General features: G+C 71.0%; 47 protein-coding genes and 1 tRNA gene (2 of these 48 running past the window's edge). 43 read left to right on the top strand and 5 right to left on the bottom strand.

The genetic code is table 11. From position 1 onward, the window contains the following. Nucleotides 1-71: transfer RNA gene (locus tag HQQ79_RS10295), tRNA-Arg, on the bottom strand (it extends 1 nt beyond the left edge of the window). A 569-nt stretch (nt 72-640) separates the two neighbouring features. Further along, nucleotides 641-1,216: a hypothetical protein gene (locus tag HQQ79_RS10290; RefSeq protein WP_173034070.1), complete on the bottom strand. Its 576-nt coding sequence runs from the start codon at nt 1,214-1,216 to the stop codon at nt 641-643. A gap of 59 nt (nt 1,217-1,275) precedes the next feature. Between HQQ79_RS10290 and argS the strand changes: the two genes are divergently transcribed. The 9 genes from argS to prmC all read left to right on the top strand — a co-directional run bounded on the left by argS (nt 1,276) and on the right by prmC (nt 13,365). Further along, nucleotides 1,276-2,946 (top strand): arginine--tRNA ligase, encoded by a 1,671-nt coding sequence (gene argS, locus HQQ79_RS10285; protein WP_173034068.1) that lies wholly within the window; start codon nt 1,276-1,278, stop codon nt 2,944-2,946. Between the two features lie 153 nt (nt 2,947-3,099). Beyond that, nucleotides 3,100-3,855 (top strand): LmeA family phospholipid-binding protein, encoded by a 756-nt coding sequence (locus HQQ79_RS10280; RefSeq protein ID WP_173034066.1) that lies wholly within the window; start codon nt 3,100-3,102, stop codon nt 3,853-3,855. Nucleotides 3,856-3,913: 58 nt separating this feature from the next. Further along, on the top strand, nt 3,914-5,335 hold the full coding sequence (gene lysA / locus HQQ79_RS10275; RefSeq protein ID WP_173034064.1) for a diaminopimelate decarboxylase: 1,422 nt from the start codon (nt 3,914-3,916) through the stop codon (nt 5,333-5,335). 65 nt (nt 5,336-5,400) lie between these two features. Further along, on the top strand, nt 5,401-6,708 hold the full coding sequence (locus HQQ79_RS10270; RefSeq protein ID WP_173034062.1) for a homoserine dehydrogenase: 1,308 nt from the start codon (nt 5,401-5,403) through the stop codon (nt 6,706-6,708). An 87-nt stretch (nt 6,709-6,795) separates the two neighbouring features. Next, the gene (gene thrC, locus HQQ79_RS10265) at nt 6,796-7,875 is read left to right on the top strand and encodes a threonine synthase (RefSeq protein ID WP_027465789.1); all 1,080 of its coding nucleotides are present in this window, start codon (nt 6,796-6,798) and stop codon (nt 7,873-7,875) included. Nucleotides 7,876-7,907: 32 nt separating this feature from the next. Next, the gene (gene thrB, locus HQQ79_RS10260; RefSeq protein ID WP_051596800.1) at nt 7,908-8,891 is read left to right on the top strand and encodes a homoserine kinase; all 984 of its coding nucleotides are present in this window, start codon (nt 7,908-7,910) and stop codon (nt 8,889-8,891) included. 180 nt (nt 8,892-9,071) lie between these two features. Then, a complete protein-coding gene (rho, locus tag HQQ79_RS10255; RefSeq protein WP_173034060.1) occupies nt 9,072-11,378 on the top strand; it encodes a transcription termination factor Rho in 2,307 nt (768 codons plus the stop codon). 3 nt (nt 11,379-11,381) lie between these two features. Beyond that, the gene (gene prfA, locus HQQ79_RS10250; RefSeq protein ID WP_017885756.1) at nt 11,382-12,464 is read left to right on the top strand and encodes a peptide chain release factor 1; all 1,083 of its coding nucleotides are present in this window, start codon (nt 11,382-11,384) and stop codon (nt 12,462-12,464) included. 64 nt (nt 12,465-12,528) lie between these two features. After that, nucleotides 12,529-13,365, top strand: a complete 837-nt coding sequence (gene prmC, locus HQQ79_RS10245; RefSeq protein WP_173034356.1) for a peptide chain release factor N(5)-glutamine methyltransferase — start codon at nt 12,529-12,531, stop codon at nt 13,363-13,365. Between the two features lie 323 nt (nt 13,366-13,688). Here the strand turns inward: prmC and HQQ79_RS19170 are convergent, their stop codons facing one another. After that, nucleotides 13,689-14,342 (bottom strand): HAD family phosphatase, encoded by a 654-nt coding sequence (locus HQQ79_RS19170; protein WP_173034058.1) that lies wholly within the window; start codon nt 14,340-14,342, stop codon nt 13,689-13,691. Between the two features lie 37 nt (nt 14,343-14,379). Between HQQ79_RS19170 and HQQ79_RS10235 the strand changes: the two genes are divergently transcribed. The 22 genes from HQQ79_RS10235 to HQQ79_RS10130 all read left to right on the top strand — a co-directional run bounded on the left by HQQ79_RS10235 (nt 14,380) and on the right by HQQ79_RS10130 (nt 42,060). Then, the gene (locus tag HQQ79_RS10235) at nt 14,380-15,054 is read left to right on the top strand and encodes an L-threonylcarbamoyladenylate synthase (RefSeq protein ID WP_027465784.1); all 675 of its coding nucleotides are present in this window, start codon (nt 14,380-14,382) and stop codon (nt 15,052-15,054) included. Continuing rightward, nucleotides 15,051-16,277, top strand: coding sequence for an MraY family glycosyltransferase (locus tag HQQ79_RS10230; protein ID WP_027465783.1), 1,227 nt, complete (start codon nt 15,051-15,053; stop codon nt 16,275-16,277). The genes HQQ79_RS10235 and HQQ79_RS10230 overlap by 4 nt, the downstream gene beginning before the upstream one ends. After that, nucleotides 16,274-16,765: a hypothetical protein gene (locus tag HQQ79_RS10225; protein WP_035808335.1), complete on the top strand. Its 492-nt coding sequence runs from the start codon at nt 16,274-16,276 to the stop codon at nt 16,763-16,765. Before HQQ79_RS10230 ends, HQQ79_RS10225 begins: the two co-directional genes overlap by 4 nt. A gap of 107 nt (nt 16,766-16,872) precedes the next feature. Then, nucleotides 16,873-17,733, top strand: a complete 861-nt coding sequence (gene atpB / locus HQQ79_RS10220) for a F0F1 ATP synthase subunit A (RefSeq protein ID WP_027465782.1) — start codon at nt 16,873-16,875, stop codon at nt 17,731-17,733. A gap of 61 nt (nt 17,734-17,794) precedes the next feature. Next, nucleotides 17,795-18,031, top strand: coding sequence for an ATP synthase F0 subunit C (atpE, locus tag HQQ79_RS10215; protein WP_027465781.1), 237 nt, complete (start codon nt 17,795-17,797; stop codon nt 18,029-18,031). Nucleotides 18,032-18,040: 9 nt separating this feature from the next. Continuing rightward, nucleotides 18,041-18,595: a F0F1 ATP synthase subunit B gene (locus HQQ79_RS10210; RefSeq protein WP_027465780.1), complete on the top strand. Its 555-nt coding sequence runs from the start codon at nt 18,041-18,043 to the stop codon at nt 18,593-18,595. 2 nt (nt 18,596-18,597) lie between these two features. Next, on the top strand, nt 18,598-19,392 hold the full coding sequence (locus tag HQQ79_RS10205; RefSeq protein ID WP_027465779.1) for a F0F1 ATP synthase subunit delta: 795 nt from the start codon (nt 18,598-18,600) through the stop codon (nt 19,390-19,392). Nucleotides 19,393-19,500: 108 nt separating this feature from the next. Further along, a complete protein-coding gene (gene atpA / locus HQQ79_RS10200; protein ID WP_027465778.1) occupies nt 19,501-21,129 on the top strand; it encodes a F0F1 ATP synthase subunit alpha in 1,629 nt (542 codons plus the stop codon). Continuing rightward, nucleotides 21,130-22,032, top strand: coding sequence for a F0F1 ATP synthase subunit gamma (locus tag HQQ79_RS10195; RefSeq protein ID WP_027465777.1), 903 nt, complete (start codon nt 21,130-21,132; stop codon nt 22,030-22,032). A gap of 47 nt (nt 22,033-22,079) precedes the next feature. After that, nucleotides 22,080-23,534: a F0F1 ATP synthase subunit beta gene (atpD, locus tag HQQ79_RS10190; protein WP_017885744.1), complete on the top strand. Its 1,455-nt coding sequence runs from the start codon at nt 22,080-22,082 to the stop codon at nt 23,532-23,534. A 1-nt stretch (nt 23,535) separates the two neighbouring features. After that, a complete protein-coding gene (locus tag HQQ79_RS10185) occupies nt 23,536-23,799 on the top strand; it encodes a F0F1 ATP synthase subunit epsilon (RefSeq protein ID WP_027465776.1) in 264 nt (87 codons plus the stop codon). Beyond that, nucleotides 23,796-24,566, top strand: a complete 771-nt coding sequence (locus tag HQQ79_RS10180; RefSeq protein ID WP_367948094.1) for a YaaA family protein — start codon at nt 23,796-23,798, stop codon at nt 24,564-24,566. Before HQQ79_RS10185 ends, HQQ79_RS10180 begins: the two co-directional genes overlap by 4 nt. A 107-nt stretch (nt 24,567-24,673) precedes the next feature. Beyond that, complete coding sequence (locus HQQ79_RS10175) at nt 24,674-25,231, top strand: hypothetical protein (RefSeq protein ID WP_173034056.1); 558 nt, start codon at nt 24,674-24,676, stop codon at nt 25,229-25,231. Between the two features lie 55 nt (nt 25,232-25,286). Further along, complete coding sequence (locus HQQ79_RS10170; protein ID WP_216852359.1) at nt 25,287-26,090, top strand: FHA domain-containing protein; 804 nt, start codon at nt 25,287-25,289, stop codon at nt 26,088-26,090. A gap of 3 nt (nt 26,091-26,093) precedes the next feature. Further along, complete coding sequence (locus HQQ79_RS10165; protein WP_017885739.1) at nt 26,094-26,915, top strand: PP2C family serine/threonine-protein phosphatase; 822 nt, start codon at nt 26,094-26,096, stop codon at nt 26,913-26,915. A gap of 130 nt (nt 26,916-27,045) precedes the next feature. Next, nucleotides 27,046-28,458 carry a serine/threonine-protein kinase gene (locus HQQ79_RS10160; protein ID WP_173034052.1) on the top strand — a complete coding sequence of 471 codons (1,413 nt, stop codon included), beginning with the start codon at nt 27,046-27,048 and terminating at the stop codon, nt 28,456-28,458. Then, entirely contained in the window at nt 28,455-34,304 is a 5,850-nt protein-coding gene (locus tag HQQ79_RS10155) for an Ig-like domain-containing protein (protein ID WP_173034050.1), read from the top strand. The genes HQQ79_RS10160 and HQQ79_RS10155 overlap by 4 nt, the downstream gene beginning before the upstream one ends. 59 nt (nt 34,305-34,363) lie before the next feature. Then, complete coding sequence (locus HQQ79_RS10150; protein ID WP_173034048.1) at nt 34,364-35,335, top strand: MoxR family ATPase; 972 nt, start codon at nt 34,364-34,366, stop codon at nt 35,333-35,335. A 98-nt stretch (nt 35,336-35,433) separates the two neighbouring features. Next, entirely contained in the window at nt 35,434-36,747 is a 1,314-nt protein-coding gene (locus tag HQQ79_RS10145) for a DUF58 domain-containing protein (RefSeq protein WP_051596797.1), read from the top strand. Further along, nucleotides 36,744-39,221: a DUF3488 domain-containing protein gene (locus tag HQQ79_RS10140; RefSeq protein ID WP_173034044.1), complete on the top strand. Its 2,478-nt coding sequence runs from the start codon at nt 36,744-36,746 to the stop codon at nt 39,219-39,221. The genes HQQ79_RS10145 and HQQ79_RS10140 overlap by 4 nt, the downstream gene beginning before the upstream one ends. Beyond that, entirely contained in the window at nt 39,218-41,233 is a 2,016-nt protein-coding gene (locus tag HQQ79_RS10135; protein WP_216852358.1) for a zinc-ribbon domain-containing protein, read from the top strand. Before HQQ79_RS10140 ends, HQQ79_RS10135 begins: the two co-directional genes overlap by 4 nt. A gap of 65 nt (nt 41,234-41,298) precedes the next feature. Next, nucleotides 41,299-42,060 (top strand): hypothetical protein, encoded by a 762-nt coding sequence (locus tag HQQ79_RS10130; RefSeq protein WP_173034040.1) that lies wholly within the window; start codon nt 41,299-41,301, stop codon nt 42,058-42,060. 64 nt (nt 42,061-42,124) lie between these two features. Here HQQ79_RS10130 and HQQ79_RS10125 read toward each other — a convergent pair whose 3' ends face one another. After that, nucleotides 42,125-43,117 carry an asparaginase gene (locus tag HQQ79_RS10125; protein WP_071244782.1) on the bottom strand — a complete coding sequence of 331 codons (993 nt, stop codon included), beginning with the start codon at nt 43,115-43,117 and terminating at the stop codon, nt 42,125-42,127. Between the two features lie 34 nt (nt 43,118-43,151). Here HQQ79_RS10125 and HQQ79_RS10120 point away from each other — a divergent pair, with 34 nt between their 5' ends. The 12 genes from HQQ79_RS10120 to rbfA all read left to right on the top strand — a co-directional run bounded on the left by HQQ79_RS10120 (nt 43,152) and on the right by rbfA (nt 57,370). Continuing rightward, on the top strand, nt 43,152-43,661 hold the full coding sequence (locus HQQ79_RS10120) for an OsmC family protein (RefSeq protein ID WP_027465770.1): 510 nt from the start codon (nt 43,152-43,154) through the stop codon (nt 43,659-43,661). Nucleotides 43,662-43,667: 6 nt separating this feature from the next. Continuing rightward, a complete protein-coding gene (locus tag HQQ79_RS19165; RefSeq protein ID WP_173034038.1) occupies nt 43,668-44,639 on the top strand; it encodes an FKBP-type peptidyl-prolyl cis-trans isomerase in 972 nt (323 codons plus the stop codon). Between the two features lie 2 nt (nt 44,640-44,641). Continuing rightward, on the top strand, nt 44,642-45,754 hold the full coding sequence (gene dxr, locus HQQ79_RS10110; protein WP_173034036.1) for a 1-deoxy-D-xylulose-5-phosphate reductoisomerase: 1,113 nt from the start codon (nt 44,642-44,644) through the stop codon (nt 45,752-45,754). Between the two features lie 124 nt (nt 45,755-45,878). Further along, nucleotides 45,879-47,213, top strand: a complete 1,335-nt coding sequence (locus HQQ79_RS10105) for an RIP metalloprotease (RefSeq protein ID WP_173034034.1) — start codon at nt 45,879-45,881, stop codon at nt 47,211-47,213. Nucleotides 47,214-47,239: 26 nt separating this feature from the next. After that, nucleotides 47,240-48,718, top strand: a complete 1,479-nt coding sequence (locus HQQ79_RS10100) for a cytosine permease (protein WP_173034032.1) — start codon at nt 47,240-47,242, stop codon at nt 48,716-48,718. Next, entirely contained in the window at nt 48,715-49,275 is a 561-nt protein-coding gene (locus HQQ79_RS10095) for a cysteine hydrolase family protein (RefSeq protein ID WP_173034030.1), read from the top strand. Before HQQ79_RS10100 ends, HQQ79_RS10095 begins: the two co-directional genes overlap by 4 nt. 56 nt (nt 49,276-49,331) lie before the next feature. Continuing rightward, complete coding sequence (gene ispG / locus HQQ79_RS10090; protein WP_173034028.1) at nt 49,332-50,486, top strand: flavodoxin-dependent (E)-4-hydroxy-3-methylbut-2-enyl-diphosphate synthase; 1,155 nt, start codon at nt 49,332-49,334, stop codon at nt 50,484-50,486. A 42-nt stretch (nt 50,487-50,528) separates the two neighbouring features. After that, entirely contained in the window at nt 50,529-52,280 is a 1,752-nt protein-coding gene (locus HQQ79_RS10085; RefSeq protein ID WP_173034026.1) for a proline--tRNA ligase, read from the top strand. Between the two features lie 203 nt (nt 52,281-52,483). Continuing rightward, nucleotides 52,484-53,479 (top strand): transcription termination factor NusA, encoded by a 996-nt coding sequence (gene nusA / locus HQQ79_RS10080; protein ID WP_027465762.1) that lies wholly within the window; start codon nt 52,484-52,486, stop codon nt 53,477-53,479. A gap of 68 nt (nt 53,480-53,547) precedes the next feature. Continuing rightward, nucleotides 53,548-53,859 (top strand): YlxR family protein, encoded by a 312-nt coding sequence (locus HQQ79_RS10075; RefSeq protein WP_031259737.1) that lies wholly within the window; start codon nt 53,548-53,550, stop codon nt 53,857-53,859. A gap of 74 nt (nt 53,860-53,933) precedes the next feature. After that, the gene (gene infB, locus HQQ79_RS10070; RefSeq protein ID WP_173034024.1) at nt 53,934-56,783 is read left to right on the top strand and encodes a translation initiation factor IF-2; all 2,850 of its coding nucleotides are present in this window, start codon (nt 53,934-53,936) and stop codon (nt 56,781-56,783) included. A 113-nt stretch (nt 56,784-56,896) separates the two neighbouring features. Next, nucleotides 56,897-57,370 (top strand): 30S ribosome-binding factor RbfA, encoded by a 474-nt coding sequence (rbfA, locus tag HQQ79_RS10065; protein WP_071244776.1) that lies wholly within the window; start codon nt 56,897-56,899, stop codon nt 57,368-57,370. Here rbfA and HQQ79_RS10060 read toward each other — a convergent pair. After that, nucleotides 57,367-57,671: the end of an A/G-specific adenine glycosylase gene (locus tag HQQ79_RS10060; RefSeq protein WP_173034352.1), read on the bottom strand. 550 nt of this gene lie beyond the right edge of the window; 305 of the gene's 855 nt are visible here — the last part of the coding sequence; the start codon falls outside the window, past its right edge; it ends in the stop codon at nt 57,367-57,369. The genes rbfA and HQQ79_RS10060 overlap by 4 nt on opposite strands.

The raw sequence follows: 57,671 nt of genomic DNA, 5'->3' as shown, positions 1-57,671 counted from the left end.
GCCCCCAGGAGGATTCGAACCTCCGCCCCTGCCTCCGGAGGGCAGTGCTCTATCCCCTGAGCTATGGGGGCCAAGGGGTGTCAACAACCGTAGCAGGTCCGGCGGGTGGTCCTGGACAGCGCGTGTCGCGCCGTGGACGTGACGACGGGCGGCCTGGAGGCGCGGTGCGGGCCCGCCACGGGCCTCCCGTCCGCACCGTGCGTCCGTCGCGTTCCCGTGCGCGGTTCCGCATTCCGTGCGGCGCTGCGAGCCGCGCACCACGTGCGCAACCTCGCACCGGACGGCGGCCTCGCACCGTGCGCGGCCGCCGACGGCCTGGAGGCGCGGTGCGGGCCCGCCACGGGCCTCCCGTCCGCACCGTGCGTCGGTCGCGTTCCCGTGCGAGGTTCCGTGTCCCGTGCGGCGTTGCGAGCAGCGCACCACGTGCGCAACCTCGCACCGGACGGCGCCCTCGCACCGTGCGTGGCCGCCGCCGGGCTGGAGGCGCGGTGCGGGCCCGCCACGGGCCTCCCGTCCGCACCGTGCGAGCGTCGCGTTCCCGTGCGAAGTTCCGCATTCCGTGCGGCGCTGCGACCCGCGCACCACGTGCGCAACCTCGCACCGGACGGCGGCCTCGCACCGTGCGCGGCCGCAGCGCGGGTCAGCCCGCGGGCGTGGCCGTCGCCGACGCGGACGGCTGCAGCGCGGCCCGCACCGCGTCGACGACGGGCTGCGCCCCACCCGGCTCGGTGAACAGCGTCGACTGCGCGGTGATCCAGTACGGGTCGGCGAAGGCGTCCGCGCGGCCGACGTCGCCGCTCAGGGCGAAGTACCCCTCCACGCGGTAGGTGGGGACGGACCCGCCCCGCTCGTACAGAGCGTCCTTCAGGTTGGTGAGCGACTTCTCAGGCAGGTCGGCGACCGCGAGCGTGATCGCCGTGGCGTCCGAGTCGGTGCTGACGAACCGGCACACGCGACCCTGCTGCTTCGCGATGGTCGCAGCGGGGGAGCCCTTCGCGGGGGTGAAGGAGTCGTCGAGCTCGAAGGTCTGCCCGTACACCGACAGCGCGCTGGTCGGCAGGAGCTCCGCGCAGGTCTCGGACACCGGCTTGCCCGCCGGGGTCGCGGTGGCCGACGGGGTGCTGTCCCCGCCGCCCGAGCACCCGGCGAGCACGAGGGCTGCTGCGGTGGTGAGGGTGGCGACGGTGAGCGCCCGGGCACGGCTGCGGGGGGTCATCCCGACATGATGCTGCATCGACCGGTGCGGACCTGGGCGTCCCGGTAGGATCGGTCCTCGTGACTCCTGCCGAACTCTCCGCCGCGTACCTGTCGATCCTGACCGGGATCGTCGAGCGCCGAGGCGCGTCCGAGACCGTGACGATCGAGGAGTCCCACGTGGTGCTCGAGCGTCCGAAGAACCGCGCCCACGGCGACTGGGCCTCGAACGCCGCCATGCAGCTCGCGAAGCGGCTCGGCACGAACCCGCGCGAGCTCGCGACCGAGATCGCCGGCGAGCTGACCGAGCTCGACGGTGTGGACTCGGTCGACGTCGCCGGCCCCGGCTTCATCAACATCACGCTCGAGGCCGCCGCCGCGGGTGAGATCGCGCGCACCATCGTGGACGGCGGCGAGTCCTTCGGTACCGGCGACCTGTACGACGGCGTCCGGATCAACCTGGAGTTCGTCTCCGCCAACCCCACCGGCCCGATCCACATGGGCGGCGTGCGGTGGGCCGCAGTCGGCGACAGCCTGGCCCGCGTGTTCCAGGCGCAGGGCGGGCTCGTCACCCGCGAGTACTACTTCAACGACCACGGCGCGCAGATCGACCGCTTCGCCCGCTCCCTCGTCGCCAGCGCACTCGGTGAGCCCACGCCCGAGGACGGCTACGGCGGCGCCTACATCGCCGAGATCGCCGCACGGGTCATCGCGACCCTCGAGCCGGGCATCGACGTCCGCGAGCTGCCGCGCGACGAGGCGCAGGAGCTCTTCCGTCGCGAGGGCGTCGACTTCATGTTCGCGGACATCAAGTCGTCGCTGCACGACTTCGGCGTCGACTTCGACGTCTACTTCCACGAGAACGCCCTGCACGAGTCGAAGGCCGTCGAGCGTGCCATCGCCCGACTGCGGTCGGCCGGCGTGATGTACGAGGCCGAGGGCGCCGAGTGGCTGCGCACGACCGACTTCGGCGACGACCGCGACCGCGTCGTCATCAAGTCGGACGGCGAGCCCGCGTACATCGCCGGCGACCTGGCGTACTACCTCGACAAGCGCGAGCGCGGGTTCGAGCGGAACCTGATCATGCTCGGCGCCGACCACCACGGCTACGTCGGCCGCATGATGGCGATGTGCGCCGCGTTCGGGGACGAGCCGGGCAAGAACCTCGAGATCCTGATCGGGCAGATGGTCAACCTGCTCAAGGACGGCGAGCCGATGCGCATGTCGAAGCGCAACGGCACCATCGTCACGATGGAGGACCTCGTCGACGCCGTCGGTGTCGACGCCGGCCGGTACGCCCTGGTCCGTTTCGCCAGCGACACCGCGATCGACATCGACCTCGACCTGCTCACCAAGCGCACGAACGACAACCCCGTCTTCTACGTGCAGTACGCCCACGCCCGCACGCAGTCGGTGGCACGGAACGCCGCGGCGGCCGGGGTCGACCGGTCCGTGTTCGACGCCTCGCTGCTGACCCACGAGTCCGAGAGCGCGCTCCTCGGAGCCCTCGCCGAGTACCCGCGGGTGGTCCGGCACGCCGCCGAGCTGCGCGAGCCGCACCGCATCGCGCGGTACATCGAGCAGCTGGCCGGCCTGTACCACCGCTGGTACGACTCCTGCCGTGTCACACCCCTCGGTGACGAGCCCGTGACCGACCTGCACCGCACGCGCCTGTGGCTGAACGACGCCACCGGGCAGGTCGTCCGCAACGGCCTCGGCCTGCTCGGCGTGACGGCTCCGTCCCGCATGTAGCGATCGCCCCTTGCGCAAAACACCGGTGTTCGCGCACCGAACACCCGCATTCCGCGGTGTCGAGTGCGAACACCGGTGTTTTGCATCCCGGCCGCATCCCGGCCGCAGCTGGGCCGCAGCTGGGCCGCAGACCGGACTGGCAGGGTAGGACGCATGCCCGCAGCCACCGAACGCCCCACCACGCGCCGCCGCTGGCCCGTCGTCCTGCTCGTGGTCGTCGTCGTGCTCGCCGCCCTCGTCGTGATCGCCGAGTTCGTGCTGCGCGGCGTCGTCGACCGGATCATCGCCCAGCAGGTCGAGCAGTCGCTGCCGGACGGCACGACCGGCGAGGTCGCGGCCCACGCCGAGGGCATCGTCATCCCGCAGCTCATCAGCGGCACCCTCGACCGCGTCGAGATCTCCTCGGCGAAGCTCACGGTCGACGGCATCCCGCTCGCCGCCGACGTCACCGCGCAGGACGTCCCGGTGGACGGCAAGGGTGACGTCCGCGACGTCGACGGCACGGTCACCCTGGCGTCGTCGAGCGTCAAGGACCTGGCGAAGTACAGCCCGCTGTTCGACCGGCTGAACCTGTTCGACGGCGGCGTCGAACTGACGGGGTCGTCGTCGGTGCTCGGCTACGACATCACCTACGCGGCGAAGGGCGCCGTCGTCGCGCAGGACGACGGCCGCGGCATCACCATCACCCCGGAGAGCGTCCGGATCACGAACTCCGACCTCGGCCTCAAGGTCGACTCGATCCCGGGCGTCACCGGTGTCCCGGTGCAGGTCTGCACCGCGCAGTTCCTGCCCGAGGCGCTCCGGGTGCGCTCGCTCGACGTGTCGAAGTCGGACGCGACGGTCCGGATCACCGCGGACGCGCTGCCGCTCAACGAGGACGGCCTGCGGACCGTCGGCAGCTGCGGCTGAGCGGACGGGTGCGTAACGCGGCCTGGAGGAACGGCTCGCGTCGGTAGGATCGGGTCCCGTGAGCGAGAACCCCCTTGCACCGCCGCGGCTGCGGTTCCCGACGGACGCCTCCGCACTGGTGGGCCGCATCTGGCCCGCGTCCGCGACGCGGACCGACGACGGCACCCTGGCGATCGGCGGCATCAGCGCGACGGACCTGGTCGCGCAGTTCGGCACGCCCCTGTACGTCGTCGACGAGCGTGACGTCCAGTCCCGCGCCGTCCGCGTGCGGAACGCGTTCGCCGAGGCGTTCGAACGCATCGGCAGCCACGCGCACGTCTACTACGCCGGCAAGGCCTTCCTGACGACGCAGGTCGTCGCGTGGATGGCCGAGGCCGACCTGCGCGTCGACGTCTGCACCGCCGGTGAGCTCGCGGTCGCCCTGGCCGGCGGCATCGACCCCGGCCGGCTCGGCTTCCACGGCAACGACAAGTCCGACGCCGAGATCGCCCGCGCGGTCGAGGTCGGCATCGGCACGATCGTGCTCGACAGCCACGAAGAGGTGCAGCGCGTCGCCCGTGCCGCCGCCGACGCCGGGGTCGTGCAGCGCGTCCGCATCCGGATCAACACCGGCGTGCACGCGTCCACCCACGAGTACCTGGCGACCGCTCGCGAGGACCAGAAGTTCGGCATCCCGCTGTCCGAGGCCGTCGAGGCCTCGGCAGCCGTCCGCGCCGAGCCCTCGCTCGCCTTCGTCGGGCTGCACTCGCACATCGGTTCGCAGATCTTCGACGACGCCGGCTTCCGCGAGGCCGCACGCCGACTGATGGACGTGCACGCGACGCTCGTGGCCTCCGGTCCGGTGCCCGAGCTGAACCTCGGCGGCGGCTGGGGGATCGACTACACGGAGGCCGACTCGGCCTTCGCCCCCGAGGACGTCGCCGACGCACTGGCCACGATCATCGGCGAGGCCTGCGCCGAGCGCGGCATCCCGGTGCCGGACATCGCCGTCGAGCCGGGCCGCTACATCATCGGCCCGCCCGGGGTGACGCTCTACCGCGTCGGCACGATCAAGCCGGTCACGCTCGAGACCGACGACGGCGGCAGCGCGACCCGCACGTACGTCTCGGTCGACGGCGGGATGAGCGACAACATCCGTCCCGCCCTGTACGGCGCCGACTACACGGCCCGGCTCGCCCGCACCTCCGACGCCCCGCCGGTGCTGAGCCGCGTCGTCGGCAAGCACTGCGAGAGCGGCGACGTCGTGGTGAACGACGAGTACCTGCCCGGCGACGTGCAGCGCGGCGACCTGCTGGCCGTCGCGGCCACCGGTGCCTACTGCTGGGCGCTGTCGAGCAACTACAACCACGTGGGCCGCCCGCCGGTCGTCGCCGTCGCGGACGGCGCAGCCCGTATCCTCGTGCGGGGCGAGACGATCGACGACCTCCTCGCCCGTGACACCGGGGTCGCCGCCGCGCCCGCCGACGGCACCGGCCGCTGACCCCCGACCCGACCGGGTCCGCCCACCCCGCAGGGCGCACCCCCACCGACAGGAACCGCTACCAGATGATCGAATACCGCAACGTCCGTGTCGCGCTGCTCGGGGCCGGCTCGGTCGGTTCCCAGGTCGCGCGACTGCTCCTCGAGCACGGCGACGAGCTGGCCTCGCGCGCCGGTGCCGGGCTGGAGCTGGTCGGGATCGCCGTGCGCGACGTGGACTCACAGCGCGACGTCGACCTGCCGGCGGAGCTCTTCACCACGGACGCTGCATCGCTCATCCTCGGCGCGGACATCGTCGTCGAGCTCATCGGCGGCATCGAGCCGGCGCGCACCCTCGTGCTCCAGGCCCTGCAGTCCGGCGCGGACGTCGTCACCGGCAACAAGGCGCTGCTCGCGACCCACGGCCCGGAGCTCTTCGCCGCGGCCGAGCAGGTCGGCGCGCAGCTCTACTACGAGGCCGCAGTGGCCGGGGCGATCCCGATCATCCGTCCGCTGCACGACTCGCTCGCCGGTGACCGCATCGTCCGGATCATGGGCATCGTCAACGGCACCACGAACTTCATCCTCGACCTGATGGACCGCAAGGGCTCCACGTTCGAGGACGCCCTGGCCACCGCGACGGAGCTCGGGTACGCCGAGGCCGACCCGACCGCCGACGTCGAGGGCTACGACGCCGCGCAGAAGGCCGCGATCCTGGCCTCGCTGGCGTTCCACACCTCGGTGCCGCTCGCCGCCGTGCACCGCGAGGGCATCACCCACGTCACGATCGACCAGGTCCGCGCCGCCCGCAAGGCCGGCTACGTCGTGAAGATCCTGGCGACCGCCGAGCGTCTGACCGACGAGGACGGCCGCGAGGGCGTCAGCGCCCGCGTCTACCCGGCCCTCGTGCCCGAGTCGCACCCGCTCGCGAGCGTGCACGGTGCGAAGAACGCCGTGTTCGTCGAGGCCGAGGCCGCCGGTGACCTGATGTTCTACGGCGCGGGTGCCGGTGGCGTCGAGACGGCCTCGGCGGTCCTCGGCGACCTGGTCTCCGCGGCCCGTCGGCACGTCATCGGCGGCCCGGGGGTCGCCGAGTCGACGCAGTCCGAGCTGCCGGTGTTCCCGATCGGCACCGTCCGCACGAGCTACCAGATCACCCTGCACGTCACGGACGCCCCCGGCGTGCTGTCGACGGTCGCCGGCGTGCTCGCGAAGCACGGCGTCAGCGTCGAGACGGTCGAGCAGACCACCACCGGCGCAGCCGAGGGGACCGCGACGCTCGTCATCGGCACCCACCTGGCGCGTGAGGCCGACCTGGCGGACACCGTCGTCGCCCTCCGCGGCGAGGACGTCGTCCTGGACGTCACCAGCGTCCTGCGCGTCGTCGGTCGCTGACGCGACCACGGGCCTCCAGGCCGACCAGCAGGCTCACCGAGCCGAACCACCACCAGATCCACCCCACCGGACAGAGAGAGAAGCCTGATGGCCCACCAGTGGCAGGGAGTCCTGCGCGAGTACGCCGACCGACTCGACGTGACCGAGGCGACGCCCATCGTCACGCTGGGAGAGGGCGGCACGCCGCTCATCCCGGCTCGTCGGCTCTCCGAGCGCACCGGCGCCGAGGTCTACGTGAAGTTCGAGGGCATGAACCCGACGGGTTCGTTCAAGGACCGCGGCATGACGATGGCGATCTCGAAGGCCGTCGAGCACGGCGCGAAGGCCGTCATCTGCGCCTCGACCGGCAACACCAGCGCCTCGGCCGCCGCGTACGCCACGCACGCCGGCATCACCGCTGCGGTGCTCGTGCCCGAGGGCAAGATCGCCATGGGCAAGCTCAGCCAGGCCGTCGCCCACGACGCCCAGCTGCTGCAGGTGCAGGGCAACTTCGACGACTGCCTCGACATCGCCCGCGACCTGGCGGCGAACTACCCGGTGCACCTCGTCAACTCCGTCAACAACGACCGCATCGAGGGGCAGAAGACCGCCGCGTTCGAGGTCGTCGACGTCCTCGGTGACGCACCGGACTTCCACTTCCTGCCCGTCGGCAACGCGGGCAACTACACCGCGTACTCGCGCGGCTACCGCGAGGACGTCGCCGCCGGCCGCAGCACCAAGCTGCCCCGCATGTTCGGGTTCCAGGCCGCCGGTTCCGCCCCGATCGTGCACGGCGAGGTCGTCCGGCACCCCGACACCATCGCGTCGGCGATCCGGATCGGCAACCCGGCCTCGTGGCAGTTCGCGCTCGAGGCGCAGCAGGAGACCGACGGCTACTTCGGTGCCATCACCGACGAGGCCATCCTCGCGGCGCACCGCATCCTGTCGGCCGAGGTCGGCGTGTTCGTCGAGCCCGCATCGGCCATCGGTGTCGCCGGGCTGCTCGAGCGTGCCGACGCCGGTGTCGTGCCGAAGGGCGCGAAGGTCGTCATCACGGTCACGGGCCACGGCCTGAAGGACCCGCAGTGGGCCCTCCGCACGCCGGACGGCGGCGAGGTCACCCCGACGAGCGTGCCGGTCGACACGAAGTCGATCGCCGACGTGCTCGGTCTGGTCAGCGAGCAGTGATCTCCGACCGCTCGTCCGGACCGGGTGAGGGCATGACCGCCCGCAGTGCTGTACCGGCCGGACGGGCGGTCCGTGCGCTGCCGACCGGATCGGCGGTGCGCGTCCGGGTGCCGGCCACGTCGGCGAACCTCGGCCCCGGCTTCGACTCGCTCGGCCTCGCGCTCTCGCTCTACGACGAGGTCGTGGTGCGCGTCCGCCGCGAACCCGGCGCGACCGTCACCGTCGAGGGCGTCGGTGCCGGCGAGGTCGCCACGGACGACACGAACCTCGTCGTCCGTGCGGTCCGCCGGGGCCTGGAGCACGCCGGTGTCGACCAGCCCGGACTCGAGCTGCACGCCACGAACGCGATCCCGCACGGCCGCGGTCTCGGTTCCTCCGCCGCGGCGATCGTCGCCGGGCTGATGGCTGCCCGCGGTCTGCTCGAGGGCATCGTCGACCTGGACGCCTCGACGCTCCTGACCCTGGCCACCGAGATGGAGGGCCACCCGGACAACGTCGCGCCGGCGCTCTTCGGCGGCCTGACGATCGCGTGGATGACCGCCGAGGGCCCGGCCTACAAGCGGCTCCTGGTACACCGCGGTGTCGCCCCGGTGGTGTTCGTGCCGACCTCGACGCTCTCGACCAAGCTCGCGCGCTCCCTGCAGCCAGAGCAGGTCCCGCACGCCGACGCCGCCTTCAACGTCTCCCGCTCGGCGCTGCTCGTCGCGGCGCTCATCCAGAGCCCCGAGCTGCTGCTCGCCGCGACCGAGGACCGGCTGCACCAGGCGTACCGTGCCAGCGCCATGCCCGAGACCGACGCCCTGATCCGGTTGCTCCGGCAGCACGGCCTCGCCGCGGTGGTCTCCGGTGCCGGGCCGAGCCTGCTCGTCCTCGGCAGCGATCCGGCACAGCGCCTGACCGCCGCCGAACTGGTGCAGCGACACGCCGAATCCGACTGGCGGCCGCTCATGCTGGCCGTCGATCTCGGTGGTGCTACAGTGGCAGCGCACTCGGCGCTCGAAGCCGAACCCGCGTAACCGTACGGATCGCTCGTCCTCAGGACAGCTCCTGCGACGTCGCAGGGTCCGGTGCGCGAGTGTGCATCTCTTTCTGATCACCGAATCCCGATCCGTCGTCTGAACGGCGGTCGATGCTCACCCTGCATCCGGGACGGTGGAAACTCTCCGCGTTCTGCGGTTCGAAAGGAAACACCGACCTTGACCGACAACAACTCCGCCCAGGTGGAGATCCCCAGCGACCTGCGTGCCCTCCGTCTCCCGGAGCTCCAGCGCATCGCCTCCTCGCTCGGCATCACCGGGCTCTCCAAGCTCCGGAAGGGCGACCTGATCGCCTCCATCGAGGACAAGCGTCCCGTCGACGAGACGCCGGCTGCCCCGGCCGCCGCCGTCGTCGCCGAGACCCCCGCCGAGCCGGCCGCCACCGAGCAGCCGACCCTGCCGGAGCCCGCCGAGACCCCCGCGCAGCCCGCTGCCGAGGCACCCGTCGCCGACTCCGAGGCACCCGCCGAGTCAGCAGCCCCGAGCCGTGCCCGTCGTTCGCGCCGCGCGTCGTCCGGTGGCACCGTGAACGCTGCGCCGACCTCGGCCGCCGAGCACACCAACCACGGCCAGACCGGCACCGAGGACCTCCTCGCCGGGCTCGACCAGGTCCGCGCCGAGAAGGACGCCCAGGAAGCCGCGCAGTCCGGCTCGCAGCGCCGTGGCCGAGGCCAGCGGAACGCCGAGCAGCGTGGCACCGAGCAGGGCCAGCAGGCGTCGACACCCGCCGAGGCCGAGCAGCCGAGCCAGGCGGCCCAGCAGGGCCAGCAGGCCCCGACGTCCGCCGTCCAGGCCGACCAGGACCAGAACGAGTCCGGCGACCAGAACGACCAGGGCGACCAGAACTCCGAGCAGGGCGAGGGCGGCTCGCGTCGCGGTCGTCGCAGCCGTGGTCGCGGTCGTGGCCGTGGGCAGAACGCCGAGAACGGCGAGCAGCAGAACGGGGCCGACCAGCAGAACGGCGGCCAGAATGGCGGCCAGAACGCCGGCCAGCAGAAGCAGAACGGCGCCGACCAGCAGAACCAGCCGAAGCAGAACGGCGGCGAGCAGCAGAACGGCCAGCAGAACGGCGGCCAGAAGCAGAACGACCAGCCGAAGCAGGCCGAGGCCAAGCAGGACGACAAGGCCGACCAGAAGCAGCAGCAGAACGCCGGTCAGCAGAAGCAGCAGACCAGCGGCCAGCAGAAGCAGCAGCAGCAACAGCACGCTGACGAGGCCGAGAGCGGCCGCAGCCGTCGCCAGCGCGACCGCAAGCGCGGCCGTGGCGGCCAGAACGACGACTTCGAGCCCGAGGTCACCGAGGACGACGTCCTGATCCCGATCGCGGGCATCCTCGACGTCCTCGACAACTACGCGTTCGTCCGCACCACCGGGTACCTGCCGGGCCCGAGCGACGTCTACGTCTCCCTCGGCCAGGTGAAGAAGTACCACCTGCGCAAGGGCGACGCCGTCGTCGGTTCGATCAAGCAGCCGCGTGACGGCGAGCAGCAGAGCCGCCAGAAGTACAACGCGCTCGTCGCCGTCGAGTCGATCAACGGCCAGTCCGCCGACGAGGCCGCGGCCCGCGTCGACTTCAACGACCTCACCCCGCTGTACCCGAACGAGCGCCTGCGCCTCGAGACGGAGCCGGGCAAGCTGTCGACCCGCATCATCGACCTCGTGTCGCCGATCGGCAAGGGCCAGCGCGGTCTCATCGTGTCCCCGCCGAAGGCCGGCAAGACCGTCGTGCTGCAAGCCATCGCGAACGCCGTCGCCAAGAACAACCCCGAGGCGCACCTGATGGTCGTCCTCGTCGACGAGCGGCCCGAAGAGGTCACCGACATGCAGCGCACGGTGAAGGGCGAGGTCATCGCCTCGACCTTCGACCGTCCCGCCGAGGACCACACCACCGTCGCCGAGCTCGCCATCGAGCGTGCGAAGCGCCTGGTGGAGCTGGGCCACGACGTCGTGCTCCTGCTCGACTCGATCACCCGCCTGGGCCGTGCGTACAACCTGTCGACCCCGCCGTCGGGCCGCGTGCTCTCCGGTGGCGTCGACTCGGCGGCGCTGTATCCGCCGAAGCGCTTCTTCGGTGCCGCGCGCAACATCGAGGACGGTGGCTCGCTGACCATCCTCGCGACCGCGCTCGTCGAGACCGGCTCCAAGATGGACGAGGTCATCTTCGAGGAGTTCAAGGGCACCGGCAACATGGAGCTCCGCCTGAACCGCCACCTCGCCGACAAGCGGATCTTCCCCGCCGTCGACGTGAACGCCTCTGGTACCCGTCGCGAGGAGCAGCTGCTCTCCGCCGACGAGGTCAAGATCACCTGGCGTCTGCGCCGGGCCCTCGCCGGGCTCGACCCGCAGCAGGCCCTCGAGATCGTGCTGCGGAACCTCAAGGAGACGCAGTCGAACGTCGAGTTCCTGGTGCAGGTGCAGAAGTCGGTCCCCACGACCGGCGCCCACCACAACGGTCACCAGGAGTAACGCGTGTTCGAGTCGGTAGCGGGGCTGCTGGCGGAACACGAGGACCTGACGCAGCAGCTGTCGGACCCCGCGCTCCACGCCGATGCGGCCCGGGCGAAGAAGGTGAACCGGCGGTACGCCGAGCTCAACCAGATCAAGTCCGCGTACGAGGCCTGGCAGGCGGCGGGGGACGACCTCGCCGCCGCCCAGGAACTCGCGCGTGAAGACGCGGCGTTCGCGGACGAGGTCCCCGGGCTCGAGGAGCAGCTGTCGGAGCGCCAGGAGCGTCTCCGCCGGCTGCTCATCCCGCGCGACCCCGACGACGGCCGTGACGTCATCATGGAGATCAAGGGCGGCGAGGGCGGCGAGGAATCGGCGCTGTTCGCGGCCGATCTGCTGCGCATGTACTCGCACTACGCCGAGACCAAGGGCTGGAAGGTCGAGCTCCTCGAGCGCACCGAGTCCGACCTGGGTGGCTACAAGGACGTCCAGGTCGCGATCAAGTCGAACACGACCGATCCGTCCCAGGGCGTCTGGGCGCACCTGAAGTACGAGGGCGGTGTGCACCGCGTCCAGCGGGTGCCGCAGACCGAGTCGCAGGGGCGCATCCACACCTCGACCACCGGTGTGCTGGTGTTCCCCGAGGTGGACGAGCCCGAAGAGGTCCAGATCAACCAGAACGACCTCAAGATCGACGTCTACCGGTCCTCCGGCCCTGGCGGGCAGTCCGTGAACACGACGGACTCCGCGGTCCGCATCACCCACCTGCCCACGGGCATCACGGTGGCGATGCAGAACGAGAAGTCGCAGCTGCAGAACCGCGAGGCCGGCATGCGCGTGCTCCGCGCACGCATCCTCGCGCGGCAGCAGGAGGAGCTCGACGCGATCGCCTCGGACGCGCGCAAGTCGCAGATCCGCGGGATGGACCGTTCGGAGCGCATCCGCACGTACAACTTCCCGGAGAACCGGATCGCGGACCACCGCACCGGCTACAAGGCGTACGACCTCGACCGCGTGATGAACGGTGCCCTCGAGCCCGTCATCCAGTCCGCCATCCAGGCGGACGAAGAGGCACGTCTGGCCGCCATCGGCGACCAGGACGCGTAACCGCACACCCAGCCTGGAGGCCCGGATCACCGCCGACACGCCCCTCACGTACGCCGCGGATCGCCTGCTCGAGCAGGCGACCGCGGCGCTCGTCGCCGTCGGCGTCCCGACGCCACGGGTCGACGCCGAGCTGCTGCTCGCGTGGGCGACCGACACCTCGCGCGGTGCCGTCCAGGCCCGTGCGCTCATCGGTGGCGGCATCGCACCGGAGCACGTCGAGCGCTTCCGGCACGCCGTCGCGCGCCGGGCCACCCGTGAGCCGCTGCAGCACATCACCGGGCAGGCGTACTTCCGCGCGCTCACCCTGGCCGTCGGACCGGGCGTGTTCGTGCCCCGTCCGGAGACCGAGAGCGTCGTGCAGTTCGGCATCGACGCACTGCGGGCGACCGCGGTCCCCGAGCCGATCGCCGTGGACCTGGGCTCCGGCAGCGGTGCGATCGCGATCGCGATGGACACCGAGGTGCCGAACGCCGTGGTCTACGCCGTCGAGCGGTCGGCCGAGGCCCTGCCGTGGACCCGGCGGAACGTCGACGCCCACGGTGGCACGGTCCGACTCGTCGAGGGCGACCTCGCCGACGCGCTGCCGGAGCTCGACGGCACCGTGTCCGTCGTCGTGTCGAACCCGCCGTACGTGCCGGACGACGCGATCCCGATCGACCCCGAGGTCCGCGACCACGACCCGGCGATGGCCCTCTACGGCGGTCCCGACGGCCTCGACGCCGTTCGTGCTCTCGCCGAGACGGCCTGGCGGTTGCTGGTGCCCGGGGGAGTCCTGGTCGTCGAGCACGCCGAGCCGCAGGGCGCCGGCGTGCGGCAGGTCCTGGCGCGCCGGGGGTTCCGCACCCCGGAGACGCACGTCGACCTGACGGGGCGCGACCGCACGACCACCGCGACGCGCTAGCCGGAGCCGAGCCGCACCTCCCGTCGCTCGGCCGGGCGTGCGTGTGCGTTTGCCGGGTGGATCCGGGCGTACCTGATGGGATCGGGCGTACCGGGTCGTTCGGAATGACCAGGTATGCCCGTTCCTGCTTTCCAGCGCGACCGCGATGGGAAGGAGCGGGCGTGGCGGGCGTGGGGCGGGCCTCCCGTCGCTCGGCCGCGCGTGCGTGTGGTGGATCCGGGCGTACCTGGTGGGATCGGGCGTACCGGGTCGTTCGGAATGACCAGGTATGCCCGTTCCCGCTTTCCAGCGCGACCGCGATGGGAAGGAACGGGCGTGGCGGGCTACGCGACGGGGGAGGCCTCGCGCTGCTGCGCCGCGACGAAGGCGCGGACGTGCTCGCGCAGGTCGGTGTCGTGCTCGACCAGGACCGCGTGGATGCCGATGCTCCGCGCTCCCGCGACGTTCTCGGGCATGTCGTCGGCGAAGAACGTGCGCTCCGCGGGGACTCCGTGGTGCGCGACCGCACGCCGGAAGACCTCGGGCTCGGGCTTCCGGGCACCGAAGTTGCTCGACGTGTCCAGGTGTTCGCCGAAGACCTCGGGCAGGGACGGCGCCCACTCGTGGATCCAGCGGCCGGCCAGCGGACCGTTGTTCGTGAGCAGCCCGACACGCCCGTGCTCGCTCGCGATCCGGACGGCCTCGATGCGTTCCGGCAGCTCGGTCATGGCGGATCCGCGGATCCGGGCCCAGTCGGCCTCGGGGACGTCGCACTCCATCGCGCGCTCGAACGCGGCCAGGTACTCGTCGCCGTCGGCGAACCCACCGGCCTCGGCACGCATCTCGTGTCCGCAGTCCCACCAGCGGCGACGGAGCTCCTGGAACTCGTGTCCGGTGAACTCGGAGAGTGCGGCCATGCGCACCTGCCAGTCGTACCGGACCAGGACGTCGTCCATGTCGAAGAGGAACAGGAGCGGGGGTGCGGGCGTCTCGTTCACGATGTCCACCATTGTGTCGCACTATCATCGTCGAGTCATGGCATCCCGATACGACTGCACCGACTCCGACGGGCTCCTGACCGGGATGCGGCTCGCACGTGCCGCCCTCGGACGCGGAGAGCTCGTCGTGGTCCCCACCGACACCGTCTACGGCCTCGCCGCGGACGCCTTCAGCGCGACGGCCGTGCAGCGGCTGCTCGACGCGAAGGGCCGCACGCGGCAGTCGCCGCCGCCCGTGCTCATCCCCGGTCCGCCCACGCTCGACGCCCTCGCCAGCGAGGTCCCGCAGCCGGTGCGCGACCTGGTGGCCGAGTTCTGGCCGGGCGGGCTGACCGTCATCCTGCACGCACAGCCGTCGCTCGACTGGGACCTCGGCGAGACGCGCGGCACGGTCGCGCTGCGGATGCCGGACTCGCGGATCGCCCTCGAGCTGCTGCAGGAGGTCGGGCCGCTCGCGGTCTCGTCCGCGAACTCCACGGGCGACCCGGCCGCGATGGACGTCGACGCCGCCGAGCGCATGCTCGGCGACAGCGTCGCGATCTACCTGGACGGCGGACCCGTCGAGGTGCACGACGGCTTCGAAGCCAGCACCGGCTCGACGATCGTCGACGCCACCGGGCTGTCGGACGGCGGGAAGCTCCGCATCGTCCGGCACGGGGTGATCCCCGACGAGGAGATCATCCGGGTCGTCGGAGCCGACCTCGTCACATGAAGTACTACCTGCTCGCCGGGGCCATCGCCGCGGTCGTGAGCTTCGTGATGAGCCTGATCGTCTGGAAGCTCGGGCTGAAGTACAAGTGGTACCCGCAGGTCCGCGAGCGGGACGTGCACCGCACCCCGACGCCGCGGCTCGGCGGCATCGCGATGTACATCGGCGTCATCGTCTCGCTGCTCGCGGCCTGGTTCCTGTTCCCGTCGATAGCGGGGACCGACTACTTCCGGCTGGTGTTCTCCGAACCGGGTCGCGTGCTCGCGGTGCTCGGGGGAGCGACCATCATCGTGGTCCTCGGTGTCGCGGACGACATCTGGGACCTCGACTGGATGACCAAGCTCGCCGGGCAGATCATCGCGGCGGGCATCCTCGCCTGGCAGGGCGTTGCGATCGTCTCGCTGCCCATCGGCAACACGCTCGGCGTCGGCTCGTCGTACATGAGCCTGATCTTCACCGTGTTGGCGGTGGTGCTCGTGATGAACGCGGTGAACTTCATCGACGGGCTCGACGGCCTGGTGGCCGGCGTCGCGATCATCGCCGGCGGGGTCTTCTTCCTCTACACGTTCTTCATCAACCGCGTGGTCGTGCAGACCGAGTTCTTCTTCAACCTGCCGTCGCTGCTCACCGCGGTGCTCGTCGGGGCCTGCTTCGGCTTCCTCATCCTGAACTGGCACCCCGCCAAGCTCTTCATGGGCGACGCCGGCGCGCTGCTCGTCGGGTTCCTGATGGCCACGAGCGCGGTGTCGGTCACGGGCAACATCGACCCGGCGGCGGTGCAGACACGCCAGGCGCTGCTGCCGGCGTTCATCCCGATCCTGCTGCCGTTCGCGATCCTGATCGTGCCGATCCTGGACTTCGGGCTCGCGGTCACCCGACGGCTCAGCGCGGGCAAGTCGCCGTTCTCGGCCGACCGGAAGCACCTGCACCACCGCCTGCTCGACATGGGGCACTCGCACTTCCACGCGGTGCTGATCTTCTACGCGTGGACCGCGACCGTCGCCTTCGGGTGCCTGCTGTTCCTCTTCGTGGACTGGTACTGGGTCGTCGTCTTCGTGTCCGTCGGCTTCACCGTCTGCGCCGTCGCGACGTTCGCGCCGCTCGGCCGCAAACGCACCGAGATCGCCGCCCAGACCGCCAACCGTTCCGCCGCCGTGGTGGATGCCAGCCTCGACCCGCTCGACCGGGCCGCCAACGACCGCACGATCCCTGGAGACATCACGTGACCGCACCGAACGCGCTCGACCACGTCCGGCCGGTGTTCCGCCGCATCATCACCTGGGGCGCGGTCCTCGCCGTCGCCCTGGCGGTGGTCGGCGGGCTCATCGGGTTCCTCGTCGCGGACGGCCCGGGGCTGGTCGGGGGACTGCTCGGCGCCGTGCTGAGCGTCGTGTTCCTCGGGCTCACCGCCGTCAGTGTCCTCGTCGCGCTGCGCGTTTCCAAGGGGCAGATGATCTCCGGTGCCTTCTTCGGCATCGTGATGGGCACCTGGCTGCTCAAGTTCATCGTCTTCATCGTGCTGCTGGTCCTGCTCAAGGACCGCGACTGGGTCGACTTCCCGGTGCTGGCGATCGTGATCATCGCGGGGGTCGTCGGCTCCCTGGTGATCGACGTCGTCGCCGTCGCAAAGGCCCGCATCCCGATCGGCGTCCGGCTGCCGGGCGACGGCCTCGACGACTCCGCGGACGCTGGGAACCCGACCCCCCGCGTCTGAGAAGCCGGGAAGCCTCTCGCACCTGATAGGCTTCTCGAAGTCCGCTACCGGAGCCTTTCGCTCGGGGCGGACGAGCCTCCACAACGTCCACCATCGCGTGCCATGATGTGCGCGCGCCGACACAGGAGACAGCGCTGCTATCCCACGCTCTTCCCCTGTCCCTCTCCGCTGCGGTTGACACCGTCGCGGCGGGGAGCAGCAAGGCCGCCGAGTTCCATGGTCCGTCGATCAACGAGTTCTTCCCGGATGCGATCTTCTTCGCCGGGACGCCGTTCGAGATCGATCGGGTCGTCCTCATCCGCTTCTTCGCCGTCGCCGTTCTGCTGGTGTTCGCGTTCGTGGGTACCCGTGCACTGAAGCTCGTGCCGAACCGCGGTCAGGCGTTCATCGAGTACGCGTTCGACGTCGTCCGTCGCAACACCTTCGACAACCTCGGAGAGAAGGACGGCAAGCGCTTCCTGCCGCTCCTGGCGACGATCTTCTTCGGCGTGCTGTTCATGAACCTGACCGGTCTGATCCCGGGCATGAACCTCGCCGGCACGAGCCGCATCGCGATGCCGATGATCCTGGCGATCGTCGCGTACCTCGCCTTCATCTACGCCGGTCTCCGCAAGCACCCGGGCACGTTCCTCAAGAACTCGCTCTTCCCGCCCGGGGTGCCGTGGCCGCTGTACATCATCGTGACGCCGATCGAGCTCGTCTCCACCTTCGTGCTCCGTCCCGTCACCCTGACGCTGCGACTCCTGATGAACATGGTCGTGGGGCACCTGCTCCTCGTGCTGTTCTTCTCGGCCACGCAGTTCTTCTTCTTCGACGCTTCGCTCGGCTTCAAGGCCTTCGGCGTCGGGACCATCGCGTTCGGCATCGCGTTCAGCTTCTTCGAGGTCCTCGTCGCGCTGCTGCAGGCCTACGTCTTCATGCTCCTCACCGCCGTCTACATCCAGCTGGCGCTGGCCGACGAGCACTGATTCCTCACTGACCCCCTACGGGACCGGCGACCGTCGGACCCGCACCTCGAAAGGAAAACACGTGGACGCAACGACCGTTCTCGCGGAGATCAACGGCAACATCGCGACGGTTGGCTACGGCCTCGCAGCGATCGGCCCGGCCATCGGTGTCGGCATCGTCGTCGGTAAGACGATCGAGTCCGTCGCTCGCCAGCCCGAGCTCCAGGGCCGCCTGACGACCCTCATGTACATCGGTATCGCCTTCACCGAGGCCCTGGCCTTCATCGGTATCGCCACGTACTTCATCTTCACCAACTAAGGTTCCTCGATGCAGAACGCACTCATCATCGCGGCGGAGGAAGCGCACAATCCGCTGATCCCGCCGGTGTACGACATCGTGTGGTCGGCGCTCGCCTTCGTCATCATCTTCGTGGTGATGTGGCGTGTCGTCACACCGCGCATCACGAAGATGCTCGATGAGCGCACCGAGGCCATCGAGGGCGGCATCAAGAAGGCCGAGGCCGCTCAGGAGCAGGCCGCCGCTGCGCTCGACGAGTACAACAAGCAGCTCGCCGACGCACGTGCCGAGGCATCGCGCATCCGTGAGCAGGCCCGCGCCGACGCCACGGCGATCGGCAACGAGGTCCGCGAGCAGGCGGCCGCCGATGCAGCACGCATCACGGCCAACGCCCAGGCGCAGATCGAGGCCGAGCGCCAGAGCGCCGTCCAGGCACTCCGGTCCGAAGTGGGCACCCTCGCGTTGGACCTCGCGTCCGGTGTGATCGGTGAGTCGCTCAAGGACGACGCCAAGTCGACCGCAGTGGTCGACCGCTTCCTCGCCGACCTCGAGGCCTCGCAGGCCACGAAGACGGGGGAGCACTGAGCATGCGCAGCGCTACCAGAGAAGCACTCGCGTCCACCAGGGCGGTGCTGTCGGACCTCGGTCCGAGCGCCGGCCTGGCCGCGGGTGCCGAGATCCTCGCCTCCGGGCGTGCGATCGCCGGTGCGCCGCAGCTGCTCGGGCTGCTGTCCGACCCCACGGCCGACGCGGCCGGCAAGAAGGTCCTCATCGACCGTGTCTTCGCCGGGCAGTCGGACGCGACGCGTGCGGTCCTGACCGCGGTGGCCGGCTCGCGCTGGTCCTCGCAGCAGGACCTGCTCGCGGGCATCGAGGACGCGGGCATCCGCGCCGTCGCCGCCACCGCGGGTCCGGACTCGTCGATCGAGTCGGAGCTGTTCGCCTTCGAGACCGCCGTCCGCTCGGACGCCGGCCTCGAGCTGGCGCTCGGCACCAAGCTCGGCAGCCCCGAGCAGAAGGGCGCGCTCGTCGAGCGGCTCCTCGGTGCCAAGGCCTCGGAGCAGACGATCACGATCGTGTCGGCCCTGGTGCAGCAGCCCCGCGGCCGCCGCATCGGTGAGATCGTCCGCGACGCCTCGCGCATCGTGGCCGAGCAGGCCGGCAAGCTCGTCGCGACCGTCGTCACGGCGACGCCACTGACCCCCGCCCAGTCGGCCCGCGTCACGCGCGGTCTCTCCGAGCGGTACGGCAAGGACATCAGCATCAACCAGGTCGTCGACCCCACGGTCGTCGGCGGGGTCCGGGTGCAGATCGGCGGCGACGTCATCGACGGCACCGTGTCCACGCGACTCTCGGAGCTCCGGCTCCAGCTCGCCGGCTAGGCGTACGGTCGAAGCCGCTCCTCCCCAAGTCCACAACGGGAACTGCCGAGTCCGGCAGCGTCACCCTCTCGGAGCCGAAGGGCCCCGGAAAACCACAAGGAAAATCCCATGGCAGACATCACCATCAGCCCCGATGAGATCCGTGATGCCCTGAAGGACTTCGTCTCGAACTACGAGCCGACGAAGGCCTCCACGGCCGAGGTCGGGCACGTCACCGACGCCGGTGACGGCATCGCCCACGTCGAGGGTCTCCCCGGCGTCATGGCGAACGAGCTCATCCGCTTCGCGGACGGCACGCTCGGCCTGGCGCAGAACCTCGACGAAGACGAGATCGGTGCCATCGTGCTCGGCGAGTTCGGCGGCATCGAGGAGGGCATGGAGGTCACCCGCACGGGTGAGGTCCTCTCCGCCCCCGTCGGCGACGCCTTCCTCGGTCGCGTCGTCGACCCGCTCGGCGCCCCGATCGACGGTCTCGGCGAGATCGCCGCAGAGGGCCGTCGTGCCCTCGAGCTCCAGGCTCCCGGCGTCATGGCCCGCAAGTCGGTCCACCAGCCGCTGCAGACCGGCATCAAGGCCATCGACGCGATGATCCCCGTCGGCCGTGGTCAGCGTCAGCTGATCATCGGCGACCGCCAGACCGGCAAGACGGCCATCGCGATCGACACGATCATCAACCAGAAGGCCAACTGGGAGTCCGGCGACGAGGAGAAGCAGGTCCGCTGCATCTACGTCGCCATCGGTCAGAAGGGCTCCACGATCGCCTCCGTCAAGGGTGCGCTCGAGGACGCCGGTGCGATGGAGTACACCACCATCGTCGCCGCTCCGGCCTCCGACCCGGCCGGCTTCAAGTACCTCGCCCCGTACACCGGTTCGGCCATCGGCCAGCACTGGATGTACCAGGGCAAGCACGTCCTCATCATCTTCGATGACCTGTCGAAGCAGGCCGAGGCCTACCGTGCGGTGTCGCTCCTCCTGCGTCGTCCGCCGGGCCGCGAGGCCTACCCGGGTGACGTCTTCTACCTGCACTCCCGTCTGCTGGAGCGTTGCGCGAAGCTGTCCGACGAGCTCGGCGCCGGTTCGATGACGGGTCTCCCGATCATCGAGACCAAGGCGAACGACGTCTCGGCGTACATCCCGACCAACGTCATCTCCATCACCGACGGCCAGATCTTCCTGCAGTCGGACCTCTTCAACGCGAACCAGCGTCCGGCCGTCGACGTGGGCATCTCGGTGTCCCGCGTCGGTGGTGACGCCCAGGTGAAGTCGATCAAGAAGGTCTCCGGCACGCTGAAGCTCGAGCTGGCGCAGTACCGCTCGCTCGAGGCGTTCGCGATGTTCGCGTCCGACCTCGACCAGGCGTCGCGTCGACAGCTGGAGCGCGGTGCCCGCCTGACCGAGCTCCTCAAGCAGCCGCAGTACTCGCCGTACCCGGTCGAGGAGCAGGTCGTCTCGATCTGGGCCGGCACGAACGGCAAGCTCGACACCGTCCCGGTGCCGGACGTGCTCCGCTTCGAGTCCGAACTGCTCGACCACCTGCGTCGCAACTCCGATGTCCTCACGACGCTGCGCGAGACGAACCAGCTCAGCGACGAGACCGTCGCCGAGATGGACAAGCAGATCGACGAGTTCACGAAGAGCTTCCAGACGAGCGACGGCAAGACCCTCGGCTCCGAGCAGTTCGACGCGGCTGACGCCGAGGACGTCGACCAGGAGCAGATCGTCAAGGGTCGTCGCTAGATGGCAGCGCAGGTCCGGGTCTACCGCCAGCGGATCAAGTCGGCGAAGACCACGAAGAAGGTCACCCGCGCCATGGAGCTGATCTCGGCGTCGCGGATCCAGAAGGCGCAGGCCCGCATGGCTGCGTCCGGTCCGTACTCGCGGGCCGTCACCCGTGCGGTGTCGGCAGTGGCGACGTTCTCGAACGTCGATCACGTGCTGACCACCGAGCCGGAGTCGTCGACCCGTGCAGCCGTCGTGCTCTTCACCTCGGACCGCGGCCTGAACGGCGCGTTCAGCACGAACGTCCTCAAGCAGGGCGAGGAGCTCGCCTCCCTGCTCCGCAGCGAGGGCAAGGACGTCGTCTACTACCTGGTCGGCCGCAAGTCCGTCGGGTACTTCGCGTTCCGTGAGCGTCCGTCCGAGCAGCAGTGGGTCGGCAACACCGACCAGCCGGAGTTCTCGACGGCCAAGGAGATCGGCGACGCCGTCGTGGCGAAGTTCCTCCAGGACACTGCTGACGGCGGCGTGGACGAGATCCACATCGTGTTCAACCGGTTCATCAGCCTGGCGACCCAGGAGCCGCAGGTCGTTCGCCTGCTGCCCCTCGAGGTCGTCGAGGGCATCGACGAGCCCGAGGGCAACGAGCCCCTGCCGCTCTACGAGTTCGAGCCGGACGCCGATGCGGTGCTCGACTCGCTGCTCCCGGTCTACATCGAGAGCCGCATCTTTAACGCCATGCTGCAGTCGGCTGCTTCCGAGCACGCCGCGCGTCAGAAGGCGATGAAGGCGGCCAGCGACAACGCCGACTCGCTGATCCGTGACTTCACCCGACTCGCGAACAACGCGCGTCAGGCGGAGATCACCCAGCAGATCTCCGAGATCGTCGGCGGCGCCGACGCCCTCTCGTCGAAGAAGAAGTAGTCCGCGTCGTTCGCGGACAGATACCCACCCTCAGGAAGGCACCAGCCATGACCGACACCGCAACCACCGCGGTCGAGACGTCGTCGGCGCCCGGTGTCGGCCGGATCGCCCGTGTCACGGGCCCCGTCGTCGACATCGAGTTCCCCCACGACGCAATCCCGGAGATGTACAACCTCCTGTTCACGACCATCACCATCGGTGACTCGTCGCAGGAGATCGGCCTCGAGGTCGCCCAGCACCTCGGCGACGACCTCGTCCGTGCCATCTCCCTGAAGCCGACCGACGGCCTGGTCCGTGGCCAGGAGGTCCGTGACTCGGGCGCTCCGATCTCGGTCCCCGTCGGCGACGTCACCAAGGGCAAGGTCTTCGACGTCCTCGGCAACGTGCTCAACACGGACGAGAAGCTCGAGATCACCGAGCGCTGGCCGATCCACCGCAAGGCCCCGGCCTTCGACCAGCTCGAATCCAAGACCTCGATGTTCGAGACCGGCATCAAGTCCATCGACCTCCTCACCCCGTACGTGCAGGGTGGCAAGATCGGCCTCTTCGGTGGTGCGGGCGTCGGCAAGACCGTCCTCATCCAGGAGATGATCCAGCGCGTTGCGCAGGACCACGGCGGTGTGTCGGTGTTCGCCGGTGTCGGTGAGCGCACCCGTGAGGGCAACGACCTCATCGGTGAGATGGAAGAGGCGGGTGTCTTCGACAAGACGGCCCTCGTGTTCGGCCAGATGGACGAGCCGCCGGGAACGCGTCTCCGCGTGGCCCTGTCGGCGCTGACGATGGCGGAGTACTTCCGCGATGTCCAGAAGCAGGACGTGCTCCTCTTCATCGACAACATCTTCCGCTTCACGCAGGCCGGCTCCGAGGTCTCGACGCTGCTCGGCCGCATGCCGTCCGCCGTGGGCTACCAGCCCAACCTCGCCGACGAGATGGGTGTGCTCCAGGAGCGCATCACCTCGACGCGTGGTCACTCGATCACCTCGCTGCAGGCGATCTACGTGCCGGCTGACGACTACACCGACCCGGCTCCGGCCACCACGTTCGCGCACCTCGACGCGACGACCGAGCTCTCCCGTGAGATCGCGTCGCAGGGTCTGTACCCCGCGATCGACCCGCTGGCGTCGACGTCGCGCATCATGGACCCGCGCTACCTGGGTGCCGACCACTACGAGACGGCCACGCGCGTCAAGCAGATCCTCCAGAAGAACAAGGAACTGCAGGAGATCATCGCCATCCTCGGTGTCGACGAGCTCTCCGAAGAGGACAAGATCACGGTCGAGCGCGCTCGTCGTATCCAGCAGTTCCTCTCGCAGAACACCTACATGGCGAAGAAGTTCACGGGCGTCGAGGGCTCCACGGTGCCGCTCAAGGACACCATCGAGTCCTTCCGCGCCATCGCCGACGGCGAGTTCGACCACGTTGCGACCCAGGCGTTCTTCAACGTCGGTGGCATCAACGACGTGGAAGAGAAGTGGGCTCAGATCCAGAAGGAGAACCGCTGACATGGCGGGTCTCAGCGTGAGCGTCGTCTCGGCTGACCGCGAGGTCTGGTCGGGCGACACCACCATGGTCGTCGCACGGACGACAGAGGGCCAGATCGGCATCCTCGCCGGACACGAGCCGATGCTCGCGATCCTGGCGCAGGGTCAGGTCCGCATCACGCGGGCCGATGGGTCGACCGTCGCGGTCGACGCCGAGGACGGCTTCCTGTCGGTCGAGCACGACACGGTGACGATCGTCGCGCGGCAGGCCGCGCTGGCGTCCTGACCGGACTGACCGTCCTGCTCCCGCCTTCGGAGACGAAGCGGGAGGGCGGGGACACGAGCCGCACGCTCGATCTGCGTGCACTCTCGTTCCCGGAACTGGCCGATGAGCGGGCCGCGGTGATCACCGCGGCCCGCTTCGTCAGTTCCGAGGAGTCCTCGGCCAGGACGGCACTCAAGCTCGGTCCGAAGTCCATCGCCGAGCGCCTCCGGAACCTCGAGCTCGACACCTCGGGCACCATGCCCGCGATCGAGCGGTACACGGGGGTCCTCTACGACCCGTTGGGTGTGCAGGACGCGGACGCGGCGACCCGTGCGTGGTGGGCGGAGCACGTGATCGTGCAGTCCGCGATGTTCGGCCCGATCGGCGCCGGTGACCCGATCCCGGCGTACCGGCTGTCGCACGACTCGCGGCTCGGTTCGATCCGGTTGGCCGCGCACTGGCCCGCGGTGTCGACCCGTTCCCTGCTGACCCGTGCGGACGGCCTGGTGCTCGACCTGCGGTCCGAGGGGTACCGGCAGCTCGGTCCCGTGTCCGGAGCGGTGACACCGCGGGTGGTGAGCGTCGACGGCTCCGGTCGTCGTCGTGCACTGAACCACTGGAACAAGACCGCGAAGGGCCGCCTGGTGGCGTTGCTCGCCCGCACCGGCGCGAGCATCGGCAGCATGGACGACCTGGTCGTCTGGGCGGCGGCGAACGGCGTGGTGGTCGAACGCAACGAGGGCGGCTGGGACCTGGTCGCCGAGAGCCTGGAGCCCGTCGCCGCCTGAGCGGGTTCCGCCGGCTCGTCCTCCACAGGCGTGGGTGGGGCAGCTCCGGTCCACAGATGGCCGGGGCGCCCCTGCCTGGAGGCCCGCAGCACGCTTCGATGGCGTGCATGATCCCTCTCACGGCACAGTCCGGCCCCGGCTCCGCAGTCCGTTTCCCTCGCGAGATCGCCGCGGCGGTCACCCTCCCCGCCGCAGCGGCCGCGCTGGTCGCGCCCGGCCGTGCGGACCTGTCGACGGCGGCTGCGACGGCCGTGGTGACCGCGTGCGGCGCACTCGCGCCCCGGATGGCCCTGGTGCCGTTCATCGCGGCGCAGGGCACGCCGGACCCGCGGTCGATCCGGGTGTTCGACCCCTTCGCCGACCCGACACCACCGGCGCTCCACGGTTTCGGCCCGGCTCCCGATCGTGCCCGCGTGCGGCTCGCCGGTGACCGGTGCGCCGACGCGTGGCGGGTGTGGCGGGCGCAGGACGGCCCGTTCGACGGATCGTCCGGTGCCGCCGGTGCCCTGTCGCTCGGTGCCTGGTGCGCGTGGGCGCTCGGGTCCTGGGCCCGGGCGGAGACGCGTGCCCGGTACGCCCTCGAGACGCGCGTCGACGACCCGCTCGCGGGGCTCGTCCTGCGTTCGGTCGTCGCGGGCAGCGGGCCGTCGTGGGAGCGTCGATGACGTGGGGTCGACCGGATCGTCTACGGTGGGGGAGACCACACTGGGAGGGCTCCGGTTGTACGACGACGACATCGAGGACACCGTCATCCGGCGACCCCGACGATCGCCGGCGGGCGACCGGACGGCGGACGCCGTCGGTGACACCGTCATCCGCGGCGCAGGTCCCGTCCTCCCCGGAGCCGGAGCCGGAGCCGGAGCCGGTCCCGATTCCGACTCCGGGTCCGACGACGGGGTCCTCGGTGACACGGTCATCCGGCCCCCGGTCGGTGCACCCGCCCAGGCACCGGCAGCGGTGGACGACGTCGATCCGGAGGACACCGTCGTCCGGGTGCCGGCGCGACCCGGCGACCGAGCGGGCCCGTTCGTGGGTGCTGCCCCGGGCCTCCCGGCCGTCCCGTCCGTACCCGCCGCACCTGCGGCACGCGTGCCCTCGATCCGCATCGGCGACCGCACCTTCCGGCTCGACCACCCGGTGGTCATCGGCCGTCGGCCGTCGCTGCCCCGGGTCACCCGTGGTCCGCAGCCCGAACTCGTGACCGTGCGGTCGGCGTACGGGCAGGTGTCGTCGTCCCACGTCCGGATGCACGCCGAGGGCGCAGCCGTCGTCGTGCAGGACCTCCGGTCCACGAACGGCACCGTCGTCCGCCCGGCCGGTGCGCCCGCCTACCGCATGGCGTCGGGTGCGTCGATCGTGGCGCTGACGGGTACGGTAGTCGAGATCGGTGACGGCAACGCCATCGAGGTCCTCTCGCCGTACCTCCGGGTCGCACCGACGGCAGAGGGGCTGCCTCCGGTTCCCCCGTGGCCCTCCGATCAGACAGCACACGGCACGCCCCGACCCACCAGAGAGCGATCCTGACACGTGACCGAACTCGGCCGAGCAGCCACTGCGCACGCCATCGACGTCCCCGGTGCCGACGGCGCCACCCTGACGCTCTCGTGGGGAGCCGCGACCGACGTCGGTCGACGGCGTGACCACAACGAGGACAGCTACATCGTGGGCGCGCCGTTCTTCGTCGTCGCCGACGGCATGGGCGGGCACCTCGCGGGCGACCGCGCCAGCGACGCGGTCGTGCGTCGGCTCGAACAGGTGACGGCCGAACCGTTCACCACGCGCCAGGGCATCCAGCGTGCACTGCTCCTCGCGACCGCCGACATCGAGCGCGCAGCCGGCGGCAACGCCATCGGCGCGGGCACCACCGTCACCGGGATCGCGCTCGTGGCCTCGCTCGGGCAGCCCGCAGCGCTCGTGTTCAACGTCGGTGACTCCCGCACCTACCGCATCGAGGACGGCGTGCTGCGCCGCGTCACCGTCGACCACTCGGTGGTGCAGGAGATGGTGGACGCCGGTCTGTTGCGTGCCGAGGACGCCGAGCAGCACCCGGACAGCAACGTCATCACGCGTGCGGTCGGCTTCGGCGAACCGCCGGCACCGGACTGGTGGACCCTGCCCCTGCGGGCCGGTGACCGCTACATCGTCTGCTCCGACGGGCTGACCAAGGAGCTCGGCGACGCCGGCATCGCGCGCATCGCGGCACGTGAGCCGGGCGCGCAGGACCTGGCGGAGCGTCTGGTGGGCGACGCCGTCGTGGCCGGCGGTCGTGACAACGTCACCGTGGTGGTGCTGCAGGTCGATGCCGCGCCGGACGACGGCGACCTCGAGGACACGCTGCCGAGGCACTGACTGGCCCCCGAACTGGGGGAACGCGTCGAGCTGTGGGGGATCGGCGTGCGGAATGTCCGTCACCCACGCTTCGTACAATGACATGGCCACGTCGAGAGAGCTGGCCGCTCGGCCGGGGGAGGAGAGGACCATGGCGAGACGCCTGCCGTCCAACCCGCCCGTGATCGGCGGTTTCAGTCCCGTCCACGTCCTCGGGTCCGGTGGCTTCGCCGACGTCTTCCTCTACGAACAGGACATGCCCCGACGACAGGTCGCGGTGAAGGTGCTGCTGGACGAGGTCGTCGACGACCGCGTCCGGCAGATGTTCCAGGCCGAGGCCAACCTGATGGCCCGGCTCAGCACGCACCCGTCGATCCTCACCGTCTTCCAGGCCAGCGTCGCCGCTGACGGCCGTCCCTACCTGGTCATGGAGCTCTGCTCGTCGTCCCTCAGCGAGCGCTACCGTCGCGAACCGATCCCGGTGTCCGAGGTGCTGTCGATCGGCATCCGCATCGGTTCGGCGCTCGAAACCGCACACCGTGAGGGCGTGCTGCACCGCGACATCAAGCCCTCGAACATCCTGCTGACGGCCTACGGCAACCCCGTGCTCTCCGACTTCGGCATCGCCGCGACGATCGGGGGCACCGACCCCGACGAGCCGATCGGCATGTCGATCCCGTGGTCCGCGCCCGAGGTCCTCATCGACGAGTCGCGCGGCACGATCCAGTCCGAGGTGTACTCACTCGCGGCGACGGTGTACTCGCTCCTCGCCGGGCGCAGCCCGTTCGAGGTCCGCGGTGGCAAAAACGGTGCGAACGATCTGATGCACCGGATCGACAAGGGCGGCGTGAAGCCGACCGGTCGCACCGACGTGCCGCCCTCGCTGGAGCGCCTGCTCGCCTCGGCGCTCTCCCGCAAGCCGCAGGGACGCCCCGCGACGGTGATGGAACTCGTGCGTGGGTTCCAACAGGTCGAGGCCGAGCTCGGCATCCCGCAGACGTCCGCCGACGTCGCGGTCGAGGCCTGGGCTATCTCGACGCCCACCCCGCACGGCGACCGCACCGTGATCCGTGAGCTGCAGCCACCCACCCGGGTCGGTGCGCGTCGTCGGACCCGCCGCGCGGTGCAGGGCGGGGTCGTGGCCGGCGGTTCGCACAGCGTCGGCACCGTGCACCGCACCGGGTCCGTGACACGTGCCCGTCGCCGGACCCGTTCGACCCTGGTCTGGGCGACGTCCCTCGCCGTCGTCGTGGTCGCGGCCCTCGCGATCGCCACGGTCGTCGTCGTCGGTCGGCTCGGCGCCGGGGCGATCCCGGTCGTGGCCGAGGTCCGTGCCGAGCCGTCGCCGCAGTCGGTGTCCTTCAGCTGGACCGACCCGGGGCTGCGCAGCGGCGACACGTACGTCATCTCGTCCAACGGGTCCTCGAGCCAGCAGACCGGCACGACGTTCGTCGTCTCCGGTGAACGCGGCGACGAGGAGTGCATCGCCGTCGCGGTGAACCGCGACGGCAAGACGGGTGCTGCGAGCGCGCAGAAGTGCGCGACGATCGGGAGCGCCGGGTGATCCGCGCCCTCCTCGCGAAGCACCGCTCCGCAGCCGTGACCACCGGTGCCTCGCTGCTCGTCGGCGCCGTCGTCGCGACCACGGCCATCGTCTCCACCGGGTACCACACGCAACGCGTCGACCTCGGTGACGGCACCGTCTGGGTGCCCTCGGCCGAGTACGGCGCGGTCGGCCGGGCGAACACCGGCATCCTGCAGCTCAACACCGCGGTCGAGACGGCCAGCGACGACCTGTCCGTGCTGCAGCGCGGCTCCACCGTCTACAGCGTCGACGAGACCAAGGGCACGGTCGCCCGGGTCGACGTCGCCGACGCCACCGTGGGTGATGCGATCACGCTGCCTGCCGGGACGCCGCAGGTCTTCTTCGCGGGCGACACCGCGGTCATCGGCAACGCGGACACGGGTGAGCTCTGGTCGACCCCCGCGAGCGACCTCGCCGAGTTCGACGCGTCGGCCAAGGCCGACCTGACCCTGGGCGCCGACACCGTCTTCGACGCCTCCGACGGCCACGTCGCGGTCTACTCCGCGAAGACCGGAACGGCGTCGCTGGTCGACGTCGGCACGACACTCACCGTCGCCGAACGGTGGAAGGTCGACATGGACCGGGGCGACGACTTCCAGGTCGCCACGTTCGACGGGCACCTCGCCGTGCTCGACCGCACGAGCGGTGCCCTGTCGGTCGACGGGCGCACCGTCGAGCTCGGCGACCGGGTGGGGTCGTCGCCGGCCCTCCAGCGGTCGTCGGACACCACGGCCCAGGTCACGGTCGCCGGCACGGCGGGCCTGGTCCGCGTCAGTGCCTCCGGCACCGTGGACGCCACCGCGCTCGAGGTGTCCGGTCGAGCCGCGCGGCCCTACGTCGACGGCTCCTGCACGTACGCCGCGTGGGCGGGCGGACAGGCGATCGACACTTGCGACGGCAGCGCGTTGCAGCGGCTGGCGAGCACCGGCGGTACGAGCGAACTGCAGATCCTGCACAACGGCGACACCGTCGTCGCCAACGACCCGACGAGCGGCCGATCCTGGGCGATCGACCGGAGTGGTCAGCTCATCGACAACTGGGCCGACCTGATCAAGCAGGACGACGAGCAGCAGCAGGAGCAGGTCTCCGACGACGACCCCGAGGTCGACAAGGACCAGAAGCCACCGGTGGCGGTGGACGACGAACTGGGCGCTCGTCCGGGACGCACCACGAGCCTCCCGGTCCTGCTGAACGACTACGACCCGAACGGTGACCCGATCATCGTGAGCGAGGTCGGCACCATCTCGAAGTCCGCCGGCCGCGTCGCGATCGTCGGCGACGGACAACGTCTGCAGGTCACGCTGTCGTCCCGCGCCACCGGGACCGTGACGTTCCCGTACACGATCACCGACGGCAACGGCGGTTCGGACACCGCGACGGTCCGGATCCGCGTGCGCCCCGACAGCGAGAACGAGGCGCCGCGGCAGGTCCGTGACACCTCGGCCGACGTCGTCCAGAACGGGCACGTGGTCTCGAACGTGCTCGGTGACTGGGTCGACCCGGACGGCGACCCCGTGTACCTGGAGTCGGCCACCGCGTCGAACGGCGACCGGGTGTCCACCACACCGGACGGCCTGCTCGACTTCCGGAACGACAGCGGCCGCACCGGTGAGCGGTCGGTGCAGCTGGTCGTGAGCGACGGACGCGCCGACGGCCGGGGCGCCGTGACGGTCCGGGTGGCCAAGCAGGGCACCGTCCCGTTGCGCGCCGACCCGTTCCCCGTGTCCGGGTACGCCGGCAAGGCCTTCACGGTCGAGCCACTCGACCACGTGCGTGGTGGCAACGGCACCGTGACACTGACCAGCGTGTCGTCGGCATCCGGGCTCACCGTCACCCCGAGCTACGACGCCGGGACCTTCCGGGTGCAGGGGGAGCGGGCGGGCGACCACCAGCTCGAGTACACGGTGACCGACGGCGTGAAGACGTCGAGCGGCATCGTCCGGGTGACCGTCCTCGCGCCACCGGACGCCTCGACGGCGCCGATCACCACGCCGAAGACGGTGTTCGTCAACACCCTGTCCACCAAGGACACGGACGTCACCGCGACCGACATCGACCCGGCGGGCGGGGTGCTGCTCGTGACGGCGCTCGACGGACCCGCACGGGGCAGCGGCGTGCAGGCGAGCATCCTCGACCAGCACAAGGTCCGCGTCACGCTCACGGCGCCGCTCGACGGTCCGGTGTCGTTCGGGTACACGGAGACGAACGGATTGGCGTCGTCCCCTGGCACGATCACCGTCGTCGAGATCCCGAAGCCCGACCGCATCCAGCCCCCGGTCGCCCAGCCCGACACCGCCACCGTGCGCGTCGGAGACGTCGCGAACATCGACGTGCTCGGCAACGACACCCAGCCCGAGGGCGAACCGTTGACGCTCCAGCCCGAACTGGTGCAGAACGTGCCGGGCAACGGCGGCCTGCTGTTCGTCTCCGGTGACCACCTGCGCTACCTCGCCCCGAAGACCCCGGGCAACTACACCGCCGTCTACCGGGTCGCCGGTCCGGACGGTCAGTACGCCGATGCCGCCGTGTCGATCTCGGTGCGCGAGCGTGACGCCGCGACCAACAACCCGCCGGTCCCGCAGACCGTCACCGCGCGCGTGGTCGCCGGGTCGTCGGTGCGGATCAGCGTGCCGTTGAACGGGATCGACCCGGACGGCGACTCCGTCCAGCTCGTCGGCGTGGGCTCCAACCCCGACAAGGGATCGGTCGCCGACGTCGCCTCGGACGCCCTGACCTACGAGGCCGGCGACTACTCGGCGGGGACCGACGAGTTCACCTACACGGTCGTGGACGCTCTCGGGGCCCGCGCGTCCGGCACCGTGCGGGTGGGCATCGCACCCCGCGCCGAGCAGGCCTCGAACCCCGTGGCCGAGGCCGACCACGTCACGATCCGTCCCGGTGGGTCGGTGACGGTGCGTGTCCTGCAGAACGACTCCGACCCCGAGGGCGGGCAGCTCACCGTCGCGCAGGCCGAGCCGACGGCCGAGGACGTCACCGCGAAGATCCTCCGGAAGCAGCAGATCCGCGTCACGCCCCCGAAGACGGCGAAGCGCGGTGACTACGCCGTGCTCTACACCGTCGCGAACAGCAGCGGGGGATCGAGCACGACCTTCCTCACGGTGACCGTCGACCCGGACGCCCAGCCGCTCCGGCCCGAGGTCGACGACACGACCCTCGACCTGCAGGACATCCTCCGCCGGAAGAGCGTGACCGTCGACGTGCTCGACAACGTCTTCTTCGCCGAGGGCACCGCGGCCGACCTCCGGGTCGGGGTCGTCCCCGGCTACGGCGACACGGCGACGCCCACCGGCGACGGCCGCATCACGGTCCGGTTGACCGACGATTCGCAGGTGATCCCGTTCTCGGTCGCCCGGCTCGACCACCCAGACATCGTCTCCTACGGCTTCATCAACGTGCCGGGCTTCGACGACGCCCTGCCCCAGATCAACCGCAGCGCCGGGGCGGTCACGGTGAAGAGCGAGGCCACGGTCCGCATCCCGCTGCAGGACTTCGTCGTGACGGCGAACGGCGAGACCGCGAAGATCACCGACCGCGGCACGGTCAAGGCCACCCACGCAAACGGGCAGAGCCTGGTGGTGGACTCGTCGACGCTGCAGTTCACGTCGTCGAAGCTCTACTACGGCAAGGCGTCGATCTCGTTCGAGGTCACCGACGGCTCGTCGGCGAACGGCGGCAAGGGCCGCGTTGCCACCCTCGTGCTCCCGATCACGGTCACGCCCCGGTCGAACCAGCCGCCAGCGTTCGCGGGCTCCTCGATCGAGATGCAGCCGGGCGAGACGCGGAAGATCGACCTGACGAAGCTCACCGACTACCCGTACCCGAAGGACCTGCCGGAGCTCCGGTACTCGATCGTCGGCCGGCCCGCCGCTGGGACGACCGCGTCGATCGCGAAGCAGCAGCTCACCATCGCAGTCGCCGACACCGCGAAGAAGAACACCACCGCGTCGATCGGGATCGGCGTCGCGGACGACGCCAACGCCGGTCGTGCCGGCACGGTCGCCGTGGGCGTCGTCGGCTCCACCCGGCCGGTGGTCCAGCCGGGCGCCGACCGCGCGGTCACGAAGCGCGGGGCGACCACCACCCTCGACGTCCTGACGAACGACCAGCCGACCAACCCGTTCCCCGGCGAGCGGCTGCGCGTCGTGAACATCCGCGGTCTGTCCGGCGGACTCCCGAAGGGTGTCACCGTCACACCGAGCGGTGATCGCTCGCGTCTGCAGGTCGCGGTCGCCGGAACCGCGAAGCCCGGCGACGCGCACCTGCAGTACCAGGTGGCGGACGCCACGAACGACCCCGACCGGTACGTCTGGGGCGACGTCACGATCTCGGTGCAGGACGTCCCGGACGCGCCGGGGGCGCCCACCCGCACCGGCTCCTACGACGGTGGTCAGGCCACGCTGACCTGGGCGACCCCGCAGAGCAACAACTCGCCCATCACGGGCTACCGCGTCGTCGGGACCAACGGCGTCTCGAAGAACTGCGGGACCGCGACGGTGTGCACTGTCACCGGCCTCGACCCGAAGGAGTCCTACCGGTTCCAGGTCGTGGCGACCAACGCGATCGGTGACTCAAAGCCCTCGGCCCGCTCGGGTCCGATGAGTGCGGACTTCGTGCCGGCACCGCCGAAGGGCATCACGGTCACGCCCAGCAGGTCGACGCCGAACCAGCTCGACGTCAAGTGGGGCAAGGTGTCCGCGCCGAACAACGGCAGCGCGGTCGACAACTACGTCGTGACGATCGAGGGTCCGGGGTTGTCCGACACCCGCAACACCGGCACCGCCACGAGCACCTCGTTCACCGGCGCCCAGAGTGCCGCCCAGTACACGGTCACCGTGTCGGCCCGGAACGCCGCCGACCGCAACGGCACGGTGGTGCAGTGGAACTCCGCGTCCGCCACCGGAAGCGCGGTCGGGACGCCGGGCAAGCCGACGAACCTCCAGGCGGTAGCCGGCGACCAGGCGGATTCGTCGGGTCGCTCGACCGTGACCGTGAGCTGGAGCGCTGGCGATGCCGCTGGCGGTTCCGGTCTCCGGTACGCCGTGTTCCGATCCGGCAACGTGGACTGCGCGGCCCCGTCCTCGAACTCGATCGGCAGCTCGAGTCCGGCCCGTGACTCGGGCGTCGGTGGCGGCTCGACGCGGTACGCCGTCACCGTCTCCAACGGCTTCTTCTGCAACGTCGAGTACGTCGACGCCGTGACCTACGAGCGTCCGTCGGGGACGAACCGGCCGGACGTGGGGACGACCCAGACGAGCACCAACCTCTGGAACGTCTCCGTGACGGCACCGTCGCGGAGCGTGGACCACTACCAGCTCGACACCGGCGGTCAGACGGTCAGGCTGCAGCCGGGTCAGACGTGGACGGGTGTTCCTGGGACGGGCGGTCGCAACGTCTCCTCGCAGCTGGTCCTCCGCGCGTGCGGCGGACCAGGGAGCACGTTCTGCACGACGGACGACCAGTCCTGGACCGGTGCCGCCGCCGCCTTCGACACCCGTGTGGCCGTGACCGCGGCGCAGCAGGGCAAGCCGCTGGTGGTCTCGGGTCCCGGTGGTGGCACGGTCCGGTTCACCGCCGACTGGTTCCTCGACGAGGGCGGCAACGTGTTCGTCGGCACCGACAGCTGGAACGCCGGGGAGACCGCTCCGACCCCTCCGCTCGGTGCCAGCTCCGTCAAGGTCCGCGCGACCGTCAGGACAGCGGACGGGTCCGAGCTGTCCCAGGAGGGTGAGCCCACCGAGGCCTTCCCGGTTGCCGATGCCCCCGCTCCCGAGCAGCCTGCCCCGGAACCAGCCCCCGGCGGCTGACACCCGTCGCCCCGACCCGCCAACGCCGCCCTCCCGCCACGACCGAAGGACCATCCCGCATGAGCATGACCCCGGAGCAGGCCACCTGGTTCGCCGACGTCGCAGGCCGCATCGTGACCAACGTCGAGCAGGTGCTCCTCGGGAAGACGTTCGTGATCCGCCTCGCGGTCACGGCGATGCTCAGCGAGGGGCACCTGCTCCTCGAGGACGTTCCCGGAACGGGCAAGACGAGCCTCGCCCGAGCGATGGCGCAGAGCGTGCAGGGCACCACGAACCGCATCCAGTTCACCCCCGACCTGCTGCCGGGCGACATCACCGGCATCAGTGTCTACGACCAGCGCACGCAGGAGTTCGACTTCCACCGCGGGCCGGTCTTCGCGAACATCGTGCTCGCCGACGAGATCAACCGTGCAAGCCCGAAGACCCAGTCCGCGCTGCTCGAGGCGATGGAGGAGTCCGCGATCACGGTCGACGGCGTCAACCACCGTCTCGCCGCGCCCTTCATGGTCATCGCGACCCAGAACCCGATCGAGCAGGCCGGCACCTACCGCCTGCCCGAGGCGCAGCTCGACCGCTTCCTCATGAAGACGTCCATCGGGTACCCCGACCACGCCGCGACGGTGAAGATCCTCGAGACCTCGTCGGCTCCGTCGGCGTCGGTCCCGCTGGCGAGCGTCGTGCCCGCCGCGACCATCACGGAGATGGCCGCCCTGGCGCGCACCGTGCACGTCGACGCCGTGATCGCCGACTACGTCGCCCGCCTGGTGGACTCGACCCGCTCCGCGAGCGAGGTCCGGCTCGGTGTCAGCGTCCGCGGGGCGATGGGCCTGATCCGTGCTTCCCGTGTCCTCGCGGCGCTGAGCGGTCGCCACTACGTCACACCGGACGACGTGAAGGCGCTGGCCGTCCCGGTCCTCGCGCACCGCCTGGTGCTCGACGCCGAGGCTGAGTTCGACGGCGTCAGCGCACCGAGCGTCATCGCGCAGCTCCTGGTGGAGACCCCGCCGCCCGCCGACCGAGTCACGACGTGACGGACCGCCGGTCCGTCTCCACGCGCTCGCGCCGTCCGTCCTCGACGCGGTCGCGTCGTGGCACGACGGCGTACGAGCGCACGGGGACGGTCACCGGCATGACCAACGTCCGGACGCGGATCGTCGGTGACCGCGAGGGCGTCGCAGCGGATGCGGTCATCGGGATCGTCCGGCTCTGGGCAACGGCCTGGAGGCTCGTCCTGCGTCTCTGGGGCGAGGTCTCGTCCGTCGTCACCGGGCTCGGGTGGACGGTCGCCGCGCTGACGCTCGTCGCGTTCGTGGCCGGCTACCGCTTCGGTCTGCGGGAGATCGTCGTCGTCGGGTTCGCCGGCGCGGTGCTCGCGGTGGTCGCTGCGGTGGCGTTGATCGGCCGGTCACGGCTGGTGATCCGGATGCGGCTCCCGCAGCACCGTGTGGCGGTCGGCGACGACGCCGGTGTGATCATCACGGCCGAGAACCCCACGCGCCTGCCGTCGGTGCCGACCACCGTCGAGGTGCCGGTCGGGTCCGGTCTGGTCGACGTCGCCATCCCGGCCATCGGGCCGCACGGCACCTTCGAGCGGCAGGTCCCCGTCCCGACGCTCCGCCGCGGGGTGCTCGACGTCGGGCCCGTGACGGGGGTCCGCGCCGACCCCGTGGGACTCGTCCGCCGCGAACTCGTCTGGACCGCCCGCGAGCAGGTCATCGTGCACCCGCGCACCATCGCGATCCCGTCGACGAGTACCGGGCTGGTGCGTGACCTCGAGGGGCAGGCGACGACGGACCTGTCGCCCGCGGACATCGCCTTCCACGCCATCCGCGAGTACATGCCCGGCGATGACCCGCGCACCATCCACTGGAAGTCGACCGCGAAGTCCGGCGCGCTCATGGTCCGGCAGTTCGAGGACACCCGTCGCTCGCACCTCGTCGTCGCGCTCGGCATCGCCCGCGGTGAGTTCGCCGACGACGAGGAGTTCGAGCTCGCGGTGAGCGCGGCCGCATCGCTCGGAGCGCGGGCGATCCGCGACGGCCGCGAGGTCTCGGTGGTGGTGTCCCAGCGCACGCCGGAGTTCGCGAAGCGCGCGGTGTACGCCGTCCGGACGCTCCCCACCGTCACACCGACGCGCCTGCTCGACGACTTCGCCTCGGTCGGCCTGGCCGACGCGTGCCTGCCGATCGCCGAGGTCTCCCGGATCGTGGGGAGCGACACCGACGGCATCTCCGTCGCGTTCCTCGTCGTGGGGTCGACCGTCGGCCTGCCCGCGCTCCGACTCGCCGCCACGCGGTTCCCCGTCGGGGTGGAGGTCGTCGCGGTGATCTGCGAGCCCGAGGCCCAGCCGCGGTTCCTGCGTGTCGCGGGTCTGACGGTGATGACCATCGGCTACCTGGACGACCTGCGGCACGCCCTGCACCGATCGGCGTCGGCAGCATGAGCGCCGCACCCGTGACCACCCCGGCCCCGGCGCCGGACCGGGCGAGACGCTCGACCCGACGGTCCGACCGTCGCGATGCCCGCCGGCTCGTCCCGTTCCGCCTCGCCGGCGGCACGCTCGCGGTCTGGCTGTTGCTGGCCGTCGCGAGCACGTCCTGGTGGCCGGTGTACCGGGACGGCGCGATGGTCACCGCCGCGGTCACCGCGATCGTGATCGGGACGGTCGTCGCGCTCCTCGGCACCCTGCTCCGGCTCCCGATGGCCGTCGTGGCGATCGCGACCGTCGCCGCGTTCACGCTGACCGGCGTCCCCGCCGCCGTGCCGAGCCAGGCGAACGGCCTGCTGCCCACCGGACACGGACTCCTCGACCTCTTCGCCGGTGTCGCCCTCGGCTGGAAGCAGCTGGTGACCATCGGCCTTCCGGTGGGCTCCTACGAAGCGCTCCTCGTGCCCTACTTCGTGACGCTGCTCGTGGCGACGGTGACCGCCGTGAGCGTGGCGACCCGCGCCTCCAGGCAGGAACTCGCGAGCATCCCGGCACTGGTGCTCTTCGCGGTGGGCGTGGTCGTCGGGCCGAGCCGGCTCGACACGTCGATCGTGACGGCGGTCGTCCTGGTCGGCCTCGCCCTCGTCTGGGCGTTGACGGTCCGGCACGCGCGTCGCGCGGTCGCCGTGGCGACCACCATCGGTTCCCGCGTGCCGGTCGCACGGTCCATCGTCCGACCCGCGCTCGTGGGCACCGGCACCATCGTGGCCGCGGCGGTCGTCGCGACCGGGCTCGGCCTGGTCGCACCGCCCTCCGGCGACCGCACCGTCGCTCGCACCGATGTCGTGAAGCCGTTCGATCCCCGCGACTACGTCAGTCCGCTCAGCGGGTTCCGCGCCTACGAGGAATCCACCGCCTCGGACGCGACCCAGCTCCGGGTGACCGGCCTGCCCGAGGGCGGGTTCGTCCGCATCGCGACGCTGGACACCTACGACGGCGTGGTCTACCGGGTCGGCGGCGCCGACGGCTCGGCGGGCTCGGGCACCTTCGAACGCGTGCCGACCTCGGTCGACGTCCGTGGCGTCCGGGGCACCACGGTCGACGTCGGTGTGACGGTCGACGGGTACCGCGGTGTGTGGCTGCCGACGGTCGGCGACCTGGAGCGCGTGGAGTTCACCGGGCAGGACGCCGACGACGAGCGCGGCGCGTTCTTCTACAACGGATCGACCGGCACCGGCGCCGTGGTCGGCGGAGTGGGGGACGGCACGTCCTACGACCTGACGGCGGTGCTGCCCGACCAGCCGACGGAACGGCAACTGGCGACCGCGCGGCCGGGGAGCGCCGCCGTCCCCACCGCACGGGACGTCCCCGACGCCGTGCGCGACACCGTGGAGTCGACGACGAAGGACGTGTCGGCACCCGGCGCGAAGCTCCTCGCCGCGGTGCAGGCACTGCAGCGGAAGGGGTACGTCAGTCACGGTGTCGGTGACGACCGGATGAGCCGGTCCGGCCACGGTGCCGACCGTGTCCAGGAGCTCCTCACCGCGCCCCTGATGATCGGGGACCAGGAACAGTACGCCGCGGCGGCCGCGCTGATGGCCGACCAGATCGGGTTCCCCGCGCGGGTCGTGATGGGCTTCACGGCCGGGGGCGACTCGGGCAGCGACGGCACCGCAGCGCGTGGCGGGACGACGACCTTCCGCGGGTCCGACGTCACGGCCCGCATCGAGGTGGACACCGCGCAGTGGGGGTGGGTGATGCTGAACCCCAACCCCGAGGTGCGCGAGATCCCGGACGAGCAGCAGCAGACCCCGCAGCCGGTGACGCGTCCGGAAACGGTCGTGCCGCCGCCCCCGGTAGACCAGCAGGACCAGGACCAGCAGACGCCTCCGGAGAGTGACCGGAACACGCCGCCGGTGCAGCCGCTCTGGCTCCGGATCCTGCTCGCGGTGCTGCCCTGGGCCCTCGGGACCCTCGGCGTCGTCGCACTCGTCCTGCTGCCGTTCGCCGTGATCGTGCTGCTGAAGCGACTGCGACGGCGACGACGGCGGAACGCCACCACGCACCGGGGTCGCATCGTCGGCGCCTGGGACGAGTACCGCGACGCGCTGCTCGACCGTGGGCACGACGTACGGCGATCCGCCACCCGGCGTGAAGCCGTCGTCGGTGCACCGGGCGACGGCGGGACCGGACTCGCGGCGCTGGCCGACCGTGCGGTGTTCGGTCCGAGCGATGCCGACCAGTCCACCGCCGATCGCATGTGGGCGGCGACGGACGACGCGATCGGTTCGCTCCGGACCGGGCGGACCCGGCGGGAGCGGTTCCGCACCGCCGTGTCGCTCCGGTCGCTGCGGGGAGCCGGGCGTCGTCCGACGGCACGGTCCCGTCGTGGAACCGACGGCCAGACTGCGTCGGGGCACGGCGACTACGATGTCCAGAGGCCGGACGAGCGTCGTGGACGGCCGAGTGAGGACAGAGGCACCACGTGATCAGATGCGAACACTGCGGATCGATGCTCCCGGACGGGGCGATCTTCTGCGGTGAGTGCGGACGCGCGGTCACCGCCGCGGCGAGCCGTCGCCCGGTCGCGCCGACCCCCGTCGAACAGGCACCGCCGCCACCGTTGCAGCAGCCCGACGCGCACGGCCGACGGTCCGACCCGGCCTCCGACGCCTGGTTGCCCGAATCCACGCTCGACCCCGCCACCCGCGCCTGGCTCACCGGTGCCGACCGCCGTGGAACCGAACCGCCGGCACCCGTGCCGGTGCAGCGTCCCGACGACTTCGCGCCGCGGCAGGCGCCCTCCCACGTGCACGGCGCCGGATCCGGACTCGGGGACTGGTCGGGCGCTCCGGGCCAGTCGGATGCGGAGCCGGCTCTCGACCCCGACGCCTACCCGTCCGAGCCCCTCGACGCCGACGACCCCGAGCGCACCCGCATCGCCCCGGCTCCGGGTCGCGCGGCGACGCCCGCCGCCCCGGTGCGCGATGCCCCAACGCCGGGTCCTGAGCAGACGGCGCAGCAGCCCGTCGCGCCCCCGCACACCGCGGAGCCCGCTCTGCCCGTGTGGGCACCGCCGGCCGCCACCGCACCTCCAGCGGCACCCGCCGCTCCGTCCTGGTGGGTGGGCCGTGGTACCCCGGCTGCCGAGACGCCGTCCGAGCCGGTCGTTCCGCCGGTGCCAGGAGCACCTGCCGACCCGGCCGCCGAGCAGGGCACCGCGGCTCCTGCGTCGGACCCACAGGACGGACAGGACCCACAGGACGGACCGGACCCACAGGGCGCACAGGATGCCCAGGTCGGCTCCGAGCCGGAGCGCGACGAGGTGATCGTGGGGGCGTCGGAGACGAGTGCCGCCGACGACCAGCCCGCCGTCGTGTCGCCCCCGCAGCCCGGGGACACCGCCGTGGTCGAGCCGCTCATCGACCGACGGCCGCCGCGTCCGGCCCCGCTCGTCACCCCCGGCATGCACGAGACGACCATCTGCCACGTCTGCGGCAACCGGCTCGAGCCCGACGACATCTTCTGCGGCGAGTGCGGAGCCGTCCGCCCGGCGGTCACCGCGGCCTTCACCGGCCCGGTCATGCCCTTGCCGATGACCCGACCCGACTGGGCAGCAGAGGGCTCTGACGAGACCCTGGGATCTGACAGCGCCCAGGGGTCTGACGGCACCCAGGGGTCTGACGGCACCGAGACGTCCGGAACGGCCGACGATGCGGACGAGCCGGCCGGGGGCTCGTCCGACCTCACGGGCTCGGACGAGCCCGACGAGAACAGCGCTGACGAACTCGCTGCGCACGACGAGCAGGGCGATGAGCCGCACGACGAGGTCCCGGTGGACGACGAGCCGGTCCGCGCCGAGGTCGAGCAGTCCGGTTCGGGCCGTCGCGCCCGGAGGGCGCACGCTGCCCCGGTCAGCGAGCCCGAGGCGTCCGCCGTACCGCGCACCCCGCTCCCGCCGGTGCCCGGTTCCGCGACCGTCCCGTCCTCCGCGCCGTCCGCCGCCACCACCGGCGCGCCCCTGGCTGCGCCGCTGCCCCCGATCCCGGGAACGACCGGACCCGCGCTGCCGCTCCCGCCGGCGAGCCCGTCGGAGTCGAACGCCGGAGCCGATGCGCCCGACGACCCCGACGACGACGTCGACGAGACCCGCATCGTCGCGAAGACCCCGACCCGGGCGCCGTTCGTCCTGCACTTCAGCACGGGTGAACGGCTCGGGGTGCACGGCACGGGCCTGCTCGGCCGCCTGCCGCGACCGCAGCCGGGGGAGCGGTACGACGACCTGCTGACCGTGCACGATCCGGGCAAGTCCGTGTCGAAGACCCACCTCGAGCTCGGCCGCGACGGCGACGACCTGTGGGTCTCCGACCGGTTCTCCGGCAACGGCACGGTGGTCCGGCACATCGACGGATCGATCCGCCGCTGCGAGCCCGGTCGGCGGTACCGCGTCGAGCGTGGTGCGCGCGTCGACATCGGTGAGCAGTTCTTCCTCGTGCAGTAGGCGACTTCTCCACAGATCCCGTCGCGGACCAGCGCTGGGCCGTTCGCACCTGGTGCGATGGGGACATGTCCCGCTTCACCGCCCGCTGTGTGATCGTGGGGGCAGCGGTCGCGCTCGTCGTGGCCGGTGTCCTCGCGCCGATCAGTGGTGCCGGGCAGAGCGTCCTGCTCGGCGCGGGTGCGTGCTGCGCCCTGGTCGACGTCGTGCTGCACCGATCGGCGCCGCCGGATTGCGGAACCCGTCCGGCCCCGGTCGTTGCGCCGCGTGCGCCGGACCAGCCCGCCGCGGCCGATCCCCTCGGATCGACGGCGCAGCCGACGGGCACGACCTCTGCGGACGGTGACGGCACCCCGGTAGTCGTCCTCGGGCACGGGTCGGGCGGCAACCTGCTCCGCGTCGATGCCGGCTCCCACATCGTGGTCGTCGGGGCCGGAGCACTCGCCGTCGCGGTGTTCCGCGGGCTCGCCGAGCAGCTCCGCGCCGCTGCCGTCCACGCCGACGACGACCTGCGGTGGGCCGTCGCGCCAGGACTCATCGACGCCGCTGGCTCCCGCAGCGACGATCCGGCCTCGACCACCTCGAGCACGCCGTCAGGGGAGACCCTCCCGCCGGGGACATCGGTCGCGGTGTGGATGGGCACCGACGGCCGACCGCTCGGCACGGTGGTGCTCGTGCCCGGACTCGGAGCAGCGCCCCGACACCGGGACGTCACCGTCGAGGTCTCGCGGTACGGCTGCTCCGTCCGTCGACTCGACGGCGACGGGGTCGTCCGTATGTCCCCGGCGCTGCCGGTCCTCGCCCCCGACCCCGACAGCGCGGACCGATGACCAGCGCCGAGGAGCAGCGCGGACCGAGGATCAGCGCCGACCGAGGATCAGCACCCGCGACGGATCAGCGCAGCCCGGCACCGACGCGCACCGTACCGACGGGGACGCCACCGCCGAGCACCCGCTCACCGGTCGCCTCGAGCACCTCGGCCACGCCGTCGGACGCGACGAGCCCGTTCCGCTCGAGCAGGGCAAGGGCCGCCAGGGTGCCGGCCCGCTGCGAGCCGTCGAGCACCTTCACCGCCACCGCCGCGCCGCCGGGCAACCCCATGACCATGACGCCCTCGGCACCGAGCTTCGCCAGCACCTGCAGCCGCTCGATGGTGACCGTGTTCGCACGCCCGACACCGTCGATCGCCCACGGGTGCGCCAGGACCGCGTCGGTCAGCGCGGCGGAGTCGTCGTCGGCCCGTGCCACGACACCGGCGAACCCGCGTGCCAGCCCCGTCAGGGTCAGCGGGAACACGGGGGCGCCGCATCCGTCCGTGCCGACCAGGTCGACGGTCTCGTGCGTGTACTCCTCGACCACGGAACGCACCCGCTGCTGCAGCGGGTGCTCGATGTCGAGGTACGTGGCCTCGTCCCACCCGTTCACCCGGCAGGCCGCGAGCATGCCGGCGTGCTTGCCGGAGCAGTTCATCGCCAGTCGGCGGGGTCCGTCCATCGTGCGGGCGGTGCCGCGGTCGAACGGCATGTCCGGCGGGCAACCGAGGTCGGCCTCGACGTGGTCGAAGGACTCGAGCATGTGCAGGGCGAGCGCCTGGTGCGCCGCGGTACCGGCATGGCTCGCGGTGGTGAGGACGAGCTCCTCGTCCGAGAACAGCGCGCCGGCGCGTCGGACCGCCAGGGCCTGGAACGGCTTCATGGTGGAACGCGGGTAGATGCTCGCCGTCACGTCACCCACGGAGTCGATCACCGTGCCGGTCGCGTCGACGACGACGCCGGCACCGACGTGTCGGCTCTCGTCGAACCCTGAGCGTTCGAGCACCGCCAGCTCGACGGAACCGTCGGCGGTGAGAGGATGGCGATCACTGCGGACTTCGGGGCTCACCGTCATGCCGCCATGCTAGCCAAGGCGAAGGGGCGCACCCGTGCACGACCACTCCTACGAGGTCTCCGTCAGCTGGACCGGCGACCGCGGGACCGGCACGTCCGGGTACCGCGACTACGGCCGCGAGCACGTGGTCTCGGCGACGGGCAAGCCGGACGTCCCCGGCTCCGCCGACCCGACGTTCCGCGGGGACCGTGACCGCTGGAACCCCGAGGAGATGGTGGTCGCGGCGCTGGCCCAGTGCCACATGCTCAGCTACCTGCACGTCGCGGTCACGAAGGGCTTCACCGTCGTGGACTACCAGGACACCGCGACCGCGTCGCTCCGCCTGAACCGTGACGGTTCGGGTGAACTGACCGAGGCGACCCTGCACCCGGTCGTCACGATCCTCGAGGCCGATCGCGTCGCGGACGCCGAGGCCGCACACGTCACCGCCAACCAGCTCTGCTTCATCGCGCGCTCCGTGGCGTTCCCGGTGCACCACGAGCCGCAGCTGGTCGTCCGACCTGCGTCATTGGCAGGGGACTCTTCGACTGGTGGGGCAGACTAGGTCCTCGTGAAGCGTCTCCGCCTGCTCCCGATCGCCATCGTCCCCGCCGTCGTGCTGGGACTCGCCGCCTGCTCCGGCTCCGGTTCGAACGGGTCCTCGGCCTCGCCGACCCCGTCGGCCAGCGCCACGGCCTCGGCGATCACCTCCTGCCCCGACCCGGGCAAGGCCTCCGACGCCGTCGAGGCGACCGGATCGTTCGGTGGGACGAAGGCCCCGACCGTCAAGTTCGCCTCGGGCCTGTCCGCGAAGACGCCGCAGGCCACCCGGCTCGTGAAGGGCAAGGGCGCGGCACTCGACGAGGGCGACTACGCGCAGGTGTCGTACAGCGTGTACAAGACGTCGGACGCCAAGAAGCTCGGCACCGTCGGCTTCGACGAGGGCAACCCGCAGGTCCTGTCCGTCGGCGGGTCGGGCTTCGGCGCACTCCTCGCCTGCTCGAAGGTGGGCGACCGGATCGCCGCGGTCGGACAGTCCTCGGCACTCGGGTTCAACACCGGCGGCGAGATCGTGGTCGTCGCCGACGTCGTCGCGCAGACCCCCACCAAGGCGAACGGCACCCCGAAGGACCAAGACCCGGCCCTGCCCACGGTCAAGGACAAGTCGAGCGGCGAGCCGGAGATCACGATCCCCGACGGCGTGAAGGCGCCCACGAAGACCACGGTCGAGGTGCTCAAGCAGGGCAACGGCTCCGCGATCGCCGACGGCGACACCGCACTCGTGCAGTACAAGGGCGTCGTCTACGACACGGGCAAGGAGTTCGACTCCTCGTGGTCGAAGGGCGTCCCCACCACCTTCACCGTGTCGGAGAGCGCACTCATCAAGGGCTTCGTCACCGGGCTCGTCGGGCAGAAGGTCGGCTCACAGGTCCTGATCGTCGCCACGCCGGAGGACGCCTACGGCGCCAACCCGCAGGAGGGTTCGGGCATCCCGAAGAACGCCACGCTCGTCTTCGTGGTCGACATCCTCGCCAAGGGCTGATCGTGACGGACGGCGGCCTCGGCAGCACCGGTCCGGCCCGCAGACGCATCGTCGTCCTCGGCAGCACCGGTTCGATCGGCACCCAGGCGCTCGACGTCGTCGCACGCAACCCCGACCGGTTCGAGGTCGTCGGCCTCACCGCGGGCAGCAACCGCGACCTCGTCGCCGAGCAGGCCGCCCGTTTCGGCGTGCGCGACACCGCGTTCGGCGCGGCCGACTCGGAACGGCTCGTCCGGAGCGTCGAGGCCGACGTCGTGCTCAACGGCATCACCGGTTCGGTCGGGCTCGGTCCGACGTTGGCCGCACTCGAGAGCGGTGCCACCCTCGCCCTGGCGAACAAGGAGAGCCTGATCGTCGGCGGCTCCCTCGTGCGGCAGGCCGCGGCGCCCGGGCAGATCGTGCCCGTCGACAGCGAGCACTCCGCGATCGCGCAGGCGCTCCGCTCCGGCGTCGACACCGAGGTGCAGCGACTCGTCCTCACCGCGAGCGGGGGTCCGTTCCGCGGGCGCACCCGCGAGCAGCTCCGCGACGTCACCCCTGCCCAGGCGCTGGCGCACCCCACCTGGGACATGGGGCTCGTCGTCACGACGAACTCCGCCACCCTGGTGAACAAGGGGCTCGAGGTCATCGAGGCCCACCTGCTCTTCGACGTGCCGTACGACCGCATCGACGTCACCGTGCACGCGCAGTCGATCGTGCACTCGATGGTCGAGTTCGTCGACGGTTCCACCATCGCCCAGGCGTCGCCGCCGGACATGCGCCTGCCGATCGCACTCGGCCTGGCCTGGCCGGACCGGGTGCCCGGCGTCGGCGTGCCGCTCGACTGGACGACCGCGAGCACGTGGACGTTCGAGCCGCTCGACCAGGACGCCTTCGGCGCCGTCGCCCTCGCGAAGCGGGTGGGCGAGCTGGGTGGGACGTTCCCGGCCGTGTTCAACGCCGCGAACGAGCAGGCCGTCGCCGCGTTCCACGCCGGCGCGATCGGTTTCCTGGACATCGTCGACACGGTCGAGCGCATCGTCGAGGAGCACACCGCGGGGGAGCCGTCACTCGACGGCGTGCTCGCGGCGGAGCAGTGGGCGCGCACCGCTGCGGACCGCGCGCTGACCCGCTGACGCGAGACGCGCCTCCCGTCCGACGCGGAGGCGGCAGACCGCGGACGGCGACGGACGGGAGGCCCTGCTCGCCTCTCAGACGGCGCTCGGCTCCGTCATGGAATCAGTCCCGTACTCTTTCCCGGTGACCGTCGAATCCGTCCTGCTCTTCGTCCTCGGCGTGGTCGTCTTCATCATCGGCCTGCTGGTCTCGATCGGACTCCACGAGCTGGGGCACCTGTCCTTCGCGAAGCTCTTCAACGTCAAGGTGACGCAGTACTCGCTGGGCTTCGGCAAGGCGATGTGGTCGTTCAAGCGGGGTGAGACCGAGTACGGGATCCGTCCGATCCTGCTCGGTGGGTACATCTCGATGGTCGGCATGCTCAAGCCGCGCGCCTCGGGCCGGGCGAACGCCATCACGAACACCGGCATGTACGGCGCGTTCGTGCAGGACGCCCGCCAGGCCAGCGCCGAGCAGATCGCGGACTCCGGTGGCGACGACTCCCGTGCCTTCTACCGCCTGACGCCGTGGAAGCGGATCATCGTGATGGTCGCGGGCCCGGCCATGAACCTGGTGATCGGCATCGTGCTGTTCGGCGTGCTGCTGTGCGGCTTCGGGGCGCCGACCACGACCTTCACGTCGAGCGTCGGGTGCGTGCTGCCGAACAGCCAGACGACCGAGTGCTCGCCCGGCGACGCGGTGTCCCCGGCGAAGCAGGCCGGCATCGAGTCGGGTGACGTCGTGCTCTCGGTGAACGGCGAGCAGGACCCCACGATCACCCGCGTCTCCGAGGTCTTCCAGGAGTCCGCCGGTGAGCAGGTCACTGTGGTGGTCGAGCGCGACGGTGCCCGGAAGACCCTCGAGATCACCCCGACGACCGCCACTCGCGACGTCTACGACGCCGAGGGCAAGGTCGTCAAGAACGACGACGGCACCACGAAGACCCAGCGTGTCGGCGTGGTCGGCGTCAGCATCGGGCAGTCCCTGGTGCGGCAGTCCCCGGCCGAGGTGCTGCCCGCGACCGGCGCCCAGATCGCGGCGTCGGCGCACCTGATCATCGACCTGCCGCAGCGCCTGGTCGCGGTGTGGAACGCCGCGTTCGGCGCCCAGGAGCGGTCGCAGGACAGCCCCGTGTCGGTGGTGGGCGTCGGCCGTGCGATCGGCGAGGTCTCGTCGATGAGCGGTGTCCCCGTGGTCGACAAGGCGTACACGATCCTCGGGCTGCTGGCCTCGCTCAACATCGGCCTGTTCGTGCTGAACATGGTGCCGCTGCTGCCGCTCGACGGCGGACACATCGCGGGTGCGCTCTGGGAGGCGATCAAGCGACGGTCGTTCAAGCTCGTCGGCAAGGCGGACCCGGGGCCCATCGACCTGGCGAAGACGATGCCGCTGACGATGGTGGTCGTGGTGCTGCTGGCGGGCATGAGCGCCCTGCTCATCTACGCCGACATCGTTCGTCCGGTGAACCTCTTCGGGTAGGGCTGCCGAGCCACTACGCTCAGCGCATGAGCACAGCCGCCACGAACCCGCCCGAGGTTCGCGCCGTCGAACGCCAGGGGCTCGACGTCATCGCCGAGTCCGACCGGAAGGGCACCCCGAGGGGGCTGTTCTGGCCGTGGTTCGCCGCCAACATCTCCGTCCTCGGCCTGAGCTACGGCTCCTTCGTCCTCGGCTTCGGCATCTCGCTGGCCCAGGCGACGATCGTCTCGGTGATCGGGGTGGTGTTCTCGTTCCTGCTGTGCGGCGTCGTCGCGATCGCCGGCAAACGCGGCTCCGCGCCGACGATGGTGCTGAGCCGCGCGGCCTTCGGGGTCCGCGGCAACCGGGTGCCGTCGTTCCTCAGCTGGGTCCTCACCGTCGGGTGGGAGACGTCGCTCGCCGCCCTGGCGGTCCTGGCGACCTCGACGGTGTTCACCGAGCTCGGCTGGGACGGCGGGGTGTTGACGAAGATCGTCGCGCTCGTCGTGGTCGCCGCACTGATCGTCGGAGCCGGCATCGCCGGGTTCGACGTCATCATGCGCCTGCAGACCGTGATCACCGTCGTCACCGCCGTGTTGACCGTCGTCTACATCCTGCTCGCCGCGCCGACCATCGACTTCGCAGCGCTCGGTGCCCTGCCGTCCGGCAGCGGGCAGAACGTCATCGGGGCGCTCGTCCTCGTGATGACCGGGTTCGGACTCGGCTGGGTGAACGCCGCCGCTGACTACTCGCGGTACCTGCCACGGAACGCCTCGACGGGCGGGGTCGTCGGCTGGACGACGTTCGGCGGTGCCCTCGCACCGGCGGTCCTCGTGGTGATCGGCGTGATGCTGGCCGGGTCGTCACCGGACCTGAACGACGCGATCGGAGCCGACCCGATCGGCGCGCTCACGACGGTGCTCCCGGTGTGGTTCCTCATCCCGTTCGCGATCGTGGCGATCCTCGGGCTCGTCGGGGGAGCCGTCCTCGACATCTACTCGTCGGGCCTCGCACTGCTGAGCGTCGGCGTGAAGATCTCGCGTCCGGCGGCCGCGGGCGTCGACGGCGTCATCATGGTCGCCGGTGCCGTCTACGTCGCCTTCTTCGCGCAGGACTTCATCTCGCCGTTCCAGGCCTTCCTCGTGACCCTCGGCGTCCCGATCGCCGCGTGGGCCGGGATCTTCGTCGCCGACGTCCTGCTCCGTCGACGCGCCTACGCCGAAGCCGAGCTCGACGACCGCCGCGGGCGCTACGGCGACGTCCGGTGGCTGCCCATCGCGCTCGTCGTGCTCGGTACCGTGCTCGGGTGGGGTCTGGTGACGAACACCTACGGCGTCCCGGCCTGGCTCAACTGGCAGGGCTACCTGCTCGGCCCGTTCGGCCTCGGCGGCCGCGAGGGGCCGTGGGCCTACGCGAACCTCGGCGTCCTCGTCGCCCTGGTCGTCGGGTTCCTCGGCACGCTGCTGTTCGCGCGCGGCTCGATCCGCCGTCAGGAAGCACTCGCCACCCCGGACGACCTGCGATGAGCGCGGAGATCCCCGACGACGCCTGGCTCGTCGTGATCGACATGCAGCAGGTCTTCACCGGCGAGAACCCGTGGGCCGCCCCGCGGTACGACCACGCCGGTGCCGGCATCGAGCGACTCCTGCCGCGGTTCACGGGCCGCACGGTGTTCACCCGCTTCGTGGCTCCGGCGGAGCCCCAGGGCGCGTGGGTGCCGTACTACCGCGACTGGCCCTTCGCACTGGTCCCGGACGCCGACCCGCTGTACGCGCTCACCGAGCCGTTCGCGTCGGCGGCAGCGGACCGGAACGACCCCGTCGTGACGGAACCGACCTTCGGCAAGTGGGGGACGAGCCTCCAGGCCGTCGTCGGCGACCACCCGCACCTGGTGCTCACGGGGGTCTCGACCGACTGCTGCGTCCTGTCGACCGCGCTGGCGGCGGCCGACGCCGGTGCGACGGTGACCGTCGTGGCGGATGCCTGCGCCGGCGCTACCGACGAGGACCACGACCGTGCGCTCGCGGTGATGCGGCTCTACGCCCCGCTCATCACGGTCGTGGACTCGGTCAGGGAGCTCTGAACGGACGCACGGGGACCGGACCCGGCACGGTCAGACCGAGCGCGTAGAGTGCTCACGTGCCCGCAGTCAACCTCGGTATGCCCAAGTCCCCCGAAACCCTCGCTCCGCGTCGCAAGTCGCGGCAGATCCGGGTCGGCAAGGTGCTCGTGGGCGGCGACGCCCCGGTGTCCGTGCAGTCGATGACCACGACGCAGACCACCAACATCAACGCGACGCTGCAGCAGATCGCCGAACTGACGGCCTCGGGCTGCGACATCGTCCGGGTCGCCGTGCCCACGCAGGACGACGCCGACGCGCTGGCGATCATCGCGAAGAAGTCGCAGATCCCCGTGATCGCCGACATCCACTTCCAGCCGAAGTACGTCTTCCAGGCGATCGATGCCGGCTGTGCGGCCGTCCGCGTCAACCCGGGCAACATCCGCAAGTTCGACGACCAGGTCGGCGCGATCGCGAAGGCCGCCAAGGACGCCGGCGTCTCGCTCCGCATCGGCGTGAACGCGGGATCGCTCGAGCCGAGCCTGCTGCAGAAGTACGGCAAGGCCACCCCCGAGGCGCTGGTCGAGTCCGCCGTGTGGGAAGCCTCCCTGTTCGAGGAGCACGACTTCCACGACTTCAAGATCTCGGTCAAGCACAACGACCCGATCGTGATGGTCAAGGCCTACCGGCAGCTCGCCGCCGCCGGTGACTGGCCGCTGCACCTCGGCGTGACCGAGGCCGGCCCGGAGTTCCAGGGCACCATCAAGAGCGCCACCGCGTTCGGCATCCTGCTGGCCGAGGGCATCGGCGACACCATCCGCGTGTCGCTCTCCGCCCCGCCCGCGCAAGAGGTCAAGGTCGGCCTGCAGATCCTGCAGTCGCTCAACCTGCGCGAGCGCAAGCTCGAGATCGTCTCCTGCCCGAGCTGCGGTCGCGCGCAGGTGGACGTCTACCAGCTCGCGAACGACGTCACGAAGGGGCTCGAGGGCATGACCGTCCCGCTCCGCGTCGCCGTCATGGGCTGCGTCGTGAACGGCCCGGGCGAGGCGCGCGAGGCCGACCTCGGTGTCGCCTCGGGCAACGGCAAGGGGCAGATCTTCGTCAAGGGCCAGGTCGTCAAGACCGTGCCCGAGGCCGAGATCGTCCAGACGCTCATCGACGAGGCGAACCGCATCGCGGACGAGATGGGTCCGGCCGCCGCCACGGGCACGCCCCAGGTGATCATGGCGCCGTAGGCGCGACCACCGCTCCCTGCCCGCCGCCACTAGGCTTGCCCCGTGGTCACACGGCTTTCGCATCTGTTCCTCCGTACGCTCCGCGACGACCCCTCCGACGCCGAGGTGACGAGCCACAAGCTGCTCGTCCGCGCCGGGTACGTCCGTCGCCAGTCCCCGGGGATCTTCGCCTGGCTGCCGCTCGGACTCCGGGTGCGCGCCAAGATCGAGGCGATCATCCGCGACGAGATGGTCGCCGCCGGCGCGCAGGAGGTCCTGCTGCCGGCGCTGCTGCCGCGTGAGCCGTACGAGGCGACGAACCGCTGGACCGAGTACGGCGACGGCATGTTCCGCCTGCAGGACCGCAAGGGCTCCGACTACCTGCTCGCGCCCACGCACGAGGAGATGTTCGCGCTCCTGGTGAAGGACCTGTACTCGTCGTACAAGGACCTGCCGGTCACCCTGTTCCAGATCCAGGACAAGTACCGCGACGAGGCCCGCCCCCGCGCCGGACTCCTGCGCGGCCGCGAGTTCACCATGAAGGACGCGTACTCGTTCGACCTCACCGACGAGGGCCTCGAGCGCAGCTACCAGGTCATGCGCGACGCGTACGAGAAGATCTTCGCCCGCCTCGGCCTCGACTACGTCATCGTCAAGGCCGACGCCGGCGCGATGGGCGGCTCCAAGTCCGAGGAGTTCCTGCACCCGATCGGCGTCGGCGAGGACACCTTCGTCCGCAGCGCCGGCGGCTACGCGGCCAACGTCGAGGCCTACGTCACCCCCGTCCCCGAGTCGCTGCCGATCGAGGGTCAGCCCGAGCCCGTGCTGCTGCCGGCGTCGGACACCCCGACGATCGACACGCTCGTCGCCCACGCGAACCAGGTGGCGCCGCGCGAGGGCGCCCCGTGGACCGCGGCCGACACGCTGAAGAACGTCGTCCTCGCGCTCACCCACCTCGACGGCACACGCGAGGTCGTGGTCGTCGGCCTGCCCGGTGACCGTGACGTCGACCTGAAGCGCGCCGAGGTGTCGTTCGCCCCGGCCGAGGTCGAGGCCGCCGGCGACGACGACTTCAAGAAGCACCGCGGCCTGGTGAAGGGCTACATCGGCCCGCAGGTCCTCGGTGCCGACAGCGCCACCGGCCTCCGCTACTTCGTCGACCCCCGTGTGGTCGACGGCACGAGCTGGATCACCGGCGCCAACGAGCGCGGCGTGCACGTCTCCGGCCTCGTCGCCGGCCGTGACTTCGTGGCCGACGGTGTCGTCGAGGTCTCCGACGTCCGCGCCGGTGACCCGTCCCCGGACGGCTCCGGCCCGCTCGAGACCGCGCGCGGCATGGAGATCGGGCACGTGTTCCAGCTCGGTCGGAAGTACGCCGAGGCGCTCGGTCTCAAGGTGCAGGACGAGAACGGCAAGCTCGCCACGGTCACGATGGGCTCGTACGGCATCGGCGTGACCCGCATCCTCGCGATCCTGGCCGAGTCCCACAACGACGAGAAGGGCCTGGTCTGGCCGAAGAACGTCGCGCCGTTCGACGTGCACATCGTCGCCACCGGCCGTGACCAGGTCGCCTACGAGCTGGCGGCCTCCGTCGTCGCCGAGCTCGAGGGCGAGCGGTTCGACGTGCTGTACGACGACCGCCCGAAGGTGTCGCCCGGCGTGAAGCTCCGCGATGCCGAGCTGCTCGGCATGCCGATCGTCGTCGTCGCCGGCCGCGGCGCCGCCGAGGGCGTCGTCGAGCTGTGGGACCGCGCGACCGGCGACCGCCGCGACGTGCCGGTGGTCGACCTGCTCGACGCGGTCCGCGCGATCTAGACGCGACCCCTGACGGACGGGCGCGCCCCGCTCAGCGGTGACGCGCCAGCGTCACGCGGGGCGCGCCGACCGAGCCTGCGAGGGAGGGGTGCGACGCCGCCACGGGCCTCCTGTCCGTCTCCTGGTTCTGGGGTACGCTTGTGGCCGACTTCTGCGCAGTTCCACCCCGCAGGAGCGACTCATCTGAATACGGAGGCACCTCGGTGAAGATCGATCTCGCAGTCCTGCGACTCATGGAGCGCGAGCGGGAGATCCCGTTCGACGAGCTCGTCCAGATCATCGAATCTGCCATCCTGACCGCCTACCAGAAGCACGCCGACGAGAACGGCGAGCCGGCCCACGCGCAGTCGCGTGTGGAGCTCGACCGCAAGTCCGGCGAGGTCAGCGTCTACGTCCCCGAGCTCGACGACGAGGGCACCGTCATCGGTGAAGCCGTCGACCAGCCGAGCGACTTCGGTCGCATCGCGGCCTTCGCGGCGAAGCAGGTCATCAACCAGCGCCTGCGCGACATCGGCGACGACAAGATCCTCGGCGAGTTCCGCGGCAAGGAAGGCGACATCGTCGCGGGCGTGGTCCAGCAGGGCCCGAACCCGAAGATGGTGCACGTCGACCTCGGCACGATCGAGGCGATCCTGCCGCCCGAAGAGCAGGTGCCGGGGGAGTCCTACACGCATGGCTCCCGCATCCGCGTCTACGTGACGAGCGTGGCCCGTGGCAACAAGGGCCCGCAGATCATCGTGTCGCGCACGCACCCGGGCCTGGTCCGCAAGCTCTTCGCGCTCGAGGTCCCGGAGATCGCGTCCGGTGTCGTCGAGATCACCTCGCTCGCCCGCGAGGCCGGACACCGCACGAAGATCGCCGTCAAGGCGAACGAGCCCGGTGTGAACGCGAAGGGTGCCTGCATCGGTGAGCTCGGCGCACGTGTCCGGGCCGTCACGAACGAGCTCGGTGCCGAGAAGATCGACATCGTCGACTACTCGTCCGACCTGGCGTCGTTCGTCGCGAGCGCCCTGTCGCCCGCCAAGGTGACGAGCGCGTTCGTGCTCGACGCCTCGACGAAGGCCGTCCGCGCGCTCGTGCCGGACTACCAGCTGTCGCTCGCGATCGGCAAGGAAGGGCAGAACGCCCGCCTCGCCGCGAAGCTCACCGGTGCCCGCATCGACATCCAGCCGGACTCCATCCTGGACGGCGAGGACTAGGACGATTTCGCTCCCGGCGCGCCCTGCGAGGGCGCGCCGGATCGCGCACGTCCGAGGCAAGGAGTAGAGTGGTTCCCGTCAGAACGTGCATCGGCAGTCGTCGTCGCGCTTCCCGATCCTCCCTCCTCCGAGTCGTCGCCCTGAGCGACGGTCGTGTCGTGGCGGATCCGAAGGCAGTCATGCCGGGGCGGGGAGCATGGCTCACACCGACCGTCGATGCCTACGATCTGGCCGTCAAGCGCAGGGCTTTCCGCCGTGCGCTCCGGTTGGATCGCGATCCCGACACGTCCGCGGTGCTCGACCACATCGTCGGTCTCCCACAGGAACCGGCCGAGCGCCCGGACATGACAGAACAGGCTGAACGGCTTATGGACAACTGATGAGCGGCTCGAAATGAGACCCGTCATCCATTGAGTCCTGCCCCTTCACGGGGTGGGACCCGTGAAGGAGAACAGTGGCTAAACCACGCGTACACGAGATCGCAAGCGAACTCGGCGTCGACAGCAAGACCGCACTCGAGAAGCTCAAGGAGCTCGGCGAGTTCGTCCGGGGTGCCAGCTCGAGCATCGAGCCCCCCGTGGCACGGAAGCTCCGTGCCGCCCTCCAGGCAGACGGCGCCCCCGCGGCGAAGCCCGCCGCCTCGGCCTCCGCGCCGAGCGCACCCGCCAAGGCCAGCGCGCCGAAGTCGAGCGCACCCAAGCCCGGCGGCCCCCGTCCGGGTCCGGCTCGTCCGGCACCGGCTCCCGAGCCCGAGGCCCCGGCAGCACTCGCTGCCGACGTGCCCGCGCCGGCCGCTCCGAAGTCCGTCGCCCAGCGACAGGCCGAGGCCGAGGCCGCGCAGAAGGCCCGCGCCGAGAAGCAGGCCGCTGAGAAGCAGGCCGCCGAGGCTGGCGGGACGACCGACGCGGCGCCGAAGTCCGACGCCGTGAAGCCGGGCACCAGCCCGAAGGCTCCCGCGGCCGCCGGTCCGAAGCCGGGTGGCCCCAAGCCCGGTGCACGTCCGGGCAACAACCCGTACTCGTCGAACCAGGGCATGGGCTCGCGCCCGCCGCGCCCCGGCAACAACCCGTACTCGTCCAACCAGGGCATGGGCCAGCGCCCGGCCGCCGGCGCAGCCGGTGGCGGTGGCATCCCGCGTCCGCAGCCCCCGCGTCCGGGAACGCCCCGTCCGGGTGCTCCGCGTCCGGGTGGCCCCGGTCAGGGCAACCGTCCCAACGGCTTCGGGCAGCGCCCGGGCCAGGGTGGCGGCCGTGGCGGCCCCGGTGCCCGTCCGGGTGCCGGCGGCGGTGCCGGTGGCGGCTTCCCGCGTCCGGCCTTCAGCGGCCCGCGTCCCGCCGGTGGCGGTGGCCGTGGTCGTGGCCCCGGTGGTGGTACCGCCGGTGCGTTCGGTCGCGGTGGCGGCAAGAGCCGTGCCCGCAAGTCGAAGCGGACGAAGCGCGCCGAGTACGAGATGCGTCAGGCACCGTCGCTCGGCGGTGTGCAGGTCCCTCGCGGCGACGGCAACACGGTCGTCCGACTCCGTCGTGGTGCGAGCATCTCGGACTTCGCGGACAAGATCGACGCCATGCCCGGCAACCTCGTGACGGTGCTGTTCCACCTCGGTGAGATGGCGACCGCGACCGAGTCGCTGGACGAGGCCACGTTCGAGGTCCTCGGTGACGAGCTGGGCTACAAGATCCAGATCGTCTCGCCCGAGGACGAGGACAAGGAGCTCCTCGAGGGCTTCGACATCGACCTCGACGCAGAACTCGAGGACGAAGACGACGACGTGCTGCAGCAGCGGCCGCCGGTGGTCACCGTCATGGGTCACGTCGACCACGGTAAGACCCGCCTCCTCGACGCGATCCGCAACTCGAAGGTCGTCGAGGGCGAGGCCGGTGGCATCACCCAGCACATCGGTGCGTACCAGATCGTCGCGCAGCACGAGGGCATCGACCGCCCGATCACCTTCATCGACACCCCGGGTCACGAGGCCTTCACGGCCATGCGTGCTCGTGGTGCCCAGGTGACGGACATCGCGATCCTCGTGGTCGCGGCGGACGACGGCATCATGCCGCAGACCATCGAGGCGTTGAACCACGCGCAGTCGGCCGGTGTGCCGATCGTCGTCGCGGTCAACAAGATCGACAAGGAAGGCGCGAACCCCGCCAAGGTCCGCCAGCAGCTCACCGAGTACAACCTGGTGGCCGAGGAGTATGGCGGCGACGTCATGTTCGTCGACGTGTCGGCGCGGCAGAACATCGGCATCCAGGAGCTCCTGGACGCCGTGCTGCTCACCGCGGACGCCGGTCTCGACCTGCGTGCGAACCCCGACAAGGACGCCCGTGGTGTCGCGATCGAGGCCCGGCTCGACAAGGGTCGCGGTGCAGTCGCCACGGTCCTCATCCAGTCCGGCACGCTCCACGTCGGTGACGCCATCGTGGCGGGCACGGCCTACGGCCGAGTCCGTGCGATGACGGACGAGAACGGGGTCGCGGTCAAGGCCGCGACGCCGAGCCGCCCGGTCCAGGTGCAGGGTCTGTCCTCGGTACCCCGCGCCGGTGACACCTTCCTCGTCACCGAAGAAGACCGCACGGCTCGTCAGATCGCCGAGAAGCGTGAAGCCGCCGAGCGCAACGCCCTGTTGGCGAAGTCGCGCAAGCGCATCTCGCTCGAGGACTTCACCCGTGCGCTCGAAGAGGGCAAGGTCGAGTCGCTCAACCTCATCATCAAGGGTGACGTCTCCGGTGCCGTCGAGGCGCTCGAGCAGTCGCTCCTGGACATCGAGGTCGACGACAGCGTCCAGCTCCGCATCCTGCACCGCGGTGTCGGTGCGATCACGGAGTCGGACATCGACCTCGCCACGATCGACAACGCCATCGTCATCGGCTTCAACGTCCGTCCGGACGTCAAGGCCCGTGAACGTGCGGCGCGTGAAGGCATCGACGTGCGCTTCTACTCGGTCATCTACAACGCACTCGACGACATCGAGCAGTCCCTCAAGGGCATGCTCAAGCCCGAGTACGAAGAGGTCCAGTCGGGCGTCGCCGAGATCCGCGAGGTGTTCCGTTCCTCGAAGTTCGGCAACATCGCGGGTGTCATCGTCCGCTCCGGCACGATCACGCGCAACGCCAAGGCGCGCGTCATCCGCGAAGGTGTGGTGATCGCCGATGGCCTGGCCATCGAGTCGCTGCGTCGCTTCAAGGACGACGTGACCGAGGTCCGCACGGACTTCGAAGCCGGTATCGGTCTGGGCAAGTTCAACGACATCCAGATCGGCGACGAGGTCGAGACGACCGAACTCGTCGAGAAGCCGCGCGACTGATCGCGTGACTCCTCTGGGCCCCGGCCTCCCCGTGTGGGAGGCCGGGGCCCGACCCCTTTCCCACGCAGGACCACCGGCGGGAAGCGTCCCGCCACTGCCTCAGGAGGCACCCAATGGCCGATCCGCAGCGCGCACGCAAGATGGCGGACCGCATCAAGGAAGTCGTCGCACGTCGACTCGACAAGGGTCTGCGGGACCCGCGACTCGGATTCGTCACGATCACCGACGTCCGTGTGACCGGTGACCTGCAGCACGCGTCGATCTTCTACACCGTGTACGGCACCGACGAGGAGCGTGCGGACTCCGCCGCGGCGCTCAAGGCCGCGACCGGCATGCTCCGGTCCGAGGTCGGCAAGAACATCACCGCCCGGCTCACGCCCTCGCTCGAGTTCATCGCCGACGCCCTGCCCGAGACCTCGGCGCACATGGAGGACCTGCTCGTGCAGGCCCAGGTGCGTGACGAGCAGGTGCGGGCAGCTTCGGTCGGCGCGACGTACGCCGGCGACGCCGACCCGTACAAGCGCGACGAGGACGACGACACCGACGACGCCGCCGAGACCGACGGCTCCGCCGAGCCGCGTTCCTAGATCCCGGGCAGCTGGTAGCCGCTCGCGTCGTCCCCGACGGCCAGTCCGTCACGCAGGAGCGACGCGAGCGCCCGGTCGCGCTGGTCGGCGTCCGGCCACACCGGTTCGATCTCGGACCGGGAGACCGGCACGTCGCTGGCGCGCAGCTCGGCCATGATCAGGCCACGCACCTGGCGGTCACTGCCGGCGAACCTCGCCTGCCGCGGAGCCCGCGGCCCGTCGTGCTCCGGGTACCCGGCCGCACGCCACGCGCAGCGGTCCGCGATCGGGCACGCATCGCACGCGGGGGAGCGGGACACGC

The organism is Curtobacterium sp. VKM Ac-2852 (assembly GCF_013205045.1).
Lineage (GTDB): Bacteria > Actinomycetota > Actinomycetes > Actinomycetales > Microbacteriaceae > Curtobacterium > Curtobacterium flaccumfaciens.
The sequence above is the reverse complement of the archived record's forward strand: the minus strand, read 5'-3'. Positions and strand labels throughout refer to the sequence as shown.

Bases quoted from the DNA above. Each gene is read 5' to 3' on its own strand.
- HQQ79_RS10160 (WP_173034052.1), top strand. From the start codon at position 27,046: ATGGCGAGACGCCTGCCGTCCAACCCGCCCGTGATCGGCGGTTTCAGT.
- HQQ79_RS10185 (WP_027465776.1), top strand. From the start codon at position 23,536: ATGGCGGGTCTCAGCGTGAGCGTCGTCTCGGCTGACCGCGAGGTCTGG.
- thrC (WP_027465789.1), top strand. From the start codon at position 6,796: ATGGCCCACCAGTGGCAGGGAGTCCTGCGCGAGTACGCCGACCGACTC.
- HQQ79_RS10205 (WP_027465779.1), top strand. From the start codon at position 18,598: ATGCGCAGCGCTACCAGAGAAGCACTCGCGTCCACCAGGGCGGTGCTG.
- HQQ79_RS10130 (WP_173034040.1), top strand. From the start codon at position 41,299: ATGTCCCGCTTCACCGCCCGCTGTGTGATCGTGGGGGCAGCGGTCGCG.
- HQQ79_RS10195 (WP_027465777.1), top strand. From the start codon at position 21,130: ATGGCAGCGCAGGTCCGGGTCTACCGCCAGCGGATCAAGTCGGCGAAG.
- HQQ79_RS10235 (WP_027465784.1), top strand. From the start codon at position 14,380: ATGGCATCCCGATACGACTGCACCGACTCCGACGGGCTCCTGACCGGG.
- HQQ79_RS10175 (WP_173034056.1), top strand. From the start codon at position 24,674: ATGATCCCTCTCACGGCACAGTCCGGCCCCGGCTCCGCAGTCCGTTTC.
- HQQ79_RS10280 (WP_173034066.1), top strand. From the start codon at position 3,100: ATGCCCGCAGCCACCGAACGCCCCACCACGCGCCGCCGCTGGCCCGTC.
- HQQ79_RS10290 (WP_173034070.1), bottom strand. From the start codon at position 1,216: ATGACCCCCCGCAGCCGTGCCCGGGCGCTCACCGTCGCCACCCTCACC.
- atpD (WP_017885744.1), top strand. From the start codon at position 22,080: ATGACCGACACCGCAACCACCGCGGTCGAGACGTCGTCGGCGCCCGGT.
- rbfA (WP_071244776.1), top strand. From the start codon at position 56,897: ATGGCCGATCCGCAGCGCGCACGCAAGATGGCGGACCGCATCAAGGAA.
- HQQ79_RS10125 (WP_071244782.1), bottom strand. From the start codon at position 43,117: ATGACGGTGAGCCCCGAAGTCCGCAGTGATCGCCATCCTCTCACCGCC.
- HQQ79_RS10150 (WP_173034048.1), top strand. From the start codon at position 34,364: ATGAGCATGACCCCGGAGCAGGCCACCTGGTTCGCCGACGTCGCAGGC.
- atpA (WP_027465778.1), top strand. From the start codon at position 19,501: ATGGCAGACATCACCATCAGCCCCGATGAGATCCGTGATGCCCTGAAG.
- thrB (WP_051596800.1), top strand. From the start codon at position 7,908: ATGACCGCCCGCAGTGCTGTACCGGCCGGACGGGCGGTCCGTGCGCTG.
- HQQ79_RS10145 (WP_051596797.1), top strand. From the start codon at position 35,434: ATGACCAACGTCCGGACGCGGATCGTCGGTGACCGCGAGGGCGTCGCA.
- HQQ79_RS10140 (WP_173034044.1), top strand. From the start codon at position 36,744: ATGAGCGCCGCACCCGTGACCACCCCGGCCCCGGCGCCGGACCGGGCG.
- HQQ79_RS10095 (WP_173034030.1), top strand. From the start codon at position 48,715: ATGAGCGCGGAGATCCCCGACGACGCCTGGCTCGTCGTGATCGACATG.
- HQQ79_RS10100 (WP_173034032.1), top strand. From the start codon at position 47,240: ATGAGCACAGCCGCCACGAACCCGCCCGAGGTTCGCGCCGTCGAACGC.
- HQQ79_RS10230 (WP_027465783.1), top strand. From the start codon at position 15,051: ATGAAGTACTACCTGCTCGCCGGGGCCATCGCCGCGGTCGTGAGCTTC.
- HQQ79_RS10210 (WP_027465780.1), top strand. From the start codon at position 18,041: ATGCAGAACGCACTCATCATCGCGGCGGAGGAAGCGCACAATCCGCTG.
- HQQ79_RS10270 (WP_173034062.1), top strand. From the start codon at position 5,401: ATGATCGAATACCGCAACGTCCGTGTCGCGCTGCTCGGGGCCGGCTCG.